This is a genomic window from Aquimarina acroporae (assembly GCF_023195925.1).
Lineage (GTDB): Bacteria > Bacteroidota > Bacteroidia > Flavobacteriales > Flavobacteriaceae > Aquimarina > Aquimarina acroporae.
Genome location: NZ_JALPRE010000007.1, coordinates 519,041 through 569,959, shown reverse-complemented (window position 1 = coordinate 569,959; position 50,919 = coordinate 519,041). Strand labels below are relative to the sequence as shown.

43 protein-coding genes (1 of these 43 running past the window's edge) are annotated in these 50,919 nt (G+C 34.8%); 28 read left to right on the top strand and 15 right to left on the bottom strand.

The genetic code is table 11. From position 1 onward, the window contains the following. From M0D21_RS13695 to M0D21_RS13660, 8 genes are all read left to right on the top strand, one after another. Window positions 1-461: T9SS type A sorting domain-containing protein (locus M0D21_RS13695; protein ID WP_248330436.1), on the top strand; the 461-nt coding region annotated here is incomplete at its 5' end. 82 nt (window positions 462-543) lie between these two features. Beyond that, the gene (locus M0D21_RS13690) at window positions 544-2,700 is read left to right on the top strand and encodes an Ig-like domain-containing protein (RefSeq protein WP_248330434.1); all 2,157 of its coding nucleotides are present in this window, start codon (window positions 544-546) and stop codon (window positions 2,698-2,700) included. Window positions 2,701-3,541: 841 nt separating this feature from the next. Continuing rightward, window positions 3,542-4,660 (top strand): sensor histidine kinase, encoded by a 1,119-nt coding sequence (locus M0D21_RS13685; protein WP_248330432.1) that lies wholly within the window; start codon window positions 3,542-3,544, stop codon window positions 4,658-4,660. A 21-nt stretch (window positions 4,661-4,681) separates the two neighbouring features. Further along, window positions 4,682-5,398, top strand: a complete 717-nt coding sequence (locus M0D21_RS13680; protein WP_248330430.1) for a LytR/AlgR family response regulator transcription factor — start codon at window positions 4,682-4,684, stop codon at window positions 5,396-5,398. Between the two features lie 309 nt (window positions 5,399-5,707). Beyond that, on the top strand, window positions 5,708-6,460 hold the full coding sequence (locus M0D21_RS13675; protein WP_248330428.1) for a DUF547 domain-containing protein: 753 nt from the start codon (window positions 5,708-5,710) through the stop codon (window positions 6,458-6,460). 209 nt (window positions 6,461-6,669) lie between these two features. Then, the gene (locus M0D21_RS13670; protein ID WP_248330426.1) at window positions 6,670-7,575 is read left to right on the top strand and encodes a hypothetical protein; all 906 of its coding nucleotides are present in this window, start codon (window positions 6,670-6,672) and stop codon (window positions 7,573-7,575) included. 16 nt (window positions 7,576-7,591) lie between these two features. Next, on the top strand, window positions 7,592-9,193 hold the full coding sequence (locus M0D21_RS13665; RefSeq protein WP_248330424.1) for a cytochrome-c peroxidase: 1,602 nt from the start codon (window positions 7,592-7,594) through the stop codon (window positions 9,191-9,193). Between the two features lie 35 nt (window positions 9,194-9,228). Further along, the gene (locus tag M0D21_RS13660) at window positions 9,229-10,665 is read left to right on the top strand and encodes a cytochrome-c peroxidase (RefSeq protein WP_248330422.1); all 1,437 of its coding nucleotides are present in this window, start codon (window positions 9,229-9,231) and stop codon (window positions 10,663-10,665) included. Window positions 10,666-10,753: 88 nt separating this feature from the next. Here the strand turns inward: M0D21_RS13660 and M0D21_RS13655 are convergent, their stop codons facing one another. Together M0D21_RS13655 and M0D21_RS13650 are read right to left on the bottom strand one after the other, a co-directional pair. Next, a complete protein-coding gene (locus M0D21_RS13655) occupies window positions 10,754-11,299 on the bottom strand; it encodes a hypothetical protein (protein WP_248330420.1) in 546 nt (181 codons plus the stop codon). Window positions 11,300-11,357: 58 nt separating this feature from the next. Next, the gene (locus tag M0D21_RS13650; RefSeq protein WP_248330418.1) at window positions 11,358-11,744 is read right to left on the bottom strand and encodes a hypothetical protein; all 387 of its coding nucleotides are present in this window, start codon (window positions 11,742-11,744) and stop codon (window positions 11,358-11,360) included. Window positions 11,745-11,957: 213 nt separating this feature from the next. Here M0D21_RS13650 and M0D21_RS13645 point away from each other — a divergent pair, with 213 nt between their 5' ends. From M0D21_RS13645 to M0D21_RS13630, 4 genes are all read left to right on the top strand, one after another. After that, window positions 11,958-12,542 carry a HupE/UreJ family protein gene (locus M0D21_RS13645; protein WP_248330416.1) on the top strand — a complete coding sequence of 195 codons (585 nt, stop codon included), beginning with the start codon at window positions 11,958-11,960 and terminating at the stop codon, window positions 12,540-12,542. An 86-nt stretch (window positions 12,543-12,628) separates the two neighbouring features. Then, window positions 12,629-13,060, top strand: coding sequence for a deoxycytidylate deaminase (locus M0D21_RS13640; protein WP_248330414.1), 432 nt, complete (start codon window positions 12,629-12,631; stop codon window positions 13,058-13,060). Next, complete coding sequence (locus M0D21_RS13635) at window positions 13,060-14,649, top strand: S41 family peptidase (RefSeq protein ID WP_248330412.1); 1,590 nt, start codon at window positions 13,060-13,062, stop codon at window positions 14,647-14,649. The genes M0D21_RS13640 and M0D21_RS13635 overlap by 1 nt, the downstream gene beginning before the upstream one ends. A 9-nt stretch (window positions 14,650-14,658) precedes the next feature. Further along, window positions 14,659-14,964: a hypothetical protein gene (locus tag M0D21_RS13630; RefSeq protein WP_248330409.1), complete on the top strand. Its 306-nt coding sequence runs from the start codon at window positions 14,659-14,661 to the stop codon at window positions 14,962-14,964. A gap of 15 nt (window positions 14,965-14,979) precedes the next feature. Here the strand turns inward: M0D21_RS13630 and M0D21_RS13625 are convergent, their stop codons facing one another. Next, the gene (locus M0D21_RS13625; protein ID WP_248330407.1) at window positions 14,980-15,180 is read right to left on the bottom strand and encodes a hypothetical protein; all 201 of its coding nucleotides are present in this window, start codon (window positions 15,178-15,180) and stop codon (window positions 14,980-14,982) included. A 33-nt stretch (window positions 15,181-15,213) separates the two neighbouring features. After that, a complete protein-coding gene (locus M0D21_RS13620; protein ID WP_248330405.1) occupies window positions 15,214-15,786 on the bottom strand; it encodes a MarC family protein in 573 nt (190 codons plus the stop codon). Between the two features lie 148 nt (window positions 15,787-15,934). Here M0D21_RS13620 and M0D21_RS13615 point away from each other — a divergent pair, with 148 nt between their 5' ends. The 3 genes from M0D21_RS13615 (at window position 15,935) to M0D21_RS13605 (ending at window position 20,290) form a co-directional block, all read left to right on the top strand. Beyond that, window positions 15,935-16,507, top strand: coding sequence for a DUF3109 family protein (locus M0D21_RS13615; protein ID WP_248330403.1), 573 nt, complete (start codon window positions 15,935-15,937; stop codon window positions 16,505-16,507). 179 nt (window positions 16,508-16,686) lie between these two features. Further along, the gene (locus M0D21_RS13610; RefSeq protein WP_248330401.1) at window positions 16,687-17,334 is read left to right on the top strand and encodes a hypothetical protein; all 648 of its coding nucleotides are present in this window, start codon (window positions 16,687-16,689) and stop codon (window positions 17,332-17,334) included. 109 nt (window positions 17,335-17,443) lie between these two features. Further along, window positions 17,444-20,290 (top strand): CHAT domain-containing protein, encoded by a 2,847-nt coding sequence (locus M0D21_RS13605; RefSeq protein WP_248330399.1) that lies wholly within the window; start codon window positions 17,444-17,446, stop codon window positions 20,288-20,290. A 3-nt stretch (window positions 20,291-20,293) separates the two neighbouring features. On the opposite strand, the gene M0D21_RS13600 is transcribed toward M0D21_RS13605, so the two are convergent. Both M0D21_RS13600 and M0D21_RS13595 read right to left on the bottom strand, forming a co-directional pair. Beyond that, window positions 20,294-21,022, bottom strand: coding sequence for a tetratricopeptide repeat protein (locus M0D21_RS13600; RefSeq protein WP_248330397.1), 729 nt, complete (start codon window positions 21,020-21,022; stop codon window positions 20,294-20,296). Between the two features lies 1 nt (window position 21,023). Then, complete coding sequence (locus tag M0D21_RS13595) at window positions 21,024-21,572, bottom strand: RNA polymerase sigma factor (RefSeq protein ID WP_248330395.1); 549 nt, start codon at window positions 21,570-21,572, stop codon at window positions 21,024-21,026. A gap of 107 nt (window positions 21,573-21,679) precedes the next feature. Between M0D21_RS13595 and M0D21_RS13590 the strand changes: the two genes are divergently transcribed. From M0D21_RS13590 to dgt, 9 genes are all read left to right on the top strand, one after another. Further along, the gene (locus tag M0D21_RS13590) at window positions 21,680-22,795 is read left to right on the top strand and encodes a glutamate ligase domain-containing protein (protein ID WP_248330393.1); all 1,116 of its coding nucleotides are present in this window, start codon (window positions 21,680-21,682) and stop codon (window positions 22,793-22,795) included. Next, the gene (locus tag M0D21_RS13585) at window positions 22,782-23,816 is read left to right on the top strand and encodes a hypothetical protein (protein ID WP_248330391.1); all 1,035 of its coding nucleotides are present in this window, start codon (window positions 22,782-22,784) and stop codon (window positions 23,814-23,816) included. The genes M0D21_RS13590 and M0D21_RS13585 overlap by 14 nt, the downstream gene beginning before the upstream one ends. Window positions 23,817-23,835: 19 nt before the next feature. Further along, a complete protein-coding gene (locus M0D21_RS13580; RefSeq protein ID WP_248330389.1) occupies window positions 23,836-24,909 on the top strand; it encodes a tail fiber domain-containing protein in 1,074 nt (357 codons plus the stop codon). An 11-nt stretch (window positions 24,910-24,920) separates the two neighbouring features. Then, complete coding sequence (locus M0D21_RS13575; RefSeq protein ID WP_248330387.1) at window positions 24,921-27,074, top strand: patatin-like phospholipase family protein; 2,154 nt, start codon at window positions 24,921-24,923, stop codon at window positions 27,072-27,074. 413 nt (window positions 27,075-27,487) lie between these two features. Then, the gene (locus M0D21_RS13570; RefSeq protein ID WP_248330385.1) at window positions 27,488-28,465 is read left to right on the top strand and encodes a ribonucleotide-diphosphate reductase subunit beta; all 978 of its coding nucleotides are present in this window, start codon (window positions 27,488-27,490) and stop codon (window positions 28,463-28,465) included. A gap of 311 nt (window positions 28,466-28,776) precedes the next feature. Beyond that, entirely contained in the window at window positions 28,777-31,239 is a 2,463-nt protein-coding gene (locus tag M0D21_RS13565) for a ribonucleoside-diphosphate reductase subunit alpha (protein WP_248330383.1), read from the top strand. Window positions 31,240-31,380: 141 nt separating this feature from the next. Continuing rightward, window positions 31,381-31,881, top strand: coding sequence for a zinc ribbon domain-containing protein (locus M0D21_RS13560; protein ID WP_248330381.1), 501 nt, complete (start codon window positions 31,381-31,383; stop codon window positions 31,879-31,881). A gap of 114 nt (window positions 31,882-31,995) precedes the next feature. After that, window positions 31,996-32,637 carry a CPBP family intramembrane glutamic endopeptidase gene (locus tag M0D21_RS13555; protein ID WP_248330379.1) on the top strand — a complete coding sequence of 214 codons (642 nt, stop codon included), beginning with the start codon at window positions 31,996-31,998 and terminating at the stop codon, window positions 32,635-32,637. Between the two features lie 7 nt (window positions 32,638-32,644). Next, a complete protein-coding gene (dgt, locus tag M0D21_RS13550; RefSeq protein WP_248330461.1) occupies window positions 32,645-33,988 on the top strand; it encodes a dGTP triphosphohydrolase in 1,344 nt (447 codons plus the stop codon). On the opposite strand, the gene M0D21_RS13545 is transcribed toward dgt, so the two are convergent. Next, on the bottom strand, window positions 33,989-35,755 hold the full coding sequence (locus M0D21_RS13545) for a 1-deoxy-D-xylulose-5-phosphate synthase (protein WP_248330377.1): 1,767 nt from the start codon (window positions 35,753-35,755) through the stop codon (window positions 33,989-33,991). Window positions 35,756-35,823: 68 nt separating this feature from the next. On the opposite strand from M0D21_RS13545, the gene M0D21_RS13540 reads away from it, so the two are divergent. Beyond that, complete coding sequence (locus M0D21_RS13540; RefSeq protein WP_248330375.1) at window positions 35,824-36,273, top strand: nucleoside deaminase; 450 nt, start codon at window positions 35,824-35,826, stop codon at window positions 36,271-36,273. Between the two features lie 88 nt (window positions 36,274-36,361). Then, window positions 36,362-37,147, top strand: a complete 786-nt coding sequence (locus M0D21_RS13535; RefSeq protein ID WP_248330373.1) for a hypothetical protein — start codon at window positions 36,362-36,364, stop codon at window positions 37,145-37,147. Between the two features lie 47 nt (window positions 37,148-37,194). On the opposite strand, the gene M0D21_RS13530 is transcribed toward M0D21_RS13535, so the two are convergent. The 6 genes from M0D21_RS13530 to aspS form a co-directional block, all read right to left on the bottom strand. Then, on the bottom strand, window positions 37,195-37,392 hold the full coding sequence (locus M0D21_RS13530) for a cold-shock protein (protein ID WP_248330371.1): 198 nt from the start codon (window positions 37,390-37,392) through the stop codon (window positions 37,195-37,197). An 87-nt stretch (window positions 37,393-37,479) separates the two neighbouring features. Further along, window positions 37,480-37,737, bottom strand: a complete 258-nt coding sequence (locus M0D21_RS13525; RefSeq protein WP_248330369.1) for a hypothetical protein — start codon at window positions 37,735-37,737, stop codon at window positions 37,480-37,482. An 11-nt stretch (window positions 37,738-37,748) separates the two neighbouring features. After that, a complete protein-coding gene (locus M0D21_RS13520) occupies window positions 37,749-39,533 on the bottom strand; it encodes a chloride channel protein (protein WP_248330367.1) in 1,785 nt (594 codons plus the stop codon). A 24-nt stretch (window positions 39,534-39,557) separates the two neighbouring features. After that, window positions 39,558-40,322 (bottom strand): tetratricopeptide repeat protein, encoded by a 765-nt coding sequence (locus tag M0D21_RS13515; protein WP_248330365.1) that lies wholly within the window; start codon window positions 40,320-40,322, stop codon window positions 39,558-39,560. A gap of 37 nt (window positions 40,323-40,359) precedes the next feature. Further along, window positions 40,360-40,905, bottom strand: a complete 546-nt coding sequence (locus tag M0D21_RS13510; RefSeq protein ID WP_248330363.1) for a hypothetical protein — start codon at window positions 40,903-40,905, stop codon at window positions 40,360-40,362. Window positions 40,906-40,949: 44 nt separating this feature from the next. After that, window positions 40,950-42,698, bottom strand: a complete 1,749-nt coding sequence (aspS, locus tag M0D21_RS13505) for an aspartate--tRNA ligase (RefSeq protein WP_248330361.1) — start codon at window positions 42,696-42,698, stop codon at window positions 40,950-40,952. A 259-nt stretch (window positions 42,699-42,957) separates the two neighbouring features. Here aspS and M0D21_RS13500 point away from each other — a divergent pair, with 259 nt between their 5' ends. Then, window positions 42,958-45,891, top strand: a complete 2,934-nt coding sequence (locus M0D21_RS13500; protein WP_248330359.1) for a SusC/RagA family TonB-linked outer membrane protein — start codon at window positions 42,958-42,960, stop codon at window positions 45,889-45,891. Window positions 45,892-45,903: 12 nt separating this feature from the next. Then, window positions 45,904-47,241, top strand: a complete 1,338-nt coding sequence (locus M0D21_RS13495) for a RagB/SusD family nutrient uptake outer membrane protein (protein ID WP_248330357.1) — start codon at window positions 45,904-45,906, stop codon at window positions 47,239-47,241. Between the two features lie 71 nt (window positions 47,242-47,312). On the opposite strand, the gene M0D21_RS13490 is transcribed toward M0D21_RS13495, so the two are convergent. Next, window positions 47,313-50,816, bottom strand: coding sequence for an efflux RND transporter permease subunit (locus tag M0D21_RS13490; RefSeq protein WP_248330355.1), 3,504 nt, complete (start codon window positions 50,814-50,816; stop codon window positions 47,313-47,315). A 6-nt stretch (window positions 50,817-50,822) separates the two neighbouring features. Next, window positions 50,823-50,919: the end of an efflux RND transporter periplasmic adaptor subunit gene (locus M0D21_RS13485; protein ID WP_248330353.1), read on the bottom strand. Its footprint extends 1,070 nt past the window's final position; the window shows 97 of its 1,167 coding nt (coding positions 1,071-1,167); its start codon lies off the right edge, out of view — the gene reads right to left on this strand; it ends in the stop codon at window positions 50,823-50,825.

Sequence of the window (50,919 nt, the reverse complement as noted above, 5' to 3'; positions counted from 1 at the left end):
TTTCTGAAACCATGACTTATCAATTGCAAAATGCCAATCCTGAAGTAACCTTATCGAATACAGGATTTGTAGGCCTTGATGGAAGTTATTGGGTAGCTATCGATGGAAACAATCTGGCATTGGTTTCGAAAGACCGGGACTTTACTATTTATTTTAGTAATTCTACTCAAGCCCCATCGTGTGCCAATAGGTTGAGTAAAATTGCTGTAGCAAAAGATGATTTAAGTACTATTACTATTTATCCTAACCCAGTCAAGAGTAATGAAATATCAATTAGTGGGCTAAAAAATCAGGAGGTATCTATTCAAATATTTAATATCATAGGTCGAAGAGTTTTAATCAAGAAAACCAAAGGAAGACATGTTCACAAAATATCTCTTGAGGCTTTAGAAACTGGTAGTTATATGTTAAATATAAGGGCTAATGGTATTAATAAAACCATGCATTTTATAAAGCAATAATTAGATATGCTAACCTAACCTCTTACATAGTGTTGTGAGAGGTTGAGTTTGTTATAACTACTAATTATAATATTGGTTTATTATGAGAAATTACACAATATTTTTTTTGAAAGTACCTTCTACGGTATGCTATAATTTGGTTGGGGTTTTAGTATTCTTTATTGCTCCCATTGTATGTTCACAAACTACTTCTTCGGCTACGTCAGGATCAGGAAGTGGATATTCGGTAATAAAAAATGATGGTTTTGGTATTGAAGACCCTGATTGTAAACACGGTAGTTTTGGTCCACATATTACTCAAAAATATGATAGTGACTTGAAGAAGAATGTGTTTGTTTTTCACAGTCATATTGATGAAGATAATGACAGGTGCAAAAATGACGATCGAGTGCGAATAGAAATTAAAGGAGGTCCTGGAGCGAGTTCAAATACCTTACGTCATCCTAAAAACTCTACAAGTTACTATCGATGGAAATTCTGTTTGGCAAGTAATTTTAAAGCTAGTAATAGGTTTTGTCATTTTTTTCAGCTGAAGGCTAAAGGAGGTAGTAACGACAAACCCCCTATACTTACCTTGTCTGCCCAGAAAGATAATTTTGAGTTAGTTCATAATAGAAAAAACCCTAATTCTGTTTATGTCGACCTAAAACAGGAACCATTATCCAAATTTAAAGGAGTATGGGTCGAAGGATATATAAAAATAAAACATGGAGATAATGGCTCTCTTAATGTGGTGTTAAAAAAAGTTTCTAACGGTCAAACCCTTTTTTCTTATTCTGATTCTAATATTGATTTATGGAGAAGCGGAGCAGATTATAACAGACCCAAATGGGGTATTTATAGAGGGAAAACTAGTGGACTAAAAGATGAACAAGTTCGATTTGCAGATTGGTGTGTTTCAGAATCTTCAGAAGAGCAATGTCCGTCTTCGATCAATACAGCACCAAATCAACCCCCATCGGTTTCTTTTGCTGCTCCATCCGGAAACACTGTTGTAGAAGAAGGATATTCAGCTTTTGAAGTTACCGTAAACGCTTCGGATAGTGATGGATCGGTTAACAATGTAAAATTATACGTTGATGACGATTTTATACGCCAAGAAGTAAATGCGCCATATACCTGGGGAACTGGCAATAATGCCGATGAACTTCTTGGGTTTTCAGTAGGCGAGCATACCATCAAGGCAGAAGCTACAGATAATGATGGGGCTACTACAAGTAAGACATTTAAAGTAACAATAACCGGTGTGAATACAAATACACCCCCGATGGTGTCATTTACTTCCCCATCAGGAAATTTAACGGTAAATCAAGGATATGATCTTGCCGTAATGGCAGAAGCATCAGATTCTGATGGAAGTATTGCCAATGTAAAACTCTATATCAATAATGTCTTGGTAAGGCAGGAAAACAAAGTGCCTTATGAATGGGGGCATGATAATTCGCCAAATCCAGAAGAAGTGAATGGTTTAAATGTAGGGACACATACTTTTAGAGCTGTGGCAACAGATAATGAAGGTAATACATCAGAGGACACTTTTGTATTAACAGTACAAGATATTGGAGGCGATACAAACAACTGTTCTTTTGGGACTCCAATTGCCAACGGAATTCCTGCAATGGATAAAGTCTCCTACAACCATGCATATGTTTTAGGTACTGGAGGCCCTAGCCTAGATAACTTTAGGGAATTTTCGATCAACTGGGATCCTTCATATAATGGACTGTATCAGTTTGCTTTAAATACCAATGATGGGATTCCAAGCTGGTATGTAGATTTTTCTGAAACGATGACCTATCAATTGCAAAATGCTAATCCTGAAGTAACCCTATCAAATACAGGATTTGTAGGCCTTGATGGAAGTTATTGGGTAGCTATAGATGGAAACAATCTGGCATTAGTTTCGAAAGACCGGGACTTTACTATTTATTTTAGTAATTCTACTCAAGCCCCATCATGTGCCAATAGGCTCAGTAAAATAGCTGTAGCAAAAGATGATTTAAGTACTATTTCTGTTTATCCTAACCCAGTCAAGAGTAATGAAATATCAATTAGTGGGCTAAAAAATCAGGAGGTATCTATCCAAATATTTAATATCATAGGCCGAAGAGTTTTAATCAAGAAAACCAAAGGAACACATGTTTACAAAATATCCCTTGAGGCTTTAGAAACTGGTAGTTATATGTTAAATATAAGGGCTAATGGTATTAATAAAACCATGCATTTTATAAAGCAATAATTTGATAGGCTAATCTAACCTCTTACATAGTGTTGTGAGAGGTTGGGTTTGTTATAACTACTAATCATAATGTTGGTTTGTCAATTGATGGGCTAGATCAAAAGGAATTTTCGATTGAGATATTTGCCTTGAATGGTCGTAGGGTGATGACCCAAAAAATCAAAGGAGTGCATCTTTATTAATTACCTATTAAAAGGTTATCCTTAGGAAATTATATTCTTAGTATACAAGGAGAAAGAGTGAATAAGTCTGTGCATTTTATAAAAGAATAGAAGTCAATTACCACCTTTAAGAAAACGATCCTATAGATTAGATGTTTTTCTGTTGTATTAAAAATCAATTAGAGCAAATTAAAACCGATAATAGTAAAGTGATTCGTGTCATTTTGTAATGTTTTTGCTGTGTAGTGATAGTAAAGTAACATCATTTGTTTTCAGGTTTAAAAGCTAAGTGACAAACCGTACAATTGTGTTTACGAAGGTTGTAAAATTAGATAAATGAAGTATAAGAAATGAGTAAAACAAGATAATTGCTGTTTGTTTATAAAATCATACAGTTGATCAATATTTTGATAACATTTCTAATTATCAATTCGATAAAACACTATGAATTCCTAGTTTTAATAAATTCTGAATTGTTTAGAGTGCAATAAATGAATTATAAGAGGTTGTTTCACTATTTATCATAGGTCTGTTTTTTAATACCAAAGAGCAGAGTTCTATAAAAATCTATGGCATCTAGAAATTTAGAATCCAATATTTTAAAAGACAATAAAATTGGGAGTCTACTATAAATTACATAAATTCAATGCAACGAGTAAATCTGTTTTTATATAGCAAGTATGCTTCAGTGGTTTTATAAATATAAAATTTATCATTTATTATTTTGGGCGGTATACCATTTTGCTTGGTGGTCGATATCAATAGGAGATCCTGTGCAAGCAATTGATAATATTTTATTTTCGCCCTATACTACTAAGTTTATTTTTTATGTAGTGTTTCAAGCATTGGCAGTTTATTTTAACCTCTACTACCTGATCCCAAAATACTTGATTACCGGGAGATACAGAATTTATCTTTTTGCTTTGTTTCTTACAATCATGATTACGGCTTCTTTTATTGTGAGTGGTTATTATCTAACACCTCTTGTCACCGGGCTACCTTTTGAAGAATTATTTAAGAAACCCACTACTGCATATTGGGAACTTTTTAAATCTAATGCCTTGTCGTCTACAATTGCGAGTATGACATTAGCAATGAGTATTAAGTTAGGCAAAAATTGGATCGAAACCCGGAAAAGAGAACAAGAATTGGAAAAAGAGAAAATAGAAACAGAACTCAAATTCTTGAAATCTCAGTTTAATCCACATTTTTTATTCAATACAATTAATTCAATTTTTGTATTAATTCATAAGAATCCAGATATGGCTTCAGATTCTCTGGCGAAGTTTTCAGATCTTTTGAGATACCAACTTTATGAATGCAATTCAGCCAAAATACCCTTGGAACATGAGCTCAACTACTTAAATAATTTTATAGAATTAGGCAGTCTTCGATTAGATGCTAGTGTACATTGTGAGTTCAATATTACTCCAACTACATCTTCAAATATTAATATAGCTCCTTTCATATTAATGCCTTTTATAGAAAATGCATTTAAGCATGTTTCTCAAACCCAGGCGCAAAAGAACTGGATTACAATAGACCTTGCCTTTGAGAACGCCAATCTTACCATGAAAGTTGGAAATAGTACGGCACCCAGACAAGCAAATTCTAGTGATATTATCGGATGTAATGGAATTGGTTTGGCCAATGTTAAACGTAGATTAGAATTGATGTATCCACATCAACATATCTTAGAAATTATCGAAGAATCCAATGCCTTTAATCTTACCTTACAAATTCGTTTAGAAGGAAAAGGGAAGTTTGAGGAGCGTTATGCTGAAGAACTATCTTTTTAAATATAGATTCAAAAAACAACAATGATACAGTGTGCAATTATAGATGACGAACCTTTGGCTAGAGAATGTATAGCAAATTATATTCGTGAAATCGATTTTCTAAAAGTGGTAGGCGAAGGCAATAATCCATTGAAACTGACCGAGATTTTGGAACAACATCATGTGGATCTTATTTTTCTGGATATTCAAATGCCTGTTATGAATGGAATTGAGTTTTTGAAAATCACCAATCATAGACCATCAGTTATTGTAACCACAGCTTACCCTAATTATGCACTTGAGGGATTTGAACTCGATGTGGTTGATTATTTATTAAAACCAATAACTTTCAATCGTTTTTTTAAGGCTGTAAAAAAAGTATGGGAGCTTCAGCAAATTAAGAATAATCCACCTTCAAATATATCTGCTACTACTGGCATCGATTATTTTTTTATAAAAAATGACAGAACCTACGAGAAAATCTATGCAAAAGACATTTTATACGTAGAGGCGATGCAAAATTATGTGGCTTTTCACACCTTAGATCATAAAAAGCATCTGGCATTAATTACCATGAAGCAGGCCGAAGAAAACTTAAATAATCATAACTTCATCAGAGTGCATAAATCTTTTATTGTTTCTATAGAAAAAATACAGTCTATTGTTGACAATAAAATAAGCATAGATTCTTCACAAATTCCTATTGGAAGAAATTATAAAAACCGACTTATGGAAATCGTTCAAAAGAACAGATTTTAACATTTCTAAAAACACTTTTTTTAGTGATATTTGTTTTTTTAATTAATTGAAAACCAGAATAGTGTTGTGGTTTAATTGTCGATTTTTTGTTTTGGAATATATTTTTATTTAACATTTTTTATAAAAAACGAGGGTTTTACAGTAAAAAAATTACAATTTAATATTTAAAAACGGATAAATACATGAAATTATAATGAATGTTAGTTATATAACATGATATTAATTGTAATTTTTTATAAATTAGCTTTTATGTGTTAGTTAATTTTTTAAATAACACTAACAAGTTTAACCCCCAAAATAACTAATCAAATGAAATCTCTTAGAACCCTCCTTTTTGTTGTATTCTTATTTTTATTTAGCGCTATTAAAAGTCAGGAAATTGTAGATCATTCGGCTTGGGACCAAATTCTTATTCTCAATGTTACCGATGAAGGTATGGTCGACTACGATGGAGTGACTACAGATGTAGCTATTTTTTATAAATATTTTAGGTACCTACAAACTATTGCTCCTCAAGAACAGTGGAGTAAAGATGAAAAACTGGCATATTGGCTTAATGTATATAATGCCACAGCCATGAAGATGATTATTGATGAATATCCTATCAATTCGATAAACGATGTAGAAAATCCTTGGAAGAAAAAAGCTTTTAAATCACAAAATGTTCGTTATAGTCTTGATGATATAGAACATAGTATTTTAAGAAAATTTGGAGATCCTAGAATTCACTTTTTATTGAACTGTGGTTCAGTATCTTCCCCAAGACTTTGGAATCGGGCCTATACAAGTGCAAATATTAGAGAAGCCCTAGAAGATAGAACCAGGGAGTTTATAAATGACCCGCAGAGAAATCAAATCAATTCGAGTACTGTAAGGGTTTCTGAAATTTTTAAGTGGTATGCAGATGATTTTACTTCGTATAATATCGATGTCATCGATTTTATAAATCAATATGCTAATGTTAAGATCAATCCAAATATTAAATTAACAGATAGGCATTTTATTACCTATGATTGGAATCTTAATAAAAACAACGAAAAGACACCAATTACAAGCAAGTAAATAGAACCACTGTTCTATACTTTTACCCCTAGATAGTCTTCAAGAAATATTTACCCCTTTGGTAATTGTCAAAATGTAATTTTTTTCATGAATAAACCCGGTTTACTCATGATGTATGCATATGATTCCTCCCTTTGTTCAGGGTAGAATGGTATACATGAGCTTTTATCAAAGTTTGATACATCTTTTAAAACCTAAATTTTACAATTATGTTCGACGTAATCCAACCAAAAAAAGCGATCTTGATACTATGCTTTTTAACTATTTCTACAGTATCGGCACAAACATTAATCAATGGTTTTTTTCCTAAAAAAAATGATCTCACAGTAGCGACTTCCTACTCGTATAAAAGTTTTGATAATTTTTACAGAGGCGAAACTTTAGCAAAAAACAACCCCATGAACATGGGAGAGATTTCGTCTTCTATTGTAAGTGTTTATGGAGAATACGGAGTATTAGATTGGTTGTCAACTACTATAAATGTACCCTATATTTCAGTTGAAAATGAAGGTGATGTACCTGATCCTGTAATTCAGGAAAGTCAGGTGTCTGGAGTACAGGATTTAAGTGTTTTTATGAAGGCCAAAATCATCGATAAGAAATTAAATAATGCCACTAAAATAGCGGTTGGCGGTGCTACTGGTGTAACGCTACCTATTGGAGGGTATGAAGAGGCAGGGATATTATCTCTTGGTAATGGAGCTACAGCTTTTGATGGTTGTGGTTTTATTCAATTGGCAACCCCATCCAATATTTTTGTTGAGTTACAGGCAGCTTATAGTCTTAGAAACAACTCAGATTTTGAAGTTCCTAATGCTACCATCTACAGTGCAAAATTGGGATATTACAATAAATGGTTCTATGCCCATGCAAAAGTTGGAATTCAAAACTCATTAAGTGGGTTTGATATTGGTTCTCCAGAGTTTGTGGCTGCTGGAGGAGCTGCGGCACTTCCTGAAACAGAGGTAGACTATACCAATTTTTATTTTGATTTATATGTTCCGGTTTATAAAAATAGTTTTGGGATTTCTTCTGGGTACACAGTAAATATGAATGGTAGAAATTATGATAGAGCTTCGGCAATTTCATTAGGTCTGGTATATAAAGCAAACTAATCATAAAAACTTACAAATGAGAAAAGTATACTTTTTGATATTCATGGTTATTTTTATTTCTTGTGACGACGAGAACTACATAGATTTACCTTTAGAAGAGCAACAGTATTCGCAAAGTTTTTTCAAAAGCTTTGTCAATGACCCAAATGCCACACAATTAGATATTGATCTTGAAGATGTTCTAGATAGTTTGTCTGATGGTGTAGGGCGTTCCTTCTTCACCTTCCCAGATAGTGATGATTATAGTAATATTCCGCAAGATCCTTTGAACCCAATAACTGCAGAAAAGGTAGTTTTGGGAAAACTCCTTTTTCATGAAACAGCAATGGGAGGAAACCCCAGAACTAATTCTAATCTTTTTACTTATTCTTGTGCTTCTTGCCACCATGCAGCTGCAGGTTTTGCTGCAGGGATTCGACAAGGAATTGGAGAAGGAGGAATTGGCTTTGGTATTAATGGAGAGGCTAGGATTATGGATGCTAATATATCTGTTGATTTAATTGATATTCAGCCTGTTCGATCCCCAACAGTACTCAATGGGGCTTATCAAAGAATAATGCTTTGGAACGGTCAATTTGGAGCAACAGGACCCAATGCAGAAAATGATGGAAGCTGGGAAAGTATTCCTGAAAATAGTCTTGGATTTGAAGGGTTAGAAGTACAAGCTCTTAAAGGACAGGATGTACATAGATTATTGGTGAATGAAAGTTTTGTAGACAACTTTGGATACCGTTCTCTATTTGATGCGGCTTTTCCTGAACTACCAGAAGCAGAAAGGTATACTAGAGAAACAGCTGGTTTGGCAATTGCAACTTTTGAACGTACCGTATTAGCAAATGAGTCTCCATGGCAACATTGGCTCAAAGGAAATGTTAATGCGCTTACAGAAAATGAAAAGAAAGGAGCGGGATTGTTTTTTGGAAAAGCAAAATGTTATGAATGTCACACAGGGCCAGCTTTAAACGACGAAAATTTCTATGCATTGGGTATGGACGACTTTTTCAATTCAGCAGGAGTCGTAGTGACCAATACTTCTAATTTTCAGCGTGAAGTACGATACGGTAGAGGTGGTTTTACAAATAATGTGAGTGATCGCTATAAGTTCAAAACCCCAACACTCTATAATTTAATCGATCAAGGTATTTTTGGTCATGGAGCGTCTTTCACATCTGTAAAAGATGTTGTAGAATACAAGCTTAATGGTGACCCTCAAAAGAATGTACCAATGCCACTTCTAGCTGAAACTTTTAAAGAAATACAGGTGCTTACCGAAGAGGAAATTAATGATCTGGTAGCATTTATAGAAAATAGTTTGAGAGACCCTAACTTGATAAGATATGTCCCCGATACAGTAAATTCTGGTAACTGTATCCCCAATAGTGATAATCAATCGAATTTAGATTTAGGTTGCGAAGCAGATGGAGGAGGGGGAGATAATGGTGATAACGGTGGTGGAAATGGAAACGGAAATGGAAACGGAAATGGGAATGGAAACGGAAATGGAAACGGGAATGGAAACGGAAATGGAAATGGAAATGGGAATGGAAACGGAAATGGGAATGGAAACGGGAATGGAAACGGAAACGGAAACGGAAATGGAAATGGAAATGGAAACTGAAATAGTAATGAAATTGTAATTAGAAAAATAAGAAGATGAAGTTGTTATCTACTATATATAAAGGCTTACTTACTAGAAAAGCATTCTTATTGATATTTATTATTGTCTTTTTTTCTTGTGAAAAGGAAGATTATATAGTTCTTGAAAAAGAAAGCTCGCAGGGGATCGATAAAATGAATGCTAATTTAGATAGTCAGCTTCTTTCGGCTTTGGGCAATGCTTCTGGTGGGGTAGGTGTTTCATTTTTTATTCTTCCTGAAAGTAATGATTATGCAAATATTCCGCAGGATCCATTAAACCCTATCACGGCAGAAAAAGTAAAGTTAGGAAAGTTACTTTTTCACGATACGGCTACAGGAGGAAATCCAAAATCTGCAGCAAACTTACATACCTATTCTTGTGCTTCATGCCATCATGCAGCAGCAGGTTTTAGTGCAGGGGTAAGACAGGGAATTGGAGAAGGGGGAATAGGTTTTGGGGTCAATGGTGAAGGTAGAATTATAGATCCTAACATTTCAGTCGACTTGGTGGATATACAGCCCATTAGGTCTCCTACAATTCTTAATGCAGCTTTTCAGAGGATCATGTTATGGAATGGGCAATTTGGAGCAATGGGTCCCAATATTGGAACTGAAGCTAACTGGGCCAATATACCCGAAAATTTTTTAGGATTTGAAGGTGTAGAAGTGCAGGCACTAAAAGGACAAGATGTTCATGGATTATTGATAAATGAAGATTTTGCAACCAACTTTAATTATAAAGGTTTGTTTAACAAAGCTTTTCCAGATATTCCAAAGGCAGAACGTTATACAAGAGAAACCGGAGGACTTGCTATAGCGGCCTATGAAAGAACAGTGCTTGCAAATGAATCGCCCTGGCAGCAATGGCTTAAAGGAGATTCGAATGCACTAAGCAATAAAGAAAAAAGAGGGGCGAAGTTATTCTTTGGTAAAGCAAAATGCTACGAGTGTCATACTGGACCAGCCTTAAATGATGAAAATTTCTATGCGCTTGGGATGTTCGATTTTTCCAATTCTCCGGGTAATCCAGTGGTGGTTAAAGATACCTTAAGTTTTAAACGTAATGTTAGGTTAGGGAGAAAAGGGTTTAGCAATCTGGGAAGAGATCGATTTAAATTTAAGACCCCTACGTTATACAATCTAACAGATAATGGCTTTTATGGTCACGGCGGGTCTTTTACTTCAATAAGAGATATTGTGGTGTATAAATTAAATGGGATTCCTCAAAAAGATGGAACTAACGGGCAAGCTCCAGTTCCTACCCATCTTTTGGATCCAATTTTTAAAGAACAACAAAACCTTACGCAAAACCAGATAAACAATTTGGTATTGTTTATAGAAAATGGTCTTAGAGATCCAAACTTAGATAGATATGTGCCTAACAAGGTAAGATCTGGAAATTGTATTCCAAATAGTGATGATGCTTCTAAAATTGATTTGGGATGTAACTAGTGTTGCATGATCACGAATACTAGACCTAGAAAAAGGTATGCCATTTTGTGAGTTATAAGGTATACCTTTTTCTTTTCATAGGTTGTGTTTACAAAGAAACCCCTACCAATACACCAATTCCAACACCACCCAGAGCAAAGAGGAATTTTTCAAAAGCACTTTTTCTACGTTGTCGTTTAGCGTTCTTTTCAACAATCTCTAAACTGTTTGATGCTTTCTCAAGACTATTTATCGTGTAATCAAGAGCTCGCTGCGTATTGGCCAATGTGGTTTGCGTTCTTTTATAGACTTCCAAATCTAAACTGTCTGAAGCTTGAAAGTTGATTTTTAATTTTTTCTCCAGATCAATATTCTTTCTTAATGTTTGGGTGTATTTCTCGATTAAGTCTTTGGTCATTTTATCTTGATCCAATGTGCTTAAGTATACTTTTTTAAGCGCGGTAAAAGACTTCACATTAACCAAATAAATGTCAGAAGTGCGAAACATATATAAACTATCTTCTTTTACTTGAAACGGCTCTCCAATGCGATCGGCGTATGATCTGGGTATTTCAATAACTTTCAGCGAATCTAGATCCTGACCAAAGGAAATCGAAACTGTAAAGAGTAAAAAAATAATTGCAATTTTTTTCATGATGTGTGAATTATATACTATAAAATAAAGTAAAGAGTATCGTGTGATTTTCGATATATTATTGATCTAATCCTAACAAACTACCAACAATAACTCTGTCTTTAGCCAATTGATCATTAACAAGCTTTATCGAATCCTTAATTCGTTGTAATTCTTCCCAATCTTTGGCATTTCTCCTCTTAAAATCTAAAATCAAAGAATCTCTTTTATGAATAATAAGATCTTTTTGTGCTTTCATTTTTTCAAACTCTTTTTTAGAGCTTTCCAGTTCAGATTTTGTATTCACTAGGGTTTCTTGAGAGGTCTTTAACTCATTTCTGGCATTGTCTAATTCAGACTTGATAATTTTCCAGTTAGATCCAGAACTAAAAGTCATATACCCAATAATAATTAGAAATAATAGTGCTACAATTTGAAGAATGGTATTAGTATTAATACTTTTCATTTGTTGTTTTTATTAAGAGTTTTTGTGATATATTCCAATTACACTCTTCGGGCTTACGTAAGTCGAGTAAAAGTAAGTAATTTATTTTTGTATGAAGAAGGAAAATAACCCTATTTTTAGGTAGGAAAGGGTTAAACTTTTAATAAGAAATTTCAGTCATTTCTTTCTTCACGTTTTAAATTGTACATTAGCCCAACCTCAAAAATATGAAGTATGTCAGAATTTTGGTTATATGTAAAACTTGGTTTCAATCACGTATTAGATTGGACGGCTTATGATCATATCTTATTTTTAGTTGTACTTGTCATAGGGTATACCTTCGATCACTGGAAACGCATTCTATTATTAGTTACTCTTTTTACACTTGGGCATACAGTCTCATTGTTTTTGGCAGCCTACAATGTAGTGTCTGTGAATGCGAGTTTGGTAGAATTCTTAATCCCCATAACTATTTTGGCTACAGCAATTTTTAATATTCTTACATCCAAAAATGGTTCAAATACTAGTAAAATTGGGGTTTTATATGGTACAACCATATTCTTTGGGCTTATTCATGGGTTAGGATTTTCTAACTATTTTAAGGCGATTAGTAGTAATGTTAGTTCCAAAATTCTCCCTTTAATAGAATTTGCACTGGGAGTCGAAGCAGCACAATTGGTAGTGGTCTTATTTGTTCTTATTGTGAGCTTTATATTTCAATCATTTTTAAGGTTTTCTAAGCGAGAATGGATTCTGGTAGTCTCTTCGATTGTTATAGGAATGGTAATCCCGATGATCATTGCCAATAAAATTTGGTAATTAAGTCCTCTTTTCAGTTGTATTTGCCACATTGTAATAATATATTCGTACTTTGATTGTTATGTTAATACGAGTCATTCTACCCTATGTCTAAAAAGAAACAACTAAAGTATGACAAAGCCTACTTACGAATAGCTAGAGAATGGGGGAAATTATCCCATTGTGAAAGGAAAAAAGTTGGTGCGGTTATTGTTAAGGATAGAATGATCATCTCCGATGGATTTAACGGAACACCAACGGGTTTCGAGAATCCATGCGAAGATGAAGAAGGATATACAAAGTGGTATGTATTGCATGCAGAAGCCAATGCAATTTTAAAAGTAGCATCTTCTACCCAATCTTGTAGAGGAGCTACGTTATACATTACATTATCACCATGTAAGGAATGTAGTAAGTTGATTCACCAGGCCGGTATAAAGCGGATCGTGTATCAAGTAGGGTATAAAGATAATTCCGGGCTTAAATTTTTGGAAAAAGCCGGAGTAGAAATAGAACAGATTACCGATTTAGAAGATTAATGGGATATTCAAAAAAATACTTGCCCTTGTTTTTGGGATTAGCAGTAGGAGCGGGAGTGTTTTTAGGTAGTAAATTAGATTTTAGCAACCCTTCTGCCAAGTTGTTCTCTTCTAATGCAAAAAAAGAGAAGCTTAACCGCCTGATAGATTACATCGATTATGAATATGTCGATGAGATCAATACCGATAGTATCGTAGAAGTAACTGTAAATAGCATTTTAGAAAATCTAGATCCTCATTCTGTATATATTCCGCCAGAAGAGTTGGAAGGTATTACCGAGAGTATGCAGGGAGATTTTATTGGAATTGGAGTGACCTATTATTCTTTCCGAGACACAATTTCGGTAATCAACACCATTAAAGGGGGACCTAGTGAAAAATCGGGAATTAAAGCAGGTGACAGAATTCTAATGGCAGATAATGATACGCTGTATGGAGAAAGCCTGCTTAGAGATAGGCTTGCAGATAAATTGAAAGGCGAACTTAATAGTCAGGTACAATTGAAAGTATTTCGTAAAGGTACCGGAGTATTTGATGTCATGGTAAAAAGAGGAAGAGTGCCACTACAAAGTGTTGATGCAGCTTATATGTTAACCGATGAGTTGGGTTATATTAAAATTAATCGATTTGCAGAAACTACCTTTAAAGAATTTAAGAGAGCCCTAGACTCTTTAAAGATAGAAGGTGCAGAAAACATGGTGGTTGATCTTAGAGATAATGGAGGGGGATTTATTGCTCCAGCTTTAAAAATGGCGGATGAGTTCCTTAAAGATGACGTGCTTATCATGTTTACCAAAAATAAAAAAGGAGCCATAGAAAATAATTTTGCAACCCATAGAGGAGATTTCGAAGAAGGAGGGATATATGTATTGTTGAATGAAAATTCTGCTTCTGCCAGCGAAATTTTTGCCGGAGCAATTCAAGATAATGACAGAGGAACAATAGTTGGACGACGTTCTTACGGAAAGGGACTTGTACAGAGAGAAATGGCTTTGGGAGATGGTAGCGCGGTTCGATTAACAATATCTCGATATTATACGCCAACGGGGAGATCGATTCAAAGACCATATGAAAATGGGAATAAAGAATATTTTAATGAATATTTGGAGCGATATAAGAATGGTGAAATGCTTAGTGCAGATAGTATTCAGGTGGCAGATTCCTTAAAATTTAAGACACCAGGGGGCAAAATAGTATATGGCGGTGGAGGTATTATCCCAGATATTTTTGTGGGTAAAGATACGACACGAGTGGGAGAGACGCTAAGTTATCTTTTGCGATCTGGCCGAATGGGGCGCTATGTTTTTGAAGAACTCGATAAAAAGCGCGAGTTCTACAATAATTTGTCTGAAGAAAAGTTTAAAGATGAGGTAGTCATTACAGATGATTTTGCAGAGGGCTTTATGAGATATGCAAGACGAATTGGGGTTGATATCGAATTGAAAAATTATCAAGAGCAGCTTAAAAAATATTTGAAGGCTACCATGGCACAACAGCTATTTGGTACTGATGTGTTTGAGAAAATAATAAATAAAGATGATGCAATGATTAACAAAGTATTATCGCTCTCTCAAAGCGAGGGTAATTAGTCCCATTATATGTCTATACTTGAAGAATATCTCATAGCAATAGGAATTTGCTCCCCACTCTTTTTCTTTATCATAGCAGTAGCATTTAGGTTGCTTGATAATAGTGCGTCTATTTTTTTAAAACACGATATTTTGGTAGATACCTCCTACGTGTCTGCCGATGTGATTAGAGAGCATATAGGAAGCTCTACAGACTTAAAGCTTAAAAAATCGCTTAAAAAAGCACTTATCTATAGGAAATTACACAATTTCTTTATGATTATGATGGTGATATCGGTGCCACCGGTTATTATTGCTTGTTTCTTTCTTTTCTAAAAAGCTTTAGTGCTATTACTTTCCTTTCTTTTTTTCTTGAATACGTCTAGAAATGAGTAAAATGAGCATAAGCACAATAGTACATGCGGAGGCAAAAACACCTACAAGAGCTGCCTTACTATCTTTACCGAATAAATCTTTAAAATCTAGGTGAATAGTATTGTAGGCCAATAATACCGAGGCAATTGCAATAAGAATGTATATAAAGTATTTCAAAGTATTTTAATTTAAATTTTTATAAAATTGTATTTAGAACAGGCCTTTTATATTGGTGGCAAATAATTTTACCGCAATAGCCAATAAAATAACCCCAAAAATCTTTCGAATCACATTAATACCTTGTTTTCCTAAAAATCTTTCGATTTTGCCAGAAGATTTAAGAACGATGTATACAAATATGATATTTACTATAATTGCGACAACTATGTTTTCGGGGTGGTATTCTGCTCTTAGCGAGAGAATAGAAGTCATGGTTCCTGCTCCAGCTATTAATGGAAATGCCAAAGGAACCACAGCAGCAGTTTCAGGTTCATCATCTCTATATAGTTGAATGCCCAGGATCATTTCTAGAGCCAAAAAGAAAATAATAAAGGCACCAGCCACGGCAAATGAATTTACATCAATACCAATAAGGTTTAATATGTTTTTACCAACAAATAGAAAAACGATCATTAAAATACCCGCTACAATAGAAGCTTTCTCACTTTGTATGTGACCAACTTTTTTACGAAGATCTATGATAATAGGTATACTGCCAATAATGTCTATTACAGCAAAAAGGATCATGCTAGCTGTTAAGATTTGTGTAAAATCAAAATTCATAGGTAGTTAGTGTTGCTAGTTATACAATAATGTCAATTTGTTGTGTGTTACTTTTTGTTAGCAAAAGTATGGCTATTTTTAGTAATAAAAGTAGCATAAAAAGATAAATAAACTTAAAAAAAATGCGCCAAACAATTATCTTAGCGCCATGTTTCAGTTAGGAAAAACCATCATTTCAGAAGATATTATAGAAAAAGATTTTGTGTGTAATCTTTCTGCTTGTAAAGGCGCATGTTGTATAGATGGGGAGGCTGGAGCTCCTTTAGAAGAGTCTGAAATTCAAAAGCTTGAAGAAGTTTATCCTATAGTCAAAGCTTTTTTACGTGAAGAAGGGGTTAAGGCAATAGAAAGACAAGGTCTATATATTAAAACTGAAAACGGAGAATTAGAAACTCCGCTTATTGATAAAGGAGCGGCTTGTGCTTACGTAATTTTTAATGAAAAAGGCACAGCTATGTGTGCAATTGAAGAGGCTTATAATCAAGGTCAAATAGATTGGAAAAAGCCAATTTCCTGCCACTTATATCCAATACGAATTCAGGAATATACCGAGTTTTCTGCAGTAAACTATCACAAATGGGAAATATGTGATGATGCCTGTACGCTAGGTAAAGAATTACAGGTTCCGGTCTACAAATTTGTAAAAGAAGCTCTCATACGCAAGTTTGGAGAAGATTGGTATATAGCCTTGGAAAAGGTAGCTGCTAACCTTAAGAAATAACTTTTCGATCAATTTTGTTATAAAGTAAAAAAGGGGTTTTGACCCCTTTATTTTGTTGTGGTATTGGCTGTATATTCGCCTGTCTTAGTTACAAATAAAAAAATAAGAGGGGATGTTTACTTTTTTGTAACCAAGGTACTAAAGGGAAAAGGGAATATTAATTAAAACAAATCACACAAATGAAAAATTATTTTTTTGCGGTTACTATTATTGTTACAATATTTTGGTCCTGTGATGAACCAGAAAACAAACTAGAAGAAGAATTCACCAAAACCAGTCAGCAAGAAAATTCGGGAGATTTCTTACTTGAGAATCTGTCATTAGAATGTCTTAAAAAGAGATTGAAAGAATGTGAAACAGCAGTGGCATATTTTGAAAACCATTCTGATGATAAGGACTATCCTGAAATGAGTGAAGATGAAGCCAAATTATGTGTAGAGACCGTAAGTGCTCTAATTGAGCGAGAGATGATTGATTTGGATAAACTAACAGGATATTCTAGAGTGTTAATTGATGCTCCACTTCCGGAAAGATGTCCAGAAGATGATAATCAAGGAAACTGTCCAAGAGATTTAAGTGACTTAAAAAGGTTATTTATTGCACAAGAAATAGAAGGAGATCATCTGGATATTGAGCTGGTTAATAGATATGGAGAGCCAGTGGGTGAATTTGGATCACCTGAAAGATTAGAAGATGGTTCCTTGTTCGTTCCGTTTTATAAATATGAGGAAATGGATTATTCAGGGCCTGTAAGTTTTGTAATTGAATCATTAGAAGAAGCTAATCAAGATAATTGTCCTCAATACTTTCAAAATAAGAGAAAATAGCCGTAGAATATTAACCAAATAAACGATAATAATTTGGTTAATGCCTTTAGGTTTAGATACAATAATATGGTGATTCGATAAGATTGTTAAAACACAACAACTATAACAAATGAAATACCTTGTTTGGGGTTTATTATTTTTTGGTTCTGTTCAATTGATTAGCGGTCAAGAACAAGAACATAATACGAGAAAAGAACTCGATGCCTTAGTAAAAAAAGGCATCGGGTTTTTGTATACAGAAAAAGATAGTTTAATCTATTATTTTGAAGCGGCTTTCCAAATAGCCCATAGGAACGATTACCTTACCGATAAATTAGATATTTTAACCTATTTGTCTTTTTGTAGTGATTATCACTATGACCTCAATAAGGTTTCCTGCTATTTAAAAAAAACAGATTCGATTTTAAAAAATGATCCAGCAGTATACACACTCCATACTAAGGGTAAATATAAGAATAGACTACTTTTTGATTATGCGTCATATCATTACAAAATAAAGGATACACAAACTTCTCTACGACAGTTTGAAGAACTTTTAAATAGGCTTGAGAATACAGAAGATACCATCGGGCATGATGATCGGTCAAAAATGATATATCTTATTCATGATTATATAGCTGGTAATTATGAATATGAAGAAAAGTATGAGCAAGCCAAATTGTATTACAATAAAAATCTGGAGATAGGCAATAAGAACAGACAAATAGCGACCGAAGTATCATTGTCCTCGTTGTATTTTAAAGAAAAAAAGTATGAGGAGTCGATTAAACTGGCGAAGAAAACCCTACAATATTATACTAATAGATATGAAAAAGAAAATCAAAAAAGATTTAAAAATACGATCATTTCTATTCAAAAAATTATAACTAAAAGTTATATAGCTCAAAAAAAACTAGACAGTGCATTGGGTGTATTAGAGCAAAGTAAAAAGTATTATCTTCAAAACGATCCTTTTCAAAGGACTTCGCATCAGTTTTATGGAGATATTTTCCTGCAAAAAAAAGAATATGCGAAAGCCGAAAAATTTTATAGGGAATATCTTACCCAAACACATCAATATTTTTACGGAGAGAAACATCAAGATCTAGCGCAAGCCTATGCAAACTTAGGAAACGTTTATGCGTCTAAAAAAGAGCCATTAGAAGCACTTAAAAGGTATCAAAAAGCACTCACCCAATTATCTTTAGAATTTAGCAACCAAGAAGATTTTAATAGTTTTCCCGAAGTAGATAAGGTTTTTTCAAAGCAAATGTTTGTAAAAGTATTGTCTTTGAAATTAAAAGCCCTAAATCTAGCTTACGTTAAGTATGATACTAAAGAATACTTAGAAATTGCCAACCGAACTTCATATCAGATAATAAAGGCAGTAGATGCAATGAAACCCGAATTTCAGAATCAGTTAGACAAAGAGTTCTTGGTTAATAACGTATTTCCCTCGTTCAATTTAATGATTAAAATTGCTTATGCATTATACGAAGAAGATCGGCAAGAATCCTATCTTAAAGATGCCTTTTATTTTTTTGAGAAAAGCAAGGGGATATATTTGCTTGAAGCAGTAAGAAAAACTCAAGCGCAAAAATTTGGATTGGTTCCCAATGAGATTGTTGTAAAGGAAAAAATTTATCAATCAACTCTTCATAACTTGGAAAAGGAGATATTTAGATCTCGAGATAGTTTATCTAAAAATACAAAGATAAAGGAGTTGTATGAAGAGCGAGATCGATATTACGATTTTATAGAAAAAATAGAAAAAAAGTATCCAAGTTATTATGATCTTAAATATAATTCTGAAGTAATATCGCTGGATAAAGCAAAAAAAGAGGTGATTACCAAGGATCAAGGCGCAATTAGTTATTTTGTTACTCCGGAAAATGTTTATACGATATCTATTACAAAAAAAGGTGCCTCTTTCGAGAAGTTTCCGATTGATAAAAGAAGAGAAGCCGTTATTAAACAGTGGTATAAAAATGTAACTTCTTTTAATTATCAAGATGTTGGTAGTAGTGCACAACTAGCAAAGATTATTTACGAGAGCTATGTAAAGGAGGCGATCCCTGCAGAAGTTTCATCGCTGCTTATTATTCCTGATAGATTTTTTCATTATATACCTTTTGGCGGGTTGTCAAAATCTAATCTTCCCGAAGATTATCTTATCAATGATTATGCTTTTTCATATGCCAATTCACTTACACTATATAGTGAGCAGCAGTTGAAGTATTCAAAAACTACGAAGATGGCAGTTTTTGCTCCTGTTTTTAAAGCAGGTAGTGCTAATGGACAATTACTTCATAATACTGATGAAGCTCAAAAAATCGTCGAATATTTTGATGGAAGGTTGTTTGTTGATAATCAGGCTTCTATTGAAAATTTTAAAGAAATTTCTGATCAATATAAAATTATTCATCTTGCCACTCACGGTTTTTTTAATGATACCAATCCAGACTATTCTTACCTTTCTTTTTCAAAAGGAGAAACCAGTGTAACACCAAGTGATAAGCTTTTTGTAAAGGATTTATATAGCTATCAAATTGATGCCGATATGGTAACATTAAGCGCATGTCAAACGGGTTTTGGTTCTTTAAAACAAGGAGAAGGCATGTTAAGTATGGAGAGAGGCTTCTTTTATGCTGGTGTTTCTTCATTAACTACAACCTTTTGGAAGGTTGATGATAAAACCACTGCAGTATTAATGAGGTATTATTATGACTCCCTTAAAAATGGGCTTTCAAAAGATCGAGCTATTGCGCAAGCTAAGCGCAAATACCTTCAAAATACCGAAGACCCTATTCTTAAAGATCCGTATTATTGGGCTGGATTTAAAGTGAGCGGATCGATAAAACCGATTAGTAGTTCAAACAAATCTTTACTGTATGGCTTCGTATTTTTTTTGGTTCTTGGAACAGCTACAGGAGTTTGGTTCTTTGCTAAGAAAAGAAAAACCAGAATTTATCTCTAATGTTTACAATGAGTCTAATAGTTCTTTTGCTTTCTTGTGATTGTATTTTTTTTCGGTGATAATTAGATTTAGATATGTTTTGGCTTCTTTTATATTATTCTTTCGCAAATAAGCTAGAGCAAGATACCAAACAGATTTTTCATTAAGTGTATCCTGAGTGGTTAAATGTTTTTCTAATAGAGGAATGGCGTCATCCATTTTATTGAGTTGCATTAAAGAATTGGCGGCATAAAACAAATAATAAGGTTCTTTGCTTGAACTAAAAAGTTGATTGAATAAGTGAGCTGCTGTATCATAATCTCCATTTTCATAGGCCTCAAAAGCAATGGTTTTCTGATCTTTTTCTTGTACACTTCTGGTTAATGGATGCACAACGTTTTTATAGGGTTGAAAATAATTGGCATACAATTCTTCTGAAGAAACAGCAGATGTTTGTAAAGAAAACCAAACAGCACTACCAATCAAAATTGCCAAAGAAGCGGCAACAAGCCAGAATTTACTTTTGTTTTTTGCTTTTGAAGAAGAGTTATTGGTTATTTCTTCTTCATATTGATTAAAAAGAGATTTTATATTGGCTTTTTCTTCCGCTTTTAGTACTTTTTGTGCATCTTCTTGAAAAAGAACTTCTTGTTCAAAACTAGTGTCTTCTTTTCGGTATTGTTCAAAAAGTTTCAGTTCTTCCTGGGTTAAAGAACCTTCAAAATATTTTATGATCAGCGTCTCTTTTTCCATATTAATTCTGGGAAATTAATTGTTTTAGGGATTTTAAACATCTGGATTTTTGACTTTTAACAACGTTTTTATTCTCATATTGTTCGGCAATCATGATTTCCTCAATGGTATATCCTTGGCTATAAAACATGGTTAGCACTTTCTTGCATTGGGCGCTTATTTTTGCCAAGGCACTTCGCAATAATTGTTGTCTGTGATTTAGTGTGTCTTCACTATCAAAAGTAAACTCCTCAAAATTAATATTTTCAAAAGTTTGTTGATCTTCAACAACTATCATCTTTTGCGAAGCTTTTAGCTTTTTGTAAATCATAAACTTCCCTATACCAAATAGATATGTTTTGATACTACTGGTTTCTCCTTTTATTTTTCCTTCGATCGCATTTTCTCTTAACGCAATGATTACATCTTGATATACATCTACAATATCTTCTGCAGGAAGATCGTAGCGTTTTGCAAAATTCATAAAAACATCTCGATGCTCTTGATAAATCTCTTTCAACATTTTGGGATCTCCCTTTTTTAAAAGGGTTAATGTTTGCGCTTTAATCATTAATACAAATGGAAATGATAAGGGTTAACAAAAAACTAAGATAAGAATTTTACTTCCATTGTTAACCTTTTCATTCTAGATGATACTAAAGTCCAAAACAACTAAAAATGGTTATTGGAGTAACAGGTACCAACGGAAAAACATCTACACTATTTTTTTTAGAACAGTTCTATCAAAATAGTAGTCGAGATATCTATACTTATGGCACCAGAGGGTTTTATAAAAATCAGAATCTTTTGCGTTCACTTGTTGAGAATGATCCTTTAGAGGTATTAATTGAAGATGCAATTATAGAATCTCCAAACTCAGATTTTTATTTTGAGGCTCATAGTCCGTTGCTCAAAAATGGTGTATATGATGAAATAGGTTTAGATGTTGCAGTTCTTACACAAATATCGAAATATGAACACTGTGATTATCATGACAGCTATCAGGACTATAAAGAAACCAAGTTAAAAATGTTTGGTGAGCACCTTATTCCAAAAGGTGTAGCTATTGTTCCTTATAAGTACTTGACTGAAGTCAAAAAATATACAAATAATACAATACTGACTTTTGGAGTAGAACCTGATGCCGATTGCACCTATATAATCGAGGAGAATAACAAAGGAGGTGTTTGTTTTACGCTGCAATTTCAAAATCAGGTGTTTTCAGGAATTCAATTAAGTTCTTCGGTATTTATTCCCAGTTTTTGCGCTGCATTTCTATGTGCAATAGTTTCAAACTGCCCTGTTGAGTTTATGTTAGAAAATGAAAAGAGGTTTTTACTTCCAGAAGGGAGATACCAACTTATAAAGAAATGGGATAAGGAAGTTGTAGTTGATTTTGCCCATAATCCTGGTGGGATGCTACAGTTACTTCGTGATATTCAAAACAAATCGTATACCGAGGTTTGGACGATTTTTGGTTGTGGAGGAGATCGGTCAAAAACCAAGCGCCCGATTATGGGTAAAATAGCTAAGCGCTACAGTGATAAAGTGATCCTCACTCAAGATAATTCACGTAATGAGATTACTGCTAATATTCTTTCCGAAATAGCAGGTGACGAGACACAAATAATCAAAGTACCACAGCGAGGAAAAGCCATACAGTATGCAGTTCAAAAAGCTCCCAAAGGAGCGATTATAGCAGTACTGGGTATGGGAGATACTCCATATCTCTACAAAGAAGAACTGGTAAGTGATATTCAACTAATTAAAAATATGCAACATGAAAACGCATAAGTCTTTAAGAGGTCTATTTTCTGATTTTTATGGTCAAACTTCTTTGGCTTTAAAAGAGAAATTAAATCCTTTTTACCAAAATAGAGGCGATATCTCGCTACAAAGATGGCTTACAGCTTGTCAAGCACCACGTAAACTAACTAAAAGCGCAGAGTTTCCCGCCAAAATTGAACCCGAATGGGGTGATAATAGTCAAGGCGTGGCACAAGATGGTTCGTACTGGTTTTTTACAAATCGTCACAACCTTTTTAAAATACCAATGAAAACCAGAATCACTACCGAAACCAAAAAAACTAAGAATGCCGGAATTCCATCTTCGCTTTTTCGAGAAGGAAACGGGTATGATCATATGGGTGATATCGATATCTATCTAAATAAAGTTTTTGTTCCTCTTGAAGGAGAACGCCCTCCAAAAGTAGGAGTATATGATAGTCAAACTCTTCAATGGCTGTATGGTCATGATATCATAAATAAAGATCAAAATGGATTCCCCTGGTGTGCGATTGATCCAAAAACGAAGAGATTGTTTACCAGCAATTTTGATTTTGATTCAACACAGGGATTGTTTGTATATCAATTAGAAGTAAAAGGAAATGATATTACAGGAGCAGTTTTGCTAGAGACCTTTCCTCTTTACAACACAGCATTTCAAAACTTCAAATTAAAACGAATTCAGGGAGGGTGTTTTAGTCCTAATGGTCAGCTCTATTTGTTAAGTGACAGTAGAGATGAAGATGCGGGGATCTATGGTTTTGATATGTATACTGGTAGGCAGTTTGTTTACAAGAAAATTCAAAAAAGGACAAACTATATCCCTTGGTTGGGAGATCCCATTTTTGAAGGTGATGAACTCGAAGGGATCACCTATTGTAATCTTTCCTCAGGGCAGAACCCAATTGCTCAAACCCCCGGAATAAATGGAAAAATACATGTCACTATGGTCGATAAGGATCTGGGTACAGATAATTTTTATTTCAAGCATTTTGATGCTTCAGACAGTACAAAATCAAATTTTATATAAATCTTAAATACAAGCGAAAATGAAAAAAGCAGACGTAATTTTAACAGACAAAGAAGTACACATCGAAGGAGATCTTCGTATCAAAAATGGCGAGGATATCTTTATTGAGGATACCAAAGGACAAATTGTAACACGATTGTCGAGAGGTACTTTTCATTTAGGTAATTCTAGTACTTCAAGTCACATAAGTGTTAAGGGTAAAAATGGTAGTACAACTGTTACCGATAGTTATGTGAGAGCCAAAAGATTAAATGCTAGTAATGTGACTAGTGTAGAAGGGCAAATCAAAGATCTCAAAATTTTTGGTTGGCAAAATGAAGAAATCATTCCGGGTAAAATTGTTTTTAAAGGAAAATCAAATAAAGACCTTCTTATTATCGACCCGGTAAATCAAGATATAGTTTTTCAAGACGGTTCTACATTAAAAGGGTTGCTTGGTCAGGCTGGGAACTCTTCGAATAGTGGAGCTTCTAGTGGGCAAAACACTTCGCAAAATGGCCAGTTGAAAGTAGAAAGTATCCAATATGAAAATGGGAATTCTCCTGCTCAGTATTTGTTTGAAGGAGGTACATCAAATGCTGATAAAATGGTGCTAGCACATTCTAAACGATTTAAAAATTGGGGATTACGCTACAAGGATAGTAACGATAGTTTTCATTTTGATAACGGTGGAAAAGCAGTAATGAGTGTTTTGTTAGCAGGCAAAAGGGTGGGTATAGGAGTAGAAAATCCAACTCACGATTTGCAGGTGAATGGCTCGGTCGCAGGAACACAGGCATATAAGACATTGTCAGATGGAACTTTTAAACAAAACGTGGAAACCATCAGAAATCCTTTGGCAGCTATTGAGGCACTAAACGGAGTTACCTATGATTGGAATGCAAAGGCAAAACAAACCAAAAATGTAGAAGACAAAAAGCAATATGGTTTTGTGGCTCAAGAGGTAGAAAAGGTAATACCAGAACTCGCTTTTACAGATGCAAAAGGAGAAAAAAGCCTCAATTATCAGGGGCTATTGCCCATCCTGGTTGAGGCGATCAAAGAACAACAGCAAATGATCAGTCGTCTAGAATCTAAAATAGCGAAAGCATAAAATTGTAATATATGGAATTTATTAAAGCATTAGGCGGCAAGCTCGTGGAGGGAGCAATTGGGTTGTATACCACCGGACATGAAATTGTAGGTAAATTAGGAACTTATGTAGATAATTCTGTTCGTTTTTTTGGAAACTTAATAGGACCAAAAACCAATGTGGTAATCTATCCTACAAATTCGAAATTTAATTTTCCTGAACTTACCGAGGCAGGAGTTTATAATCGTCCAAATATTGGACTTGCTTTTAGTGGAGGTGGGACCAGGTCAGCCTCCTTGTCCTTGGGGTATTTGCAAGCAATTCATAAAATGAACTTGCAATCAAAAATACGATATACGGGATCTATTTCTGGAGGAAGTTGGGCCATGGTACCTTACACTTATTTACCAAAAAGAATAAAAGATACAGATTTTTTAGGTACATATACTCCACCCGAAAATATAACCGCTAGAAGTATAGATACAATTCATGCCAGATCACAAATTTTTGCACATTCTATCGCAAATTCTAGACTGAACCATAGATTGTTAGAGCAATATTCTAAGTTTTTTTCTGGCGCAGATATCGATGAAACCTTCGGTAATATTATTGGAGATGTATTTTTAAAGAAATTGGGATTAGATAAGAACAGACACACTACCTGGAAAGCGTTAGATATTACACGCATGACAAGAAGGAATAATCATTTGAATCAACATGATTTTTATACTGTAGAAAAGGAAAGGCCTTATATGTGTGTGAATGGAGCCTTAAATCAGGATTATGTCAAAATAACCAATGAAGGAATATTGCCAGTTATAAAAGACAATCATTCTGCTTGGGAGCATGTTGACTTTACACCAAAATACAGTGGAATTCACCGTCGACATAGAGGGAGCTTTAATTTTACCATTGGTGGAGGGTACCTTCAAAATATTGGCTGGGATACTTATAGAAATCCTGTAGATTTTAAACCTAATGATGCATTGGTAGAGACAAATATTGAAAATGATCATCGGCGTTTGAGTTTAAAGGATATTATGGGAGTTTCTGGAGCCGCACCTGGTTATATTTCTCATCTGGTACATCAATATTCTATGAATATACTAGGAGGTTTACAGATATTTCCAAAATTCAAAACCTGGCCTGTAACTCCTTTTGATCCGGCACTGACCGTTGATAGAGCTTTTGGTGATGGTGGGTATACAGATAATTATGGAATCATACCGCTTTTAAAAAGAAGAGTACGATCTATGGTGATTTTTATCAATACCGATACACCTATGAAAAAGGATTCAAGATTTCCTTTTGGCTTAAGCGCAGATAGTTTTTTATTACAACTGTTTGGGCATGACGTATCAAAAATCACTAACGGAGAAGGAGATATAACATCACCATCTAATTTTTTGGGCAAAAGAGGAATTGGAAAAGTTTTTGACCAAAGAACTTATAAAGCTACCATACAGGGATTACATAAAACGCATCTTTTGTCGAATAGAGAATACAAAGGATCCCAAATTCCTGATGAAGTTTCTACAGAAAATATTAAAGATTTCGATTTAGAAGGAATTACATATGCAGATAAAGAGTTTTTGGGTCTTATTCCGGGGGTAACGTATCACGAACAGGAGTATCAGGTATTGAACAATGCTTTTTATGGAATAAGAGGAGGGTTTAAAACCAGGATCTTGTGGGTATATAATGACCGTTCTAAAGTTTATGAAAATGCATTGAAAACTGAAGTTAAAAGGAAGCTGGCGCATAATTTTCCATTTATATCAACATTTCTGCAAAATTTCCATTCACCCAATTTTGATAAACGACCATGGGATGAAAAGGTAGAGACACCACAACAATTTTTTGATAGAATCTTCAAAGAGATATTCAAAACTTTAGATAGTGTTGAGGCAATAGATCTAAAAAATAGCGAAGTTAACTCTCTTTCAAACATTGCTGCCTGGCGATTATTAAGGTTGCAAAAAAAAGTAAAAGAGGTTGTAGATACCGCTACAAATGTAAGTTTACAAGAGGTGACCTCGGTTATAAAACCTAGGCGTGAATCATTGAGAATACTAAAATCAGATGTTGTAGGTCAAGCGCGAGGAAAGAGAGTGAGGTTACACAATAATATGTCTAAACTTCGCTCGATTGGAGAAGTGACAAAGCAAATAGCTGTTAGGTATTAGTGAGTGACCCAAAACGAGATATAGTACTTTAATTTTTATAAAAAGCAAGCTGTTAAGCTTGCTTTTTTTGTTAAATTTTTCGGTTAAATGCCGCTACGGTTATCCCGTAATTTGATCATTTTTAAATGTTAATTTTTTTAGAGCTAAAACCTGTGAATAAGTGTGAAATCAGTACTTCCCGAGGTTGCTAACAGTGTTGTTGATATCTTTTGAGTTTAATATTAACTATTTGATAAACAGGTTATTACGAATTGTTTTTGTTTTAAGCTTAGACGAATGTGAAATTTACTCGTGTTGAAAACTTTGTTGAAAACGTTTGTTAACTTTTAGTAGAACTTTTACCCTATTTTTTGATCTTTGTAAGACCCTTTAAAAACAAAAAAAGTCGTCAAGAACAGCTAAAAAAAATTGAGATGAGTGTAGTAGAACCAATTTTGCAAGAAAATAAAGATCGATTCGTAATTTTTCCTATTCAACACCATGATATATGGGAGTGGTATAAAAAATCGGAGGCTAGTTTTTGGACTGCTGAAGAGATAGATTTACATCAGGATATTACAGATTGGAATTCAAAGCTTACTGACGACGAGCGTTATTTTATCAAACATATATTAGCATTTTTTGCTGCATCTGATGGTATCGTAAATGAAAATCTGGCTGAAAACTTTGTGAATGAAGTACAATATAGTGAAGCTAAGTTTTTCTATGGATTTCAAATCATGATGGAGAATATCCATTCTGAAACGTATTCATTACTTATAGATACTTATGTGAAAGATGAAAAAGAAAAAGATGTATTATTTAATGCAATAGAAAACTTTCCAGCGATAAAGAAAAAAGCCGATTGGGCATTAAAATGGATAGAATCTGATTCTTTTGCAGAGCGATTAATTGCTTTTGCTGCTGTTGAAGGAATATTCTTTTCAGGAGCATTTTGTTCTATATTCTGGTTAAAGAAACGAGGATTAATGCCAGGTCTTACATTCTCTAATGAGCTTATTTCTAGAGATGAAGGGGTACACTGTGATTTTGCTGTACATCTACATAATAAACATTTGGTAAATAAAGTGCCAAAAGATAGAATTCGTGAAATCATCGTTGATGCGCTAAACATTGAAAGAGAATTTATCACAGAATCTCTTCCTGTAAGTTTAATAGGAATGAATTCAAAACTGATGACTCAGTATTTAGAATTCGTAACCGATAGATTATTGGTAGAATTAGAATGTGAAAAAGAATATGGTACAGCCAATCCTTTTGATTTTATGGATATGATTTCGTTGCAAGGAAAAACAAACTTCTTCGAAAAACGAGTTTCAGAATATCAAAAAGCAGGAGTGCTTAATAAAGATACCGAAGACAATAAAATAAGTTTTGATGCCGATTTTTAATCTTTAAAAATCCTTCAGAATTATAATATATTCATTCTGAGCTAGTCAAAAACGTTTCTTCTGTTTAATTCAGATTAGCTCAGTTTGATAATGTTCTGTAAAAGAACTATTACAAATAGAATAAGGGACGAAAGTCAATTTTAGAGATCAGTTAATAAGCTCTAATCATTGTTGAGAAGAGCAGGTGGGTTTAACACCTTGATTTGGGGGAATTAAGGTGCTAAAGTTTTGATTTTCAACTCGGAATATAATAACACAAATTAACATCAATTTCTTCTGCGGAAGGAAGTTTTAAAAAACCAAAAGATAGTATGTATGTAGTAAAAAGAGATGGGCGTAAGGAACCAATCATGTTTGATAAAATTACCGCGAGGGTAAGAAAATTATGTTATGGACTCAACTCACTGGTTGACCCTGTAAAAGTGGCAATGAGGGTGATAGAAGGATTATATGATGGGGTAACTACTAGTGAATTAGATAATCTGGCAGCCGAAATAGCAGCTACCATGACGATAACTCACCCCGATTATGCCAAACTTGCTGCACGTATTTCTGTCTCTAACTTACACAAAAACACCAAAAAGACATTCTCTGAGGTGGTAACAGATCTGTACGAGTATGTGAATCCAAGAACAGGAAAAGAAGCGCCATTAATCTCTGATGAGGTATATGATGTGATTATGGCAAATAAAGAAAAGTTAGATTCTACAATTATTTATAATCGTGACTTTGGCTATGATTATTTTGGTTTTAAAACACTAGAACGTTCTTACTTACTTAAAATTAACGGTAAAATAGCAGAGCGTCCTCAGCATATGTTGATGAGAGTTTCTATTGGTATTCATATCAATGATTTAGATGCGGCCATAGAGACTTATGAATTGATGTCTAAAAAATACTTCACGCACGCTACACCAACACTATTTAATTCGGGAACACCAAAACCACAGATGTCTTCTTGTTTCTTGTTAACCATGAAAGAAGATAGTATCGATGGTATTTATGATACGTTAAAACAAACGGCAAAGATTTCGCAATCTGCGGGAGGAATAGGATTGTCTATTCATAATGTTCGAGCAACGGGATCATATATAGCTGGAACGAATGGTACTTCAAACGGAATTGTTCCTATGCTAAGAGTGTATAATGATACTGCGCGTTATGTAGATCAAGGAGGAGGAAAACGAAAAGGATCGTTTGCAATTTATGTAGAGCCATGGCATGCCGATATTTTCGATTTCTTAGATCTGAAAAAGAATCATGGTAAAGAAGAAATGCGTGCTCGTGATTTGTTCTATGCAATGTGGATTCCAGATTTGTTTATGAAGCGTGTGCAGGATGATGCTGAATGGACATTAATGTGTCCGAATGAGTGTCCTGGATTATTCGATATGCATAGTGATGAGTTTGAAGAGACATATATCCGTTATGAGCAGGAAGGAAAAGGTAGGAGAAAAATAAAGGCTCGTGAACTTTGGGAGAAAATTTTAGAATCTCAAATCGAAACCGGTACGCCGTATATGTTATATAAAGATGCTGCTAACCGTAAGTCGAATCAGCAAAACTTGGGAACAATTCGTTCTTCTAACCTTTGTACAGAGATTTTAGAGTATACAAGTGAAGATGAGGTAGCGGTATGTAATCTTGCTTCTATTGCATTGCCAATGTTTGTGAAAAATGGAGCTTTTGATCATAAAGAACTGTTTAGAATTACAAAACGAGTAACCAAAAACTTAAACAGAGTAATAGATCGTAATTACTACCCCGTAAAAGAGGCAGAAAATTCTAATATGCGTCACCGTCCTGTTGGTTTAGGAGTGCAAGGTTTGGCAGATACATTCATACAGTTACGTTTACCATTTACTAGCGATGAAGCAAAAAAATTAAATCAGGAGATTTTTGAAACCTTGTACTATGCTGCTGTAACAGCTTCTATGGAAGAAGCAAAAGCAGACGGGCCATACCAAACATATGAAGGATCTCCAATTTCTAAAGGAGAGTTCCAGCATAACCTTTGGGGAATCAAAGATGAAGAACTAAGTGGTCGTTGGGACTGGGGAAAACTACGTAAGCAAGTATTAAAAAATGGTGTGCGTAATTCGTTATTGGTAGCGCCAATGCCAACAGCATCGACTTCTCAAATTTTAGGAAATAATGAGGCGTTTGAACCATATACTAGTAACATCTATACCAGACGAGTATTGTCAGGAGAGTTTATCGTAGTAAATAAGCATCTGTTAGAGGATTTGGTGAAGTTGGGATTATGGAATGACGATCTTAAAGATGCGATTATGAGAGCGAATGGATCTATTCAAAATATAGATATTATTCCTCAAGATCTTAAAGAGTTATATAAAACAGTTTGGGAAATGAGTATGAAAGATATTATCGATATGTCTCGTCACAGAGGATACTTTATCGATCAGTCTCAATCTCTTAACTTGTTTATGGAAGGAGCTACTATGGCGAAACTTACCTCAATGCATTTCTATGCTTGGAAGAGTGGTTTAAAAACAGGAATGTACTACTTAAGAACGAAGTCTGCGGTAGATGCGATTAAGTTTACGCTTAAAAATGATAAGAAAGAGGCGCCACAGGCAGAAAAAGTGGCTGTTGCTGCGGCTCAAGTAATGGAAGCGCAAGCAACAAAAGAGCAACCAGAGCAACAACCGGTTTCTCCAGAAGGAACTTCACTGTCGCCAGACGAGCTTAGGGCACTTATTGCTCAAGCAAAGGAAGGTGAAGGAGATGATTGTTTAATGTGTGGGTCTTAGGACCTAGATTTATATAGGGCAAAAGGGAAGTATTCGAAAGATGCTTCCCTTTTTTGTTAAATCGTTTTTAACATTTTATTTGTAAGAGTTTTTTTCTACTTTTGTCGTCCTACCCTACATTTTGTAAATCTATTTTTATTTATGGAAGACCTTATCCAAAGGGAAACATTGTGTTCACAATGTAATACACCTATTAATGGAAAAACCAAGTTTTGTGCAAATTGTGGATATCCTGAAAATGGGACAGAAAAAGAACAATCTGTATATCACGCCAATAAGGTGATGAAAAAAAATCAAGTAAAAGAAGATCAAAATAGGATTAAATCGGGAAGAAATACACTTTATTGGATAGCCGGAATTTCCTTCTTTTTTGGTTTGATAACATTTTTGTTGAATGATGATTCTACGACATTCATTGTTCAAATTATCTTAGCGATAATATATTTGATCTTAGCGTATTGGTCCCAGAAAAAGCCATTTGCGGCTTTATTATCTGCATTACTATTATATGTTTTGTTAATAGCAGCAGATGTCGTAGTTGAGCCAGCATCTATTTTTAGAGGGATTATAGTTAAGATTATCATTATTAGTTTTTTAATTAAAGGTGTGAATTCAGCTTTACAAAACTCTAAGAAAGAATAATAAAATTGTATGTTGTGTTCGTCTTGTAAACTGGAAATTGAAGAAAGGGCAAATTTTTGCCCTCATTGTGGGGTTTCGGTGGGAAAAAAGGAAGGATCTGTAGCAAAACAAGATATGAATCTTATTATTACTTTCTATTTGGTAGAAATTGTTTTTCTAGTCATTGCATACTTAGTTTATCGACAAGAAGTCTCTTTAACAATAGATATCATTATTGAAAGTATATCTGCAATCATAGTTTTGGGTTTTGTTTCGTTAGACTTTAAAAATGTAATAAGGTTATATCGCTTCCCTAAAATAAACCCTTTACTTTATTTGGGTGCTATAATTATTCCAATTTTCACAGGTGTGATAGTGTATTATGGAATTGAACTTGTGAATTCAGAATTGTTTTTTGAAAACTATAATATGTATGCAGATTATGCATTATATCCCAATTCTCTATTTTGGGCATTTTTATTCGTAACTATTACACCTCCTATTTTTGAGGAGTTAGCGTATAGAGGCTTTTTATTTAACCAGTTACAAAAGGTAACTAGTACTAAAATAACTATTATTCTTACTGCCTTTATTTTTGCGTTGGTTCATTTTTCGATAATTTCACTCTTGTGGATATTTCCTTTTGGATTGTTATTGGGGTATTTACGTCATAAATATGATACGCTTTGGTTAGGTATTATAATTCATTTCATACATAATTTGATAGTGTTATCTTTGGACTATTATTACTTTGATACTACATTGTTAGAATTATAATTTTATGATGAATTGGGAACAGCTTCTATCACTAAAACGATACGGAGATAAAACAAAAAGATTACGCAAGGAACAGGATGAAACCCGCCTTGGTTTTGAGGTAGATTATGATCGCATTATTTTCTCTTCGGCTTTTAGAAGTCTACAGGATAAGACTCAGGTTATTCCATTATCTAAAACTAGTTTTGTGCATACTCGGCTAACTCATAGTTTAGAAGTGTCTGTAGTTGGAAGATCACTAGGGCGTGTGGTAGGTAAAAAAGTATTAGAAAAGCATCCTCATCTGGCTACAATTCATGGGTATCGGTTTAATGATTTTGGTGCGATAGTGGCAGCAGCAGCTTTAGCGCACGATATCGGGAATCCTCCTTTTGGGCATTCTGGAGAAAAAGCGATAGGAGAATACTTCAAAACAGGAAGTGGTATTCGTTACAAAAGCCTGTTGACTCCTAAGCAGTATCAGGATTTGATCGATTTTGAAGGAAATGCAAACGGATTTAAAATCTTAACCGAATCGAGAGAAGGGGTAGAAGGAGGTTTAAGATTATCATATGCTACTCTTGGGGCTTTTATGAAGTACCCCAAAGAATCATTACCCAAAAAGCCTACATCGCATATCGCACACAAAAAATATGGGTTTTTTCAGAATGAAAAAGCATTTTTTAAAGATGTGGCAGAGGAAATGGGATTGTTGCCGCATACAATTGGAGGAGAGGTTACGTATAGTCGCCACCCACTTACATTTTTAGTAGAAGCAGCAGATGATATTTGTTATACCATCATCGATTTTGAAGATGGTATCAATTTAGGCTTGATAGATGAAGAATATGCACTAGAATATTTAATAAAATTAGTAAAAGATACGATCAATATTTCTAAATATAATCAGCTTACGACTACAGCAGATCGATTGAGTTATCTAAGATCATTAGCTATAAATACCTTAATACAAGAAGCAGCAAGTATTTTTATTGATAATGAAGAAGGTATTCTTTCAGGAACTTTTGAAGCAGCTTTAATCGATAAGAGTAAGTATGATGCGCAGGTAAGTGATATTATTAAAATTAGTATCGATAAAATTTACCAAAGTCAGGAAGTAACGGAAAAAGAAATTGCCGGTTATGAGATTCTTGCAACTCTTTTAGATCGATATTGTGTGGCTGCAGATAATTTTAATGCAGGTACTGCGTCTAATTATGATAAACTTATTCTACGAGCCGAAGGCACATATTTTGATTATGAGAGTGATGACCTATACACTAGATTGATCGGTATTTGTAAATATGTGGCCAGTTTAACCGATGGAAACGCACTCTTAAAGTTCCAAAAAATAAGAGGTTTACAGGTATAATTATAGGTGATCAAGGATTGTTTTTTTGATTTTGTCAGAAGAAATTCCGCAGAGGTCATGTAGTTCTTCGGTAGTACCATGGTGTATAAACTCATCGGGGACACCTAGTGTAATTATTTTTGTGTTGAAAGAGTATTGGTTGGCAAATGAAGTAACAACATTTCCAAAACCACCAGTAATCACACCATCTTCTACTGTTATAACGGTATGGTGTTTTTTTAAAACTTCAGATAGCATCTTTGTGTCCAGTGGTTTTATAAAACCGAAATGGTAGTGGCTTATTTTTTGTGTTGTGTCTTGTATAGCACGAGATACATTGTGTGCGATTGTTCCTGTTGAGATTACGGCGATATCATTCCCTTGGTTGAGTGTTTTTCCTTTACCGATTTCAAGTTTTTGAAAAGGTTGTTTCCAATCTAGAATATGACCTCTTCCTCTTGGGTAGCGAATAGCAATCGGGTTTTCTATTCCCAATGAAATGGTATATAGTAGATTACGAAGTTCAATTTCATCACCAGGAGCAGCAACAGTCATATTGGGAATACAATTAAGGTAGGCAATGTCAAATACACCGTGATGGGTTGCTCCATCTGCTCCAACAATACCCGCTCTATCGATGCAAAATACTACTGGTAAATTTTGTAAAGCTACATCATGAATTACCTGATCATAAGCCCGTTGTAAAAAGGTGGAATAAATTGCACAAAAAGGGATCATGCCTTGTGTAGCCATTCCTGCTGCAAGAGTTACGGCATGTTGCTCTGCTATACCTACATCAAAAGCTCGATCGGGAAATTCCTTCATCATGTATTTTAATGAACTTCCTGTCGGCATTGCAGGTGTGATACCAACAATTTTTTCGTTTTGATGTGCTAACTCCAAAATCGTATAGCCAAACACATCTTGAAACTTTGGAGGTAAATTTGTTTGATCTTTAGGAATAAGGTTGCCGGTGGCAGCATCAAATTTTCCCGGGGCATGATACTTGACCTGGTTCTCTTCGGCTTGCTTTAATCCTTTTCCTTTTGTGGTTATAATATGTAAAAGCTTTGGGCCATCTATATGTTTTAATTGCTCTAGAGTTTCAATCAATTTTGGTAAATCATGCCCATCTAAAGGACCGAAATACTCAAAATTCAAAGATTCTATGATATTATTTTTTCTGGGTTTAACGCCAATTTGAGCTTTGGTAAGATATTCTTTTAGCGCTCCAACACTGGGGTCTATTCCTATGGCATTATCATTCAAAATTACTAGCATGTTGGTGTCTGAAACACCAGCATGATTTAATCCTTCAAACGCCATTCCACTAGCTATAGAAGCGTCTCCGATAACCGCAATATGTTGTTTTGTTTTGTTTCCTTTCAGTTTTGACGCTATTGCCATTCCTAGAACCGCAGAAATCGAAGTAGATGAATGGCCAACACCAAAAGTATCATATTCACTTTCACTTCGTTTGGGAAAGCCACTTATTCCCCCGAGCTGCCTATTTGTATGAAAAATCTCTCTTCTTCCGGTCAGAATTTTATGAGGATAGGCTTGGTGTCCAACATCCCAAACCAATAAATCATCTGGAGTATTAAAAACATAATGAAGTGCAATAGTTAGCTCGATTACGCCTAAACTTGCTCCAAGGTGTCCTTCTTTGGTAGCTACAATATTGATGACAAAATCACGAAGTTGTTTGGCTATTGTGGGCAAATCATGTTCAGATAATTTTCGTAAATCTGATGGGTAATGAATATTGGAAAGCAATGATTTTGTCATGTAGCAAAAGTAATGTTTTGTCTACAATACGAATAATTTTGGTTAGTTTTACTACTAAAATATTTGCGATGCTTGACCCGTTTGATGATACCTATTTTATGAAGAAAGCCCTTCAGGAGGCAGAAACAGCTTTTGAGAAAGATGAAGTTCCTGTTGGTGCTGTGATAGTAGTGGCTAATAGAATCATTGCTAGAGCTCATAATTTGACAGAGTTACTAAACGACGTAACTGCTCACGCTGAAATGCAAGCCATTACTGCGGCTTCAAATTATTTAGGAGGGAAATATTTAAATGAATGTACGTTGTACGTTACCTTAGAGCCTTGCCAGATGTGTGCGGGAGCTTTGTATTGGAGTCAAATAGGGCGTATCGTTTATGGAGCTACCGATGAAAAACGTGGTTGCACTGCTATGGGGACAAAATTGCACCCTAAAACTAAAATCGAAGGCGGTATTTTGCAAGAGGAATGTGGGCAATTGCTAAAACGCTTTTTTATTGAAAAAAGAAACTTAAACTAGCTGCTTTCAAACTTTCTTCGAGACGTATCTTATTAATTTTTGCAACTAAAAAAGTATAGTTAAGTCCTTTAAGTACCAAAACCATAGGATGCAAAAAATTACTTTCATTTTTGTTTTATGTCTTGCTGTTTTAGGACATGCTCAAGAGATCGAAATGCTTAATGGAGAGATAATTGCCAGTGCTAGTAAGGTTGATGCTGTTCATGTTATTAATCAAACTCAAGGAATTGGTGCTGTGAGCAATAACTTAGGTTATTTTGCAATACGAGCGAAACCAGGTGATACCATTGCGTTTTCTTCTATACAATATGAGTTGAAACAACATATTGTTTCTGGAGAAGATTTGGTGAATGAAAGTTTTAAGATAGAATTGGAGCAATTGGTCAATAGTCTTGATGAGATTCGTGTAACTCAATATACCCTTACCGGAAAGATAGAAGAGGATGTTCATAAAATACCTACGTATACAGAGAATTTACCATTTTGGAGTGCGGCTGAATTAAAACAAATGGGAGTTTCTGGATTTAATGATGCGCAATCACCTGTAAAAAATTTGGCCTTAGAAGAAAATAGTAATGTGCTTAAAACTAGTATCGATTTAAACCTGGTAGCAGATTTGATTTCAAGAACGTTTAGAGGGAAAAGTAGAGGAGGGGCAGGTGTGGTTAGTAAAAAAATGAAAGAACATTATAACGAAAAGTTTATTGTAGAGATTCTTGAAGTTCCAGAAACGAAGTATTATGATTTTATAGATTTTATAAATGAACAGCCACAAACCATTGCGATGACTGATACAAAAGATCAATTAAAAATCCTTGAATATTTAATTACTCAGAGAGATATTTTCTTTGAGAAATATAATATCACAAAATAAAAATAGCGCTACTCCTGCAGCGCTATTGAAACTAAGTACTTTATATCTTAACCGTGAATTACGCGTACATTTGCCGCGATAACTCCCTTTCTTCCTTCTTCTTCTTGATACTCTACTTTGTCACCCTCATTTAAAGCATCACCATCAATTCCTGTGGCGTGAACAAAGATGTCTTTTCCTGTTTCGTCGTTGGTAATAAATCCGTAACCTTTTGATTCATTAAAAAATTTAACTGTTCCTTCCATTGTAATAAAAAATAAAATAAATATTGAGTTCTAAAGTTAGGTCTAAATATTTTATGAATCGTTATTTAAATGTGAATATTTTAATAATTAAATTTCTTTTCGATCTTTTTTTCTTTCGTAATCCCTCATTTTGTTAAGATTTTCCTCGGTTAACATATAGTCTTTTACCTTTTTGTTTTTCCATCTATGATAAATAAATATAGGCATTAAAATAAATGAAGCTACCAATATACCCACACCAACTATTTTATCTCCAGTTGGATGATCACCAGTGTTTTTGAAGTAATATCCAATACAAATTAGAGCGACTACAGCAATAAAAAGGATTCTAATGACATATTTCATAAGCAAATGTATTATCGGGTAAAATTAATCAACTTTCTTCTATATGAGGTAAGTAATTTTGATTTGGAAATAAAACCGAAGTATTTTCCATTCCTGATCACTGGGAGATTCCAAGCTCCGGTATCTTGAAACTTTTGCATTACACTTTTGGCATTATCTTCTTCATAAATAATTATGGTTTTGTTTTGTGACATAAGTGTTTCAACTTTTATTTTGTGATATAAAGTAATGTCAAACATAATATCTCTTATATCATCTAAAGCCACCATACCAATGAGTTTATTAAATTCGTCAGTTACCGGAAATAGGTTTCTGTTGGATTTGGCGACAGCTTCGCTAAGCAATTGTTTAAGGGTATAGTGGGGGTGCACAGTGATAAAATTGGTTTCTATGCAATCTTCCAAATTCATTAAGGTGAGTACGGTTTGATCTTTGTCATGTGTTAAAAGATCACCTTTTTCAGCAAGTTCCCTATTATAAATATTATGTTCTATTCGGTTTTTAGATATAAAAAAGGATATGGCCGTAGTGATCATTAAAGGAACAAATAACTCATAACTTGATGTAATTTCAGCAATTAAGAAAATTGATGTAAGAGGTGCGTGTAGTACTCCTGCGATAAGTCCTGCCATGCCCAAAAGGGTAAAGTTAGCTTCAGAAACTGAAAACCCTAACCCTAAGTTGTTAATTACTTTAGATACAACATTTCCCAAGGCGCTACCCATAACCATGGTTGGAATAAATATCCCTCCAGAACCTCCTGCTGCAAAAGTTGCTGTCATTGCAACTGCTTTAAAAATCGTGATTCCGGTTAATAGGGCAATTACGACCCAAATGTTGCCAGTAATGCTATCAAATGGGGTTTTGCCTATAGCGGTATAATGATCGCCGCTTAAAAGATCATTAATAAAGCCTAACCCTTCCCCATATAAAGGTGGTATAAAATAAAGCATAATCCCTATCGCTAATCCTCCTACAAGAAGTTTGTGAATTTTCTTTGTAAATCGATTAAAAAAATGGGAAATGCCAAAATACATTTTGGTAAAGTAAATAGAAGCGACAGCAGTTCCAATTCCCAGGATAATGTAAAAAGGAGTATCGTAAATATCGAATTTTTCGGTAACATCAAATCTGAATAGAACTTCATCTCCAAGAAAAAAATAGGAGGTTATAATTGATGATACTGAAGCAAAAAGTAGCGGTAAAAGGGAGGTCAGAGTAAGATCCAGACTAAATACTTCTACGGCAAAAACTAATCCGGCCAATGGAGATTTAAAAACTGCAGAAATTGCTCCAGCCGCTGCGCAGCCAATTAATAAAAATCGAGTTTTGCCACTAACTTTAAATAATGTGCAAATATCTGAGCTTAAAGTGGATCCTGATCCAATAGCAGGTCCCAAAAGACCTACTGAACCCCCAAAGCCTACAGTAATGGGAGCTAGAATAAGAGGTAAATACCCATGAATAGGCTTGATAACACCATTTTTTTTTGATAGTGCATGTAGTATGAGTGGTATAGCAGGACGTATGTCCTTTTTAAATATATGCTTGGTTAAAACGTATACAATTAAAAGTCCGATAAAAGGAATAATAAAATAAAATGAGGTTTGCCAAGATATAATGTCGCTTTGTAACACCACTTGAATAAGGTGGGTGATGTTTTTTAACAGTAGAGATATAAGTCCCGCGGCGAAGCCAATTAAAACACTTAGCAATAGAATAAAATTCTTATTCGAAATGTTTCTGTAACGCCATTTCAGAATTTTATAAAGCCAGTTATTTTTACTTGAAGACATATAAGTTAGTTAATTACCTTAAAGTTAACTATTTTCTAATTCCTTTTTTAATGCTTCTATGTCTTGACTGTAAATTTGGTAAAGTACTTCTACATAATTACGACGGTGAGAATATCCTAGGTTAAAATCATTTTGGGCTTTTTTAATATAGATTAAGGCATTTGAGAAGTCCTGCTCTTTATAAAAACATTTGGCTAAATAGTAGTGAGCATCTGCGTAATGGTCATTTGAATATTTAAGTGCTTTATAAAGATTTTGCTTCGCATTTTCATAATCCTTTTCAAGATAATAACCAATGCCAAGATATAAGAACGCAGTAACGTCTGCATATTCTTCTCCAGAGGTATTCGCCTGATCTTTGATGTATGTTTCGAAATAGAGTTTCGATTTATTATAGTTTTTTAACCCTAGGTAGGCTAAACCTCTCATATAGTTTACACTCTGGCCCTGAGGGGTGTCATCAAAGTTAGGAGTAAGTTCATCTGTTGCATCAAAATCTGCTATGGCTTTTTTGTAATTTCTATAGAAATATAGGTGTAAATATCCTCTCCATCCTTGCCATTCAACCGGGTCGAGTTCTACCGCTTTATCAAATAGGGGTTTCCACTTTGTCGGCATGCCTCGTTTGAGATAGGCGACAGATAACTCTCTCCAAGCTTCAGCGTTTTTGGGATCAAGTTCTATAGCCTTTTCTATGACAGACATGGTTTTAGAAGAACCTTGTCTAAAATGTACAGCGGGTCCATTCATAATTTCTTTGGATGCTGTTATTTTTTCTTCCTTGCTCATGGGAGAACATGAAATAACCATGTGTAAGACAAAGTAGCTAAGGAAGTATTTCGGTAATTTCTCCATTTTGTATTTTGTAAGCTATATATACGTAATAATCTATGGGTTTATTGTTTGTTTCAAGGATATTCCAATGCTTTGTATTAGAAGTTAATTGGTAAAGTTGATCGATTATGTCGTGTGACATTGAACCTTGATTCAACTCGAGATCTGTAGTGGTAATTTCAAATCGTCCCGTTTCTCCTTTGCAGTTTACAATAAATCTAAAAAAGATATATCCAGCATCCTTGTTGCTGCTGTTCTCATAGTTTTCTAAAATCTTTTTTCTAAAAATACCTTTGTTAAATTTAAAGGCTTCGGGAGCAGCTCCGTGATGAGTTTTGAAGATGTTAGGATCATCACAAACTTCAAAAGATTCGTTAGAAAGTGTCGTGTTTGGGTCTAAATGTCCAATATAGTGAGGGTATTTCTCAGTATCAGTAGTATATTTTCCGATATGCTTATAATATATATATCCGAAAAATAGTGCAATTACTGCTACAATTCCAGCTAGAATAAGAAGTGTGATCTTAAAAACCTTCATGACGTAAAGGTATAAAGAAACCCCACTTAAAAGTGGGGTTATTTCTATAAATCTAATTTAATGTTCAATTCTTTAAGCTGATCTGTGTCTATGGTTGCTGGTGCATCGATCATAACATCTCGACCACTGTTGTTTTTCGGGAAGGCAATAAAGTCCCTTATGGTCTCTTGGCCGCCAAGAATAGAAACTAATCTATCAAAACCAAAGGCGATCCCTCCATGTGGCGGGGCACCATATTGAAATGCATCCATCAAAAATCCAAATTGTTCTTTAGCTTCTTCGGGAGTGAAACCAAGGTGGTCAAACATTAATGCTTGAGTTTCTTTATCGTGAATACGAATTGATCCTCCACCAATTTCATTTCCGTTTAATACTAGGTCATAGGCATTTGCTCTAACCTCGCCTGGTTTAGAGTCTAACAGGGAAATATCTTCTGGCTTAGGTGAAGTAAATGGGTGGTGCATAGCATGATAACGCTCTGTTTCTTCATCCCATTCTAGTAATGGAAAATCGACTACCCATAATGGCGCAAATTCTTCTGGGTTTCTAAGTCCTAAACGTTCTGCCATTTCCATTCGTAGCGCACTTAATTGTGCTCTTACTTTATTTGTTTGCCCAGAAAGTACACAAATTAAATCTCCAGCCTGTGCTCCTGTTACTTGTGCCCATTTGGCGAGGTCTTCCTGGTCGTAGAATTTATCTACTGAAGATTTGTAAGTACTGTCATCATTACATTTTACATATACCATTCCTAAAGCACCAACTTGAGGACGTTTCACCCAATCGATTAGCTTGTCGATTTCTTTTCTGGTGTATGACGCTCCTCCGGGAACAGCGATCCCAACCACTAATTCAGCTTCATTAAATACTTTGAAATCCTTATGTTGTGTGACTTCGTTAAGTTCCCCAAACTTCATTCCGAAACGAATATCAGGCTTATCATTACCATATGTTTTCATGGCTTGGTTATAGGTCATTCTTGGGAAATCACTGATTTCAATGCCTTTAATTTCCTTAATAAGATGACGTGTAAGCCCTTCAAAAATGGTAAGAATATCTTCTTGCTCTACAAAAGCCATTTCACAGTCTATTTGAGTAAACTCGGGCTGTCTGTCAGCTCTTAAGTCTTCGTCTCTGAAACACTTTACAATCTGAAAATACTTATCCATTCCCCCCACCATAAGCAATTGCTTGAAGGTTTGAGGAGATTGCGGTAATGCATAAAATTGACCTTCATTCATTCTCGAAGGAACCACAAAATCACGTGCTCCTTCGGGAGTAGATTTTATTAAATAAGGCGTTTCTACTTCTATAAAACCTTCTTCAGATAAATAGTTACGAACTTTCATCCCAACTTGATGACGAAACATCAAGTTATTTTTTACAGGATTACGTCGAATGTCTAAGTACCGATATTTCATTCTTATATCTTCACCGCCATCGGTTTCGTCTTCAATAGTGAAAGGAGGAACAATAGCTTCGTTAAGAATAGCGAACTCCTGTACTAAAATTTCAATATCTCCAGTAGGAATGTTAGGGTTTTTAGATTCTCGTTCTATAACAGTACCCTTAACCTGAATAACAAACTCTCTACCTAGTGTTTTGGCTTTGGAAACTATTTCTTTTGGTGTACGTTGCTCATCAAAAATAAGTTGGGTAATGCCATAACGATCTCGTAGATCTACCCAGATCATAAAACCTTTGTCACGTATTTTTTGAACCCAACCAGAGAGGGTAACTTCTTGATTAATGTTTGAAGCGTTAAGCTCACCGCAAGAATGACTTCTATACATAGTGTTTGTCGTATCAAATTAAGGGTGCAAAAATAAGAAAGTTTTAGGGTATATAAATGAGGTTTGTTAGAAAATACATTGACTAAACAATTGTTAACTATTATACAATAGAATTGAAATTGTTAATAATGTATGTTTTTAGTAATTAGTTTGTCTATTTTGTGGGTGATCGAGGGGTTTTGTACGAACAATTGTTAGTTTTAACATTTTTTTATAAATATCTTTTAATAGATTTAACCAAACATTTAAACAAATCATTATGAAAAAACAAACTCATTTTAGCAAAATGAGAATTTTGCTATTATTACTATTTTTTCCTGTGATCCTCTTAGCACAGGAAACGATCACCGGTAAGGTGGTCATTCAGGGTTCGGGGGAGCCCGGTCCTTTTGTAAATATTATTGAAGAAGGAACAAATAACGGAACAGCTACGGATATAGATGGTAACTTCTCTATTACCGTTAGTTCCTTACCAGTAACACTTAGGGCTACAGCTCTTGGTTTTGCAGACACGACTATTAGGGTTGAAACAGCCGGCGATGTAACCATACAAATTTCAGAATCTTCGCAAGCACTGGAAGAGGTGGTTGTTACCGGTTTAGGTACTTCTATCAAGAGAGCCAACCTTGCAAATGCTGTGGCTACGGTTTCTTCAGAAGAGCTTGTAGGAAATACAGGGCAACCAACGGTTGATGGTGCACTTTATGGTAAAGTGCCAGGTGTAAACATTGTTTCTTCATCGGGTGCTCCTGGTGGAGGTTTTGCACTTCGTTTACGTGGGGTTTCTTCTATTAATGGGCAAAACCAACCACTTTTTATTGTAGATGGAGTTTACTATAACAATGATGAAATTCCTTCAGGATTAAGAAATGCTTCTGGAGCAAATAGAGGAAATGAGGAAAACTCGGCTAACAGGCTAGCAGACTTAGATCCTAATGATATTGAAAATATTGAAGTGCTTAAAGGAGCATCAGCTGCTGCAATATATGGACAGCGTGCAAGTGCCGGGGTAGTAATTATAACTACCAAAAGAGGTAAAGGTGGAAAAACCAAAATCAACTTCAGTCAGGATGTAGGTTTTACCAAAATTGCTAACCCTCTTGGATTAAGACCTTGGACAGCCGCTTCTGTAGAAAGTACTTTTGATGCTGCAGAACGAGTATTATTTGAACAAGCCGTAGCAAATGGTGGACTTATAGATTATGAAGATGTGATCTATGGAGAAACCGGTTTTATAACCGAAACAAGAATAAGTGCTTCAGGAGGTGGAGAAAAAACAAAGTTCTATGTGGGTGGATCTTTTAGAGATGAAGAAGGTATTATTAAAAATACCGGTTTCGACAGACTTTCGATAAGAGCAAATATCGACCATAAGATTTCAGATGTTTTTGATTTCTCGATCAACTCAAACTATGTAAAGAGTAACAATAGCCGAAGTTTTACTGGTAATGAAAATGAAGGTGGTTTAAGTTATGGATATACATTAGCATTTACACGTCCTTGGATTAATTTATTTCCAGATGCAAATGGAAACTATCCTAATAACCCAAATTACCCTGGTAACCCGGTTTTTGTAAGAGATAGAGCTAGAAATGAGGATGCTACGAACAGATTCTTACAAGGATATAAGTTAAACACAAAGTTATTTACCAACGACAATAACAGATTACGATTCTTAATAAGCGGTGGTCTTGATTATGTAGCTAACGAAACTTTCGTATATGTACCAGAAACCCACCAGGCACAAATTGGTGGTCAGGAAGGATTTATTGCTGTAGGTAAGAATAATATCATTCAGTTTAATAATCAAGCTATCTTAATTTGGGATAATACAGCCCTAAATGGAGATTTAAACTTAACCACTCAGTTGGGTACGGCTTATATTGATATCGAAAGAAATTTTGTAAACAGCCAGGGAGCAGATTTAACTCCTGGTCAGACCAACGTAGATCAATCGGTAAACCAAACTATTGATCAGCGTTTAGAAAAGGAGAGGGATTTTGGATATTTTGCTCAAATTGAAGGTAATTATAAAAACCAATTAATCGCTACCTTAGGATATCGTTTAGATAAGTCTACTAGAAATGGAGATCCAAATGAATTCTTCGGATTTCCTAAAGCATCGTTAGCTGTTAATATCAATAATTTTGATTTCTGGAATATTGAAGCAATCAATCAGTTAAAAATAAGAGCTGCTTATGGTGAAGCTGGTAACCCTGCCACTTTTGGAAACACATTTACCAGTTTTGTATCTTCTAACACGGGAGGAAACGGAGGTTCTTCGGTGCAAGGATTAAGAGGAGACCCTAACATTGAGCCAGAAACTTCTAAAGAATTTGAAACAGGTTTCGATATTAGCTTTTTTGATAGCAGAGTATCTTTAGAAGCTACTTATTATAATCGTAGTGTTGATGATCTTATCTTAACAAGACAGTTACCAGCTTCATCTGGATTCACAACTGAAACTACAAACCTTGCAGATTTGACAAACCAAGGGGTTGAATTAGCAGTACGAGCAGATGTTTTTAATAATGATAATTTCTATTGGAATACTGGAGTTCAATTTTATAAAAACACTTCTGAAATTACAAGACTAGATGTTCCTGCATTTGCTCAGCCAGGAGCTGGTTTTGGTACAGGTTTAGGTACATTCTTTATTGAAGAAGGAGAGCCTGTGACACAATTGGTGGGTAATATTAATGGAACATTAACTCAGGTAGGTAATGTTGAGCCAGATTTTCAAATGGCTTTTTCTAACCAATTTACAATACTTAAGCAGTTAGATGTTTCTTTCTTGTTACAATGGAAACAAGGAGGAGAGAACTTAAACTTATCAAGATTCCTTACCGATTTAGGAGGAACTTCAGACGATTTAGAAACGGCCGAAGGTCAGGCTCGATTGGCGTCACCGGCCAATGCAGAGCGATTTGTTGAACCTGCAGGATATGTAAGATTGAGGGAAGCAGCGATCTATTATAGGTTCCCTACAAAAGTGATCTCTGGATTCTTAGGAGAGACCGTAGAAGGAATTAAGTTAGGAATCTCAGGTAGAAATATCTTTACGATTACAGATTATAGTAGTTATGATCCTGAAGTATCGGTAAACGGTGGAGCTGGATTATCTAGTGGTATTGAGGTAACACCATTCCCTAGTTCTAGGCAATTTTATTTTCACCTAAACGTTAATTTTTAAGAGCAAGAAATCATGAAGAGTATATCAAAAATAACTTTAAAATTAGCCGTTACGTCATTTTTTGCTTTACTAGCATTTACTTCTTGTGACTTTGAAGAAGTAGTTGACCCAAATGGCCCTAGTGTAGGAGGTGTCGAAACTGGAGCCTCTGTAGATCAATTAAACGGATTGGTAGTAGCAGTAGAGTCTACTTCAAGAAATGGATTAGGAACAGAAGTAACCGCCAGTGGTACTATGGCAAGAGAGTTATATTTATTCGATGCAGATCCTCGAAATACTGGAGATTTGTTAGGTAAAAATGGAATAGGTTTAGATAATAATTCATTTTATAGTACACAGCAATGGAATGGAAGCTACCGTTGTATAAAAAATGCGAATTTACTAATTGGTTCTGCAACAAATACAGAAAGTATTACGGAGGCAGAGCGTCAAGGATATTTGGGTTTTGCAAAAACATTTATAGCTTATGAACTAATTCAGGTTCTTAAATCTTATAATGTTGCTAGAGTAGATGTTGCTGATCCTGATAATCTAGGTCCTATACTAGAATTTGGACCAGCCTTAACCGCTGTAAGAAGTATGTTGAATGAGGCAAGAGATAATATTAATGCTGCAGGTGCAGAGTTTAAATTTCCTTTGAGTAGTGGTTTTGACGATTTCAATACACCATCAACATTTTTAGAATTCAATAGAGCAGTAGCTGCAATTGCAGCTTTGTATGATGGCGATGGAGCTGGAGCGTTAGCCGAATTAGGAAATTCATATTTTGACCTTGCAGGGGACCTAACCGTTGGGCCAAAGCATATATTTGGTCTTGGTGGGGGTGATCAGGCAAATCCAGTATTTAGAATTGCTTCAGTTTCTGCTACAGAACCTAATAATGGAGATCAAATTATCGTACACGATAGTTGGGTAAATGATGCAGAAGCTGGTGATACTCGAGTAACAACAAAAACTGCAGTACGACCTTTACCTACTTCTCAAGATGATCTTAATGGTACTAATGAGACCAGATTATATGCTACCAATGTAACTCCTGTTGATATTATTCGTAATGAGGAATTAGTGTTGGTATATGCAGAAGCTAGTATTTTGGCAAGTAATCTTCCTGATGCAGAAAATGCACTAAATGTAATTAGAAACGCTGCTGGTTTGGCAGATTATTCTGGAGCGCAAACTGCACCAGATTTAACTACTGAAATGTTAAACCAAAGAAGATATTCTTTATGGGCTGAAAACCATAGAATGTTTGATTTGAGAAGATATGATTTATCTAGTGGTTTGCCTATAGATAGAGCGGGTGATCAGATATTTGACACATTCCCGGTTCCATTATCTGAGAATAACTAGAAAAAAAAGCTTTTATTACATAAAAAACGCCGCAAATCGCGGCGTTTTTCTTTTTTCAATTTTACATATCACTACGCAGTAGCTGTTGTTGCTACCGGCACTTCTACGTTTTTCTTTCGTCTTAACCACACTTTAAATCTGTTGACAATAAAGAACAGACAAGGAACGATAATTAGGGTTAAGAAGGTGGCGATGATTAATCCGTAAATTACAGCCCATGCTAATGGACCCCAGAAAATTACGTTGTCACCCCCAATGTATATTTTAGGATCAAAATCTGTAAATAAGGAGAAGAAATCCACATTAAATCCTATAGCCAATGGAATCAAACCTAGAACCGTTGTAATCGCAGTTAATAATACTGGTCTTAAACGAGCTCTACCTCCTTTTATGATAATGTTCATTACCTCTTCGTTTGGTAATAATTCATTCTCTGGCACATTAAGTTCTACCTTTTTTCGATCTATTAGTAGTTGGGTGTAATCTAGTAATACCACACCGTTATTTACCACAATACCTGCGAGAGAAATGATACCCATCATGGTCATCATAATTACAAAAGATGCTCCAGTTACCAGAATACCTCCAAATACCCCTATAAAACTTAAGAATATCGCGATCATGATGATGGTTGGTTTGGAAATAGAGCTAAACTGAAATACTAAAATCAACATAATTAGTCCCAATCCGGCAAAGAATGCTCCCATCAAGAAAGCCATTTGTTTACCTTGCTCTTCTATTTGACCGGTATAATCTATTTTAATTCCTCTTGGTAATTCAGGGAAACTAGCCATTTCAGTTTGTATCTGTGATACAATAGCTCCGGCATCTGTATATCCCGGTTGTAGGCCTGAGTAAACAGTAACAACTCTTCTAGTGTCTCTGTGTTTAATGGCACTAAATGATGAAGTGTTCTTCTGAGTAGCTACCGCAGAAACAGGAACTTCTCTAGTTTGACCTGTGCTCTGATCTTTATAAGTGATGTTCTGATTAAAAAGTGCACTGGTATTGTATCTGTTTTCAGAATTGAATCTTACATAGATGTCGTAATCTTCTCCTTCTTTCTTATAAACTCCTGCTTTTTCTCCAAAAATAGAACGACGTAGTTGATTACCTACTTGTCCAGCTGCTATACCAAGCTCTCCAGCTTTTTCACGATCTACCTCAACTTGCATAGCAGGTTTTCCTTTGTTTACATCGATCTTTAACTCTTCAATACCAGGAATATTTTTTTCATTGATGAAATTTCGCATTTGCTCCGCGATATTGATAAGATCATCGTAGTCAGGTCCTTCAATTTCTATATTGATAGGGTATCCAGCTGGTGGCCCAACCGCATCCTTTTCTACAGAAATAGCTACCCCAGGGTAAATACCTTTGAGATCTTCTTGTACTTTTTGACGCAAAATTTCAGAGTCCTTTCCTTTTCTAAACTTAAACTCACGCATGGTAGCGGTAATCTTAGCTCGGTGTGGCATTTCGGCATTACTACCTCCATCGGTTTGAGGATTTCCAGCTCCTTCACCAACCTGTGACACCGCAGATTCTACCAAAAAGTTATGGTTTTCTCCCTCTACATATTCTTTATCGTTAACCACAGCATATACACGCTGCTCTATTTCTTTGGTTATAGCATTCGTTTTATCAATATCAGTACCTTGAGGATACTCGATATATACTATAATCTGATTGGGTTTATTATCTGGGAAGAATTCTACCTTAGTTCGTTGACTACCAATAGACCCTCCAAACATAGCAAATACCACAAACAATAAGATAAAGGTTCCTATTGTAAATGCATAGGCTCTCCAACCTTTTAGCGCAAATGCTAAGAAACGTTGGTATCTATTTTCTAACCATGCTAATATTCTTCTTTGGAAAAAGTTAGCAGCTCCTTTTAGAACATATTTATAAACCCAAAACATGATAGCGGTTACGATCATTAATGTACCCAATCCTCGTACCGGTCCTCCAACAATAAGGATAAAAATACCCATACCTCCAAGAATAATACTTAAACGTATAAGTTGTTTACGTGAAAGTACTTTTTCTCCTACTTCCATAAATTGAGAAACCAGCATAGAGTTGATGAAAATTGCCACGAAAAGGGAAGATCCTAAAACTACCGACAAGGTGATCGGGAAATAAATCATAAACTGTCCCATTACCCCAGGCCACATTCCTAAGGGGACAAAAGCTGCTACCGTGGTAGCGGTAGAAATAATAATAGGGAAGGCGATTTCACCAATTCCTTTTTTGGCGGCTTGTATACGAGACATGCCTTCTTCTTCCATTAATCGATATACATTTTCTACAACTACAATACCATTATCTACCAACATTCCTAGTCCCATAATTAAGGCGAACAAAATCATTGTGTTCATAGTGTAGCCTAGAGCCGAAAGGATCATAAAAGACATAAACATAGACATTGGTATTGCAAATCCCACGAACAGTGCATTTCTAAACCCTAAGAAGAACATTAATACACCTACCACCAGTATGATCCCAAAAATAATGTTGTTTACAAGATCACTTACTTGATTTTCGGTTTTTTCAGATTGGTCATTGGCAACACTTATAGTAAGGTCATTAGGGAAAATATTTTCTTTAGCATCATCTAGAATTACATTAATCTTTTCTACAGCTTCGATCATGTTTTTTCCAGATCGTTTTTTAACGTCGAGCATCACAACATTTTTACCGTATTCTCTAGCATAGGTAGTTTTGTCTTCTTCTTTGAAAGTAACATCAGCAATATCTCTTAGATATACAGCTTTGTTGCCTTCAAATTTAACTACAAAGTTATCTAGCTCTGATGGTCGATCGATTTCACCCAAAATACGAATCGTACGACGTTGTCCACTAGTGATCATATTTCCTGCAGACATGGTCATGTTTCCGTTTTTTATGGAGTTAATGACATCGTCGAAACTTACTTGTGCAGCCATCATTTTGTAGATGTCTACAGCTACTTCTACTTCTTTTTCCTGTGCTCCTCTTATGTCTGCTTTTTTGATTTCTGGTAGATCTCCTATTTCATCTTCAAGATATTCTGCATATTCTTTCAGTTTATCTACAGGATAGTCTCCGGTAATGTTAATATTCATTATCGGGGTTTCTTCAGAAATACTTAGATCGAAAACATTTGGTTCTACTTTAGCACCATTGAATGTTGGCCAATCTTCATTTGCTTTCTCAGAATCTACCTCGTCTTTTACCTTTTGCTTAGCTTCGGGAACAGATAATTCTTCGTCAAATTCAACAGTAATAATTCCGTAGTCTTCTTGTGAGGTAGATAATATCTCTACCACGTTGCTAACGTTTTTCAATTTATCCTCAAGAGGATCGATAATCAAACGTTCGATATCTTCGGAAGTGTTACCAGGGTAAGGAACACTTATATAGATCTTGGTTTCGTTGATTTCAGGAAAATTCTCCCTTGGCATTGAAAAATATGCCGACAACCCTAATACCAGAAATATACCGATCATGACATAGATCGTAGTAGGGTTATCTATCGCCCAAGATGATAGTTTAAATTCCTTATCTACTTTTTTATTATTCACTTGCATAGAGTCTTAGTTTAAGATTTTAACTTTTTGTCCATCTTTTACACTTCTGGCACCTTCACTTATAATAGCGTCTCCATTGTTTAGACCATCTAGAATTTCAATA

Excerpts from the sequence above, each read along its gene's own strand:
- M0D21_RS13605 (WP_248330399.1), top strand. The coding sequence starts at position 17,444 with ATGAAATACCTTGTTTGGGGTTTATTATTTTTTGGTTCTGTTCAATTG.
- M0D21_RS13540 (WP_248330375.1), top strand. The coding sequence starts at position 35,824 with ATGCTTGACCCGTTTGATGATACCTATTTTATGAAGAAAGCCCTTCAG.
- M0D21_RS13590 (WP_248330393.1), top strand. The coding sequence starts at position 21,680 with ATGGTTATTGGAGTAACAGGTACCAACGGAAAAACATCTACACTATTT.
- M0D21_RS13620 (WP_248330405.1), bottom strand. The coding sequence starts at position 15,786 with ATGAATTTTGATTTTACACAAATCTTAACAGCTAGCATGATCCTTTTT.
- M0D21_RS13675 (WP_248330428.1), top strand. The coding sequence starts at position 5,708 with ATGAAATCTCTTAGAACCCTCCTTTTTGTTGTATTCTTATTTTTATTT.
- M0D21_RS13500 (WP_248330359.1), top strand. The coding sequence starts at position 42,958 with ATGAAAAAACAAACTCATTTTAGCAAAATGAGAATTTTGCTATTATTA.
- M0D21_RS13545 (WP_248330377.1), bottom strand. The coding sequence starts at position 35,755 with ATGACAAAATCATTGCTTTCCAATATTCATTACCCATCAGATTTACGA.
- M0D21_RS13495 (WP_248330357.1), top strand. The coding sequence starts at position 45,904 with ATGAAGAGTATATCAAAAATAACTTTAAAATTAGCCGTTACGTCATTT.
- M0D21_RS13610 (WP_248330401.1), top strand. The coding sequence starts at position 16,687 with ATGAAAAATTATTTTTTTGCGGTTACTATTATTGTTACAATATTTTGG.
- M0D21_RS13660 (WP_248330422.1), top strand. The coding sequence starts at position 9,229 with ATGAAGTTGTTATCTACTATATATAAAGGCTTACTTACTAGAAAAGCA.
- M0D21_RS13585 (WP_248330391.1), top strand. The coding sequence starts at position 22,782 with ATGAAAACGCATAAGTCTTTAAGAGGTCTATTTTCTGATTTTTATGGT.
- M0D21_RS13690 (WP_248330434.1), top strand. The coding sequence starts at position 544 with ATGAGAAATTACACAATATTTTTTTTGAAAGTACCTTCTACGGTATGC.
- M0D21_RS13525 (WP_248330369.1), bottom strand. The coding sequence starts at position 37,737 with ATGAAATATGTCATTAGAATCCTTTTTATTGCTGTAGTCGCTCTAATT.
- M0D21_RS13670 (WP_248330426.1), top strand. The coding sequence starts at position 6,670 with ATGTTCGACGTAATCCAACCAAAAAAAGCGATCTTGATACTATGCTTT.
- M0D21_RS13535 (WP_248330373.1), top strand. The coding sequence starts at position 36,362 with ATGCAAAAAATTACTTTCATTTTTGTTTTATGTCTTGCTGTTTTAGGA.
- M0D21_RS13635 (WP_248330412.1), top strand. The coding sequence starts at position 13,060 with ATGGGATATTCAAAAAAATACTTGCCCTTGTTTTTGGGATTAGCAGTA.
- M0D21_RS13575 (WP_248330387.1), top strand. The coding sequence starts at position 24,921 with ATGGAATTTATTAAAGCATTAGGCGGCAAGCTCGTGGAGGGAGCAATT.
- M0D21_RS13510 (WP_248330363.1), bottom strand. The coding sequence starts at position 40,905 with ATGAAGGTTTTTAAGATCACACTTCTTATTCTAGCTGGAATTGTAGCA.
- M0D21_RS13600 (WP_248330397.1), bottom strand. The coding sequence starts at position 21,022 with ATGGAAAAAGAGACGCTGATCATAAAATATTTTGAAGGTTCTTTAACC.
- M0D21_RS13520 (WP_248330367.1), bottom strand. The coding sequence starts at position 39,533 with ATGTCTTCAAGTAAAAATAACTGGCTTTATAAAATTCTGAAATGGCGT.
- M0D21_RS13530 (WP_248330371.1), bottom strand. The coding sequence starts at position 37,392 with ATGGAAGGAACAGTTAAATTTTTTAATGAATCAAAAGGTTACGGATTT.
- M0D21_RS13595 (WP_248330395.1), bottom strand. The coding sequence starts at position 21,572 with ATGATTAAAGCGCAAACATTAACCCTTTTAAAAAAGGGAGATCCCAAA.
- M0D21_RS13630 (WP_248330409.1), top strand. The coding sequence starts at position 14,659 with ATGTCTATACTTGAAGAATATCTCATAGCAATAGGAATTTGCTCCCCA.
- M0D21_RS13650 (WP_248330418.1), bottom strand. The coding sequence starts at position 11,744 with ATGAAAAGTATTAATACTAATACCATTCTTCAAATTGTAGCACTATTA.
- M0D21_RS13560 (WP_248330381.1), top strand. The coding sequence starts at position 31,381 with ATGGAAGACCTTATCCAAAGGGAAACATTGTGTTCACAATGTAATACA.
- M0D21_RS13515 (WP_248330365.1), bottom strand. The coding sequence starts at position 40,322 with ATGAGCAAGGAAGAAAAAATAACAGCATCCAAAGAAATTATGAATGGA.
- M0D21_RS13615 (WP_248330403.1), top strand. The coding sequence starts at position 15,935 with ATGTTTCAGTTAGGAAAAACCATCATTTCAGAAGATATTATAGAAAAA.
- M0D21_RS13645 (WP_248330416.1), top strand. The coding sequence starts at position 11,958 with ATGTCAGAATTTTGGTTATATGTAAAACTTGGTTTCAATCACGTATTA.
- aspS (WP_248330361.1), bottom strand. The coding sequence starts at position 42,698 with ATGTATAGAAGTCATTCTTGCGGTGAGCTTAACGCTTCAAACATTAAT.
- M0D21_RS13570 (WP_248330385.1), top strand. The coding sequence starts at position 27,488 with ATGAGTGTAGTAGAACCAATTTTGCAAGAAAATAAAGATCGATTCGTA.
- M0D21_RS13565 (WP_248330383.1), top strand. The coding sequence starts at position 28,777 with ATGTATGTAGTAAAAAGAGATGGGCGTAAGGAACCAATCATGTTTGAT.
- M0D21_RS13680 (WP_248330430.1), top strand. The coding sequence starts at position 4,682 with ATGATACAGTGTGCAATTATAGATGACGAACCTTTGGCTAGAGAATGT.
- M0D21_RS13580 (WP_248330389.1), top strand. The coding sequence starts at position 23,836 with ATGAAAAAAGCAGACGTAATTTTAACAGACAAAGAAGTACACATCGAA.
- M0D21_RS13555 (WP_248330379.1), top strand. The coding sequence starts at position 31,996 with ATGAATCTTATTATTACTTTCTATTTGGTAGAAATTGTTTTTCTAGTC.
- M0D21_RS13685 (WP_248330432.1), top strand. The coding sequence starts at position 3,542 with ATGCTTCAGTGGTTTTATAAATATAAAATTTATCATTTATTATTTTGG.
- M0D21_RS13665 (WP_248330424.1), top strand. The coding sequence starts at position 7,592 with ATGAGAAAAGTATACTTTTTGATATTCATGGTTATTTTTATTTCTTGT.
- dgt (WP_248330461.1), top strand. The coding sequence starts at position 32,645 with ATGAATTGGGAACAGCTTCTATCACTAAAACGATACGGAGATAAAACA.
- M0D21_RS13640 (WP_248330414.1), top strand. The coding sequence starts at position 12,629 with ATGTCTAAAAAGAAACAACTAAAGTATGACAAAGCCTACTTACGAATA.
- M0D21_RS13655 (WP_248330420.1), bottom strand. The coding sequence starts at position 11,299 with ATGAAAAAAATTGCAATTATTTTTTTACTCTTTACAGTTTCGATTTCC.
- M0D21_RS13490 (WP_248330355.1), bottom strand. The coding sequence starts at position 50,816 with ATGCAAGTGAATAATAAAAAAGTAGATAAGGAATTTAAACTATCATCT.